We start from the raw sequence: 55086 nt of genomic DNA on the forward strand, positions 1-55086 counted from the left end.
ACGCGTGACCCACATGGATGTGGGAAATGCCGCAAGCCCGTCGGCGACCCCATGGATGGGGGAGGTAGGAAAAATGCCGGGAGCATTTTCGAGAACGGGTGCGGCCCTCCTACAGGGGATTGGCGTTGGCCTGCTGCACGCAGAACTCAGGCGCGAATCCCGGGCTTCAGGCTGTCAAGTGCTGCGGCCGTTGTCGCCTCCAATTCGGGCTCCGCTATTACCGGTACAGTAGGATGGCAGGCCTGGCGGTAGTCGCTGGGCGTGCAGCCGACGCACTGTTTGAAGGCACGGGCGAAGTAGGAGGGATCCTTGAAGCCGGCCTCGTAGCCGATGCTGGTGATCGGCATCTGGCTGTTGTTCAGCAGTTCCTTGGCGAAGTCCATGCGCTTGTCGAGGATGTACTCCATAAAACCAACGCCGTTGACTTCCTTGAACAGGCGGCTGAAGCGAAAGGGAGTCATGCCGCAGTGCTGGGCCAATTCCTTCTGGTCGATGCTGTCGCGAAAATGCTGCTCGATGTAGTCCAGTACCTTGTTCAATGCCTGGTGTTTCTGGTGCTCCGCGGTCAGCCTGATGCTGTCCGGCAAGGACGGGTGGCGCTCGAGCAGGGGTTTGTGCTGCTGGCCATGAGTGTTACGACGCAACTCGCAAAGCTGGTTGAGTGAGTGCAGGTAGCGGCTTTTTTCGGTTGCCGAGAGCGGCAGCACTATGTATTCCCACACCCGTGAACGCATGGCCCAGATGGCCAGTTCTTCCGAATGCTGCACGGTGAACATGGTGATCGGTATCGAGGGGGCGGAGCGCTTGACCTCCAGCAACAGGTTGAGCCCGAGCGCATCCGGGCGATCGAAATGCATGCAGATCATGTCCGGCTGTTGTTTGTACTCCCGGCCGGGCAGGCTGGAGGTCTTCGCCAGTCGGCAATCGTAGCTTGCACGAAAGTGCCCCATCAGCTCCTCAACTGATTGGTCATGCGTAAGATCGAGCCATAACAAGAATGGCTTGGTGGCCGAGTTAGACTTCATATCCTTAGCTCTGCGCCTCTGTCCCTCCCCGTACTTGAGTATTGTCAGAATGCCAGCACTGTAAAGATCGAATCCTAATAAGAGAAAACAGCTTAGTTGCTTTGCTTCTTGGTTTTGCCGCGAGCCCGGCGCCTCGCGGCGCGCTTGGTTTTTGTCGATACGCCCGGGGCTGCCGCTGGTCGCTTGCGAATCAGATCCAGAGTCATCCGTAACTCATTCCTTTTTATGGGCTTTGCCTGGCCGGCGCCGCCTGTGCTGTCGGTATTGTTGCGGCTCTGTACCCGTGAGGTGTTGTATCGCCAGGCGCGAACGGCCTGCGATCCGTAGCAGGCCCGACCTCGGGCGAGCTTTGGCTATACCGCGAAACGATGGGCAGGCAGCCCTGCGGCTGCATTCGCCGCGGGGCGCGTGACCCACATGGATGTGGGAAATGCCGCTAGCCTGTCAGGAGCAGGCGCGGCCCTCCACAAGAGATCGCGCCTGCAACACATAATGGGGACATAGCCATTTTTGCGGCCTGGGCAATCGCCGCAAAAAAGTCCTGGTGATTCGCAAAAAACTCCTAACCCCTATTTTTCCTGCTGACTAGGGTTCAAGCAGGCGGGGCAGGCAGTGCCGCCGATTTCCTGGAAGAACAACATTCGAGTGAGGTGGGCGAAATGACTTTTCAAGCAATCAAGACTGCGGTGATGAAGTTCGTCGAGGACGAGGATGGATTGACCATCGTGGAATATGCGGTGGCGGGTGGGTTAATCACCGCTGCAGTTGCCGCCATGTTCGTTTCTCTGGGTGGAGAAGTTAATACCCGTATTACGCAACTGTGCACGGCTGTAAAAGGTGCTGCTTGCTAGTAGGGAATCCTGAAGGGAGACGCAGCGATGTCCATGGAGCAGATGGTCCCCGTCATTGTGCTACTAGGGCTGCTGGGGGTTGCGGTGGCGAGCGATCTGCGTCGCCACCGCATTCCCAACTTGCTGGTCGTGCTGGGCCTCGCGTTGGGGCTGGCCGGCCAGGCTTATACGGGCGGAATTAGCGGTTTTGGCGATGCCGCGTTGGGCCTGTCGATCGGCTTCGGCGTGTTTCTCCCGCTCTATGCCCTGGGCGGCATGGCCGCCGGCGACGTCAAACTGATGGCCATGGTCGGCAGTTTTCTGACCCCGTTCGATGCGCTCTGGGCGGCACTGTTCAGCCTGATCGCCGGGGGCCTGTGCGGTTTCCTGATAGTGCTGGTGCGTGGTCAGTTTGCGATGACCTTTTCGCGTTACTGGCTGATGTTAAGGGCGCGAGCCTATTTTGCTCCGGCAGCGGATGAAGTGGCCGGCAAGCCTTTTCCTTATTCGGTGGCGATCTTGTTGGGCACGCTGGCCAGTCTGTACTGGCTGCAGCTCGCTCAATAATTTGGGAGGCCCGTTTATGTATGCCATCAGCGACAGCGACGCCTACCCCAGCGAACGCGAGGCCGTAGAGCGCCTGGCGCCGCAGCCGCGGAACATTCGCGAAACCGGCCTGGCCGACAATTTTCTCGGCGATCTGCTGTGCAAGCACTTGCACGATGCCGGGGTGCTGGCCATGCCGCAGCTGGTCGAGCGTCTGGCGCTGACCGGTACGGTGCTGGAGGAGATCCTGGCGTTTCTGCGCAAGGATGGCCGCGTCGAGGTGCTCGGCCAGGCGAGCGGCCAGGCCGCTGGCCAGGGGCTGCGTTACGGCCTGACCGAGCGCGGCCGCAGTGCCGCCCGCGATGCCCTGGCGCGCAGCGGCTATATCGGCGCGGCGCCTTACCCGGTGAGCAGTTACCGCTCGCTGCTCAAGGTGCAAACCATTCACCACGGCCGCATCACCGCCCGCGACATGCGCGCCTCCTTCGGCGGCGTGGTGCTGAGCGAGGGCATGCTCGACCAGTTGGGCGTGGCCCTGAATTCCGGGCGCGCCATCATGATTTACGGGCCCGCGGGTACCGGCAAGACCTATATCAGCAGCCGCTTGATCCGCCTGTTCGCCGAGGCCATCTGGGTGCCTTACGCCATCGCGGTCAACGAGGCGGTGATCGAGATCTACGACCCGCAGGTGCACCAGCGTCTGGATGAGCGGGACGAGCAGCCGAACAGCCTGCTGCTCAACCAGGGCATCGACCGGCGTCTGCTGTGCTGCAAACGCCCGGTGTTGATCACCGGCGGCGAGTTGAGCATGGAGCAGTTGGATATCCGCTACGACCCCTTCAGCCGTCAGTACCAGGCGCCGCTGCAACTCAAGGCCAGCAACGGCCTGTTCATCATCGACGACATGGGCCGCCAGCGCATGGCGCCGGCCGAGTTGCTCAACCGCTGGATAGTGCCGATGGAAGAGAAGCGCGACTTCCTCAACCTCGGCGGCGGGCGTCACTGCGAGCTGCCATTCGACCTGGTGCTGGTGTTCTCCACCAACCTCAACCCGCTGGAGCTGGCCGACGAGGCCTTCCTCCGGCGCATCGGCTACAAGCTGCACTTCAACTACCTCCGGCCGGAAGAGTACGAGCGCATCTGGCGCCAGGAATGCGAGCGCCTGGGCATCGCCCATGACCCGGTGTTGCTGCGCTATGTGCTGCAAGGCTTGTACGAGACGGAGGGCATGCCGCTGGTGCCGTGCCATCCGCGTGATCTGCTGGGCATGGCGCTGGATCGCCAGCGCTATCTGGATGGTTCCGGGCCGCTGTCGCCGCGCGAGCTGGAGTGGGCCTGGCACAACTACTTCGTCCAACTCGATTTTCTTGGATAAGACTTTCATGGCTAAGGAGATACAGACATGAGCGCGCGTACCCTGACCCTGGTTGCCCTGTCCCTGATCCTCGGGCTGGGCGCCGCCTGGATGGCCAACAACTGGCTGAGTGCCCGGCTCGATGCCGGCCCGGATGACAACCTGCAGAATGTGGTGGTGGCTACGGTGGAAATCCCCTTCGGCCAGATGGTCGAGGCCCAGCATGTCAGCCTGGTGCGCATGCCCAAGGGCACGGCCCCGGACGACGCCTTCGATGCCACCGACAAGGTGCTCGGCAAGATCGCCACCTTCACGATGCTGCGCGGCGACATCGTGCGCGGCGCGCGGCTGGCCGAGCACCTCGGCGGCAGCACCCTGGCCTCGCTGATCGAGTCGAACAAACGCGCCATCTCGGTGCGGGTCGACGACGTGGTCGGTGTCGGCGGCTTCCTGCTGCCGGGCAACCGGGTCGACGTGCTGGCGACCAAGAAGAGCGGCGGCAACAACAACGAAGCCGAGTCGAAGACCATCCTCGAAGACTTGCGGGTACTCGCCGTCGACCAGACCGCCAGCACCGACAAGACCCAGCCGGTGGTAGTGCGCGCGGTGACCCTGGAAATGAGCAGCGAGGAGGCCGAGGTGCTGGTCAAGGCGCAAACCGAGGGCAAGCTGCAACTGGCGCTACGCAACCCGCTGAACAACCAGAAAAAACTCGAAGCCACCGAGCCGCTGGCGCTGGTCGAGGCGCCTGCGCCGGCTCCGGTCGCAGCGCCGGCGCCAGCCAAACCACTGGTGCGTCGCAGCGGCGGCGGTGTCGGGGTCACGATCATTCGCGGTACCGCAGTCGAGGCGACGAAGGTGCAGTTGTAGGGGCGCGAGCTATGGGGAGGCGCGAGCCAGGCGGGGTTCTCGCACTCCCCATGCTCCTCACCGGACGAACGGGTACGCAGTGGCAGCGCTTTTCCGCTGCTCCTGTAAGCAGGTAGGGCGACATAACAAGCAAGGAGTAGGGCATGGAGATCATCCAAAGACTCAGGTCACACGCGTGCTACGTACTGGGCGCCTGGCTGCTGTCGAGCATCGCGGTGCAGGCGGCCGAAGCGCCGCCGGCGGTAAGCGCCATGCCGGCAGCCAATACCAGCAGTATCGAGGTGCCGATCTACAAATCGCGGGTGCTCGCCACTCGCGCCCCGGTGAAGAAGGTCTCGGTGGGCAATCCGGAGATCGCCGACATCCTGATCACCAGCCCGACCCAGCTCTACCTGCTCGGCCGCTCCCTGGGCAGCACCAACGTGCTGTTGTGGGATAGCCGTAATCGCCTGATCGACAGCCTCGACCTCGAGGTGGTGCATGACCTCGGCGGGCTGAAAGGCAAGCTGCACCAGTTGATGCCCAACGAGAGCATCGAGGTCTTCAGTGCCCAGGGTGCGCTGGTGCTGCGCGGTCAGGTGAGCAGCGCGGCGGCGATGGATACCGCGGTCAAACTGGCCAAGACCTATACCGCACAGACCGCCAGCGTGGTGCAGGGCGAGGGTGAGGCGGCGGCAGCGGCGCCGACCCAGTCGCTGGAGGTGATCAACCTGCTCACCGTCGGCGGCAGCCAGCAGGTGATGCTGGAGGTCAAGGTCGCGGAGATGAAGCGTGATTTGGTCAAGCGTCTTGGCGTGCGTTTCCTGGCTATCGGCTCCGGCGGCAACTGGCAGTTTGGCGGGTTCAATAACAGTGGTTCAGTGGTTGATAATTTGCTCAGCCCCAGTACCGGTTTTCTGGCGCAGTTCGCCTCCGAGAGCTTCCTCTTCGACGCCATACTGGAAGCGTCCAAGGACAATGGCTCGGCCAAGATACTGGCGGAGCCAACCCTGACCACTCTGACCGGGCAGCAGGCGGAATTCATTTCCGGCGGCGAGTTCCCCATCCCGGTTTCCGATGACGATGGCATCACCATCGAGTTCAAGGAGTTCGGTGTCGGGGTGAAGTTCCTCCCAACCGTCTTGGACTCGGGGCGGATCAACCTCAACCTGAATGTGTCGGTCAGTGAGCTGGTGGCGGCCAATAGCCTGGTAGTGGAAGCTGACTCCATTAGAGGCTCTTCCTCATTGCTGGTGCCGGCGCTGACCAAGCGCAGTGCCCAGTCCACCGTCGAGCTGGGCAATGGCCAGACCATCGCCATTGCCGGTTTGATCAGCGAAAGCACCCGCGACTCTGTCAGCCGCTTCCCTGGATTGGGCGACATCGCGGTGATCGGTAACCTGTTCCGCAGCCAGGAGTTCATCAGTGGCGAGACCGAACTGGTGATCCTGGTGACGCCGCACCTGGCCAAGCCGGTGGATGCGCGGAGCGTGCGCCTGCCGACCGAGAAATTCGTCGCACCCAGCGATGTGGATTTCTACCTGCTCGGCAAGACCAAGGGGCGCGGAATGAACCGTCCGGTTCCGGTCAGCCTCGGGACTAGCGAAGGCAGTTTCGGCCACGATCTGAATTAGCTGCAACACCTAGGGTGGGCTTCAGCCCGCCACTGCACGACATAGGTAAATGTGCCGGGCTAAAGCGGAACGCCGCCCGGCCCACCCTGGGGGGTTGGCGCCTGCTGGGCAGACCCTCAGGCGCCGGGCACGATCTCAATCAATTGGAGGCAGCGACCATGAAACTCATGATTCCCCTGTACATGCTGGTATTGGCGTTGTCCGGTTGCATGACCTACGAGGAGGGCCGGGTCGGCCCATTGGGTTCCAGCATTTACGACGTCCACTACCAGCAGATTGCCGACAAGCAAGTGGCTGCCAACCCCGGCACCGAAGTCTCGCCCACCGGTATCGACGGTCCTCTGGCGGAAAAAGTCATGGACGGCTATCGCGGCGTGACCGGCGATGCGGCCCAGGTTGTCCAGCCGATCCAGATCAATATCGGCAACTGAGGACTGGATGATGAAACTCCGTATGCACCGGCCATTCACCGCACTGCCGCACCGCCAACGGGGTGCGGTGATCGTGCTGATCGTGATTGCACTGGCGGCGATGCTGCTGATGTCTGCCCTGGCATTGGATGGCGGGCACATGCTGGTGAACAAGACCCGCTTGCAGAATGCGGTGGATGCGGCGGCCTTGAGTGGGGCCAAGACCTTGAGTCAGGTCATGGGCTCGGGCAATGCCTCCAGCCTGACGCGGGGCGCGGCGCTGGATACGCTGACGCGCAATGCCAATGCAGCCGGCAATGGCGAACTGGCCAGCGCCATCGGCACTGCCGGTGGGGTCGGCGCCTTCGCCGTGGTGGAGTTGGCCAGCACCGTCGAAGGACCTTTCGCTTATCCGGGGCCGGTGGATGCCCGCTTCGTCCGGGTCAGGGTGGCGAATTACTCCTTGAGCGGCTTTTTCTGGGGCTTCGCCCAGGCGTTCGGCGCCGGCAACCTCGGTAACAAGGCAGTGGCGGCCATCGCCACCGCCGGCCCGAGCCAGACCGCGCCCTGCAACCTCGCGCCCTTGATGGTCTGTGGTGACCCCGACCAGTACGACCCGGGCAATGGCATGTTCTGGGGCTACCGCTTCGGCGATCTGGAGGTGCTGAAGAGCGCGGCGGGCAACGCGCCGGCTATCGGTCCCGGCAATTTCCAGTTGATCCGCCTAGGCGATAACACCGGCGCTGACGATATCCGCGACGCAATGTGTCGGGGGGTCGACCAGTGTCTGACCAGCGGCGAGCCGGTCGAAACCGAGCCGGGCAACACCGTGGGTCCGGTGGCCCAAGGCCTCAACACCCGTTTCGGGGTGTACAACGGGCCGGTCAGCGCCGCCGCCTGTCCGCCGGATTTGGTGACCAGCTTCAGTACGCCACGGATGACCTACAGCGAGCCCAATGTGGTGCACCAGACCCAGCTGGTTCAGTCCAGCGACGGCGATCTGTACACCGCCAGCGCCGCGCTGCTCGACTACAACGACTGGGTGGAGAGCGTCGCCAACTGTCCGGGCGGCTGCGAAGCCAACGGGGTGTTCGAACGGCGCCTGCTGAAGATAGTGGTGGGCAACTGCGACGGCGTATCGGGCGGGCAGACTTCGGTGCCGGTGCTGGGCTACGGCTGTTTCTTCCTGGTGCAAACAGTCAGCCAGCAGGGCAGTCAGGCACAAATCTTCGGCCAGTTCGTCACCGACTGCGCAGGCGACAGCGTACCCGGCCCGGTGGTGGATGACGTGGGGCCGAAGATCATCCAGCTGTACAAGACCTATATCACTCCGGCGACGCCGAGCCCGGATTCCTAGGTGGCCCGGCGAGAGACTCCTGTAGGGCGGACTCAGGAGCGCAGCGAACAGTCCGCCATTGTGAGTGGCGTACTGCTTCGCGAGTACGCCCTACCGACTGATCGCCAGCAAGGGCTAGGCGTCCCCCGGGCTCCTACGGGCGCAAGGCAATGGAACCGTTTTTTGAGAAGAGGTGTGCGATGAGAAGTCCGCTCTTCAAACAGTTACAGGCCCAGCGCGGCGTGGCCATGGTCGAGTTCGCCATCGCTTTGCCGCTGTTGCTGTTGCTGTTGCTGGCCATCGGCGAGTTCGGCCGCATGCTCTACCAGTACAACAGCCTGCTGCAGGCCAGTCGCGACGCCGGGCGTTTCGTCGCCGGGCAGGCCTGGAACGCCACTCTTGGGCAGGTCGAGTTGAACAGCAATCTGCAGTCCAGAACCAAGAGTGTTGCCGTCTACGGCGTGCCGACCAATCCAGGCAGTTACTCCCCGGTGGTGCCGGAGCTGACACCCGCTGACGTACAAGTCAGTTCGGTGGGCGCCGAGCATGTACAAGTCAGCATCAGCTATACCTTCCGCCCGGTGATCGGCAGTGCCTTGCCGACCTTTTTCGGCAATCCCATCCCGCTTGGCATCTCGCTGAGATCCACCGTGGTCATGAGGGTGCTGTGATGAACAAGAAGCGCATGCAGGGTGTGTATGTGGTGGAGTTCGCCATCATCGGCGTGCTGTTGTTCACCCTACTGTTCGGTGTGCTGGAGATGGGCCGGCTGTTTTTTACCGTGGGCGCCTTGAACGAGGTGGTAAGGCGCGGTGCGCGGCTTGCGGCGGTATGCACCATCAGCGATCAGGTGGTGTTGCGGCGGGCCATCTTCAACGCAGCGAATGACAGCGGCGCCAGCAGTTTGATCGGCAACCTGACGACCGCCAATCTGACCCTTGCCTATCTGGACGAGGACGGCGGGGTGGTGAGCAGCCCGAATGATCCCGCCAACTTGAGTTCCATCCGTTTCGTGCAACTCAGTGTCGTGAATTTCCCCTTCACGTTATTGATTCCCGGAGTCGGCGGGGGAATCACTCTGCCGGTGTTCAGGGCGATCTTGCCCCGTGAAAGCCTCGGCTCCGATGGCATCGGTGGAGACACATCATGTTGAGAACCAGAGAAGCCGCAACGCTAGCCCGCGCGACTGGCAAGCAGAGCCTGCAGCTGTTGATCAGCAGCCGCGATGCCGCGGCCCTGAACCACCTGAAAACAGTCAGCCAGCGCCTGCCCAGCCTGCAGGTGAATACGCGCCTGGTGAGCAACGGCCATACCGACCCCCTGTACGGCTTGGAACAGATGCCCGACTTTCTGCTGTTGCGGGTCAGCCATCTGTGGCGTGAGGAACTGGCGGCCTTGTTGTTGCGGCCAGTCCATGAGCGCCCACCGCTGTTGATCTGCGGCCCGCTGGAGGAGCGCGAGGGCATTCGCCTGGCGATGCAGGCCGGCGCCCGGGATTTCCTGCCCGAGCCGGTGGCCGCCGATGAGTTGCTGGCCGCCTTGGCGCGAATGATCCAGGAGACCCAGGCGGGGCAGGGGGCGGGCGGTCAATTGATCGCGGTGATGAATGCCAAGGGCGGTTCGGGTGCCACCCTGCTGGCTTGTAACCTGGCCCATCAACTCAGCGCCCAAGGTGGCAGCACCCTGTTGCTCGATCTCGATCTGCAGTTTGGCAGCGTCGCCCATTGCCTGGACGTGGTGCCGGCGCACAGCCATGTGGACGTGCTGCAACAGATAGACGAAATGGACAGCGTCGCCTTGCGCGGCTTCTGCAGCCATTTCAGCCCGACCCTGCACGTGCTGGGCGGGCGCTCCGGGGAGCTGTGCCTGCCGCAGGATGTCCGTCTGGAACAGCTGGAGGCGCTGTTGCGTCTGGCGCGCAATACCTATGACTGGGTGGTGGTGGATCTGCCGCGGCAGATCGACCACCTCACCGGCATCACCCTGGAACAGGCCGACCGGGTCTATGTTCTGCTGCAGCAGAGCCTCAGCCACCTCAAGGATGCCACCCGCCTGGTGCGCATCATGCGCGACGAGCTGGGGGTGCAAAGTGAGCGTCTGCAGGTGGTGGTCAATCGCTACGACAAGGCTTCGCCGGTCAGCCTGCAGGATATTGCCGAGGCGCTGCGCTGCACCGACCTGCACAAGTTGCCCAACGACTATGCGGTGGTCAGCGCAAGCCAGAACACCGGGGTGCCGCTGCTGCTGCATGCGCCACGAGCGCCGTTGACCCTGGGTGTGCGCGGGTTGACTCAGGCGTTGCTCGGCACCAAGACGGCCGAGCAGGGTTTGTTGAAACGTACCTTTGGCCGACTGTTCGGGGGATAGACCATGCTCAGTGAATTTCGCAATCGCCTGCGTCAGCAGCCCGCCAAGAACCCGCCGACAGCCCCGCAGGCAGCACAGGCCAAGGGCGAGGACGGTGCCGACGCGCCTATGGCCTGGGAGAGCAGTGCACCGGATGCGGTCTATGAAACCCGCTCGCGACTCAGTCCGATGGAAACCGAGTGGCGGGAGAAGATCTATCAGCAGTTGCTCAAGGTCATGGATCTGTCGCTGCTCGATTCGCTGGAGCCGGCCGAGGCCGGGCGGCAGATCCGCGAACTCAGCCAGCGCCTGCTGGACGAGCATTCGGCGCCGGTGAGCGCCAGCAGCCGCCAGTTGATCATCAAACAGATCACCGACGAAGTGCTCGGCTTGGGGCCGCTGGAACCGCTGCTGGCCGACCGCAGTGTGTCGGATATTCTGGTCAACGGGCATGCCTCGGTGTACGTCGAACGCTTCGGCAAACTGCAACGAACCGATGTGCGTTTTCGTGACGATCAGCATCTGCTGAATATCATCGACCGCATCGTTTCCAGCCTGGGCCGGCGCATCGACGAGTCCTCGCCGCTGGTGGATGCGCGCTTGAAGGACGGCTCGCGGGTCAATGCGATCATTCCGCCGCTGGCCATCGACGGGCCGAGCATGTCGATCCGTCGGTTTGCCGTGGATCTGCTCAATAGCGAGAGCCTGGTGCAGATGGGCACCCTGACTCCGGCCATCGCCCTGGTGCTCAAGGCCATCGTCCGTGGGCGCCTGAATGTGCTGGTGTCCGGCGGCACCGGCAGCGGCAAGACCACCCTGCTCAACGTGCTGTCGAGTTTCATCCCGCACAACGAGCGGATCGTCACCATCGAGGACTCGGCCGAGCTGCAGCTGCAGCAGCCGCATGTGGTGCGCCTGGAAACCCGGCCGCCGAACATCGAAGGGCGTGGCGAGGTGAACCAGCGCGAGCTGGTGCGCAACAGCCTGCGCATGCGCCCGGATCGCATCGTCATCGGCGAGGTGCGTGGCGCCGAGGCGCTGGACATGCTGACGGCGATGAACACCGGCCACGACGGCTCGCTGACCACCATCCACGCCAATACCGCGCGCGATGCCCTGGGCCGGATCGAGAACATGGTGTCGATGACCGGCGCAACCTTCCCGATCAAGGCCATGCGCCAGCAGATCGCCTCGGCCATCGACGTGGTGATCCAGCTGGAGCGTCAGGAGGATGGCAAGCGGCGCCTGATCAGCGTGCAGGAGATCAATGGCATGGAGGGCGAGATCATCACCATGACCGAGATCTTCGCCTTTGTCCGCCGCGGCATGGGCGAACACGGCGAGGTGCTCGGCGACTACCGGCCGACCGGCATGGTGCCGGCGTTCCGCGATGTACTGGGCAAACGCGGCATCGAGTTGCCGCTTAATCTGTTCCGCCCGGAATGGATGGAGGGGCAGTCATGAATCAGATTCCCGGTGAATTTATCCTGGCGTTCCTCGGCATGGTGTTCGCCGCCGTGTTCCTGCTCAGCCAGGGCTTGGTGGTGCCGGTATTCGGCGAGGCGGGGCGGGTGCGCAAACGTATCCGCAGTCGCCTGCATGTGTTGGAGCATGCCAACAACCTGCCGAATATGCAGACGGTGCTGCGTCAGAAGTACCTGCGCCGCCTGTCGCCGCTTGAGGCCCGGCTGGAGCAGCTACCAACCATGGAGGCCCTGGCACAGATGATCGAGCAGGCCGGGCATCACTACCGGGCCTACCGGGTGCTGTTGCTCGGGCTGATCCTGGGTGTGCTGGCAGGCATCCTGCTGTGGCTGTTCACCCGGCTGTGGTGGCTGGCGCTGCCGGTGGCCTTGCTGGCGTGCTGGCTGCCGGTGCTGAAAATCGCCAGCGACCGCGGCAAGCGTTTCGCCCTGTTCGAGGAGGGGCTGCCGGACGCCCTGGACGCCATGTGCCGCGCCTTGCGCGCCGGTCATCCGTTCAACGAGACCCTGCAACTGGTGGCCGAGGAACACCAGGGCCCGGTGGCCCATGAATTCGCTCTGACCTTTGCCGATATCAACTACGGCAACGACGTGCGCCGGGCGATGCTCGGCCTGCTCGAACGCATGCCGAGCATGACGGTGATGATGCTGGTGACCTCGGTGCTGATTCACCGCGACACCGGCGGCAATCTGACCGAGGTGCTGGAACGGCTGAGCAGCCTGATCCGCGGGCGCTTCCGTTTCCAGCGCAAGGTCAAGACCTTGTCGGCGGAGGGGCGGATGTCGGCCTGGGTGCTGGTGGCCGTGCCCTTTGTGCTGGCGGCGGCCATCGTGCTTACAACGCCAGAATATTTGCCCCTGCTGATCAAGGAGCCCTTGGGCCAGAAGCTGGTTAGCTGGGCGTTTGTCGCCATGCTGATCGGGATTTTCTGGATCCGCAAAATCATCAGGATTCAGGTGTAGACGACACTGGCGTTGCTAGAGGAGGTATTGCTCATGGACTATCTGCTGAGTCTGCTCAATCGGGTGGTGGGCAACGAGGAGCTGGCGCGCCTGTTGTTCGTCGGCGCCATTGGCCTGAGTGCGGTGCTGGCGATGATCACCCTGGCCATGCTGGTGCTGGGGCTGCGCGACCCGGTGCAGCGGCGTCTGACCCTGATCAAGCGCGGGCATGGCGGCTTTGCCGCCGGTCAGGAGGCGCCGAGCAACCTGCAGTTGATGCTGGAGCAGGTGGGCCAGCGCTTCACCTCCGCCGAGCAGGGCCAGGACTCGGCTACCCGCACCCTGCTGACGCACGCCGGTTATCGCTCGTCCGCGGCGGTGCAGACTTACTGGGCGGTGCGCCTGCTGGCGCCGCTGGTGCTGGTGGGGCTCACCTTGCTGGTATTGCCGCTGATCCCCAAACTGTCCCTGGTCATGGGCATTGCCCTGGTGGCGGCGGCGGCCGCGGTCGGTTGGCTGGTGCCGGCGATCTATGTCGACAAGCGCAAGCAGGCACGCATGACCCGGCTGCTGGTGGCTTTTCCCGATGCCCTGGATCTGATGGTGGTCTGCGTCGAGTCGGGGCTGGCCTTGCCCCAGGCAATCGAGCGGGTGGCCGACGAGATGGCGGTCAGCCAGCCGGAGCTGGCGGTGGAGTTGGCCCTGGTCAACGCGGAGATCCGCGCCGGCATCCCCAGCACCGAGGCGCTCAAGCATCTGGCCGAACGCACCGGACTGGAAGACATTCGTGGCTTGGTCAGCCTGCTGGCGCAGAGCATCCGCTTCGGCACCAGCGTCGCCGATACCCTGCGTATCTATGCCGAGGAATTCCGCGACCGACGCACTCAGAAGGCCGAGGAGACGGCGGCGAAAATCGGCACCAAGCTGGTCTTTCCACTAATCTTCTGCCTGTGGCCGAGCTTTTTCCTGGTGGCCATCGGTCCCGCCATCATTGGGGCACTCAAAGCGTTTGGGAAGCTATGACATGAAAAGGATCAGTCTGCTGTTGGCCACGATGGCCGTGCTGTCAGGATGTCAGACCATGGGGCCGGAGCCGGCGCTCAATACCCGCTCGGTTTATAGCGGCGACAACTCGCTGCTGTACAAGGTGCGCAAACAGGCCAGCTCGGCCGATCAGGCCATGCAGATGGCCGCGCTGGCCTACCAGGCCGGCGACCTGGATCAGTCGTTGTATCAGTATCTGCGCGTCATCGAACTGGAGCCGAAGCGCTACGAGGCCCTGCTCGGAGTCGGGCGCATCCACCGCGAACGCGGTAATGCACAGCTCGCCGAGATGGCCTTCAACGAGGTGCTGGCGAGCGCTCCGGACAACCTCGACGCCCTGGCCGAGATGGGCATGCTGCACCTGGCCAAGCGCAATCACGCGGCCGCGCAGGCGCTGCTGTTCAAGGCGTTGGAGCTGGATCAGCGGCGTCTGGGCAACGACCAGGGAGATGGATTGCCTGACGTGGCCGCACTCAAGGTGGACAGCCAGTCGCCGTTGAAGGTCTACAACGCCCTCGGCGTACTCGCCGACTTGAGCAACGACTTTCCGTTGTCCGAGGCCTATTACCGCCTGGCCCTGCTGATCGAACCGCGCTCGGTGCTGGTGCAGAACAGCCTTGGTTACTCTTACTACCTGGCCGGGCAATGGCCCGAGGCCGAGCGTACCTACCAGCGGGGCATTGGCTACGACGGCAACTACAAGCCGCTATGGCGTAATTATGGCTTGCTGCTGGCGCGCATGGAGCGCTACGAGGAAGCGCTTTCCGCATTCGAACAGATTGGCGGTCGTGCCCAGGCCAGTAACGATGTTGGTTATATCTGCCTGGTGGAAGGCAAGCTGGATATCGCCGAGCAGTTCTTTCGCAGCGCGATTGAGCAATCTCCCGCGCATTACGACATGGCCTGGGAAAACCTCAATCGGATTCAGCAGATCCGGCGGATTCGTCAGATGGGAGGCGATCCAGGCTCTGTAGCCGCTATCCCCCCGAGCGCGCCGGTGGTGCAGTAAGCGACCGACGTTGGGCATGACGCCGCGGGATGCCGCCGCCGCGAGCTGGCGTACTGCTGCGCGAGTACGCCCTACGGTTCGCGGCGATGGATATGCTTCTGTAGGCGTCAGGTAAGGTTTCCGCTGTCGGCCAGTGGTCTGGCAGCGCAGCGGACACCGTTTTCTAGCTTGCTTCTTGTAATGCTCAGTTGATCGCGTCGGTCAGGGCTTTGGCGGGTACGTACTTGACTACTTTTTTCGCCGCGATCTCGATTGCCTGGCCGGTCTGTGGGTTGCGTCCGGTGCGGGCTGGGCGATCGCTGATTTTCAATTTGCCGATACCCGGCAGGGTGATTTCGCTGCCGTTTTCCAAGGCTTCGCTGACGATTTCGCTGAGTTGCTCAAGTGCCGCACGCACGGTGGTCTTGGGTGCGTCGATGGCGTCGGCGATATCGCTGATCAATTGGTCTTTAGTCATGGCCATGTTGTTGCTCCTTGGAATGAGGGGGTGACGCTGAAAATGCCTCGCGCAGAGTACTGCGATTTTGTCCTGCTGGCATTGTCTCAGGACAGATTTCGGTTGATCGAACCGTATCCTGCAAGAGCAAGCCACACGCCCTTGGGCGCCCCTGCGACGAATTTAGCCGCCAGTCGCCATGCGTGATGTCGACGCTGAGTTACGCCACGCCGAGTGTTGCACCAAGCGATTGATTCCATATGCCTGAGCTGCGCGCCTCGCCCCAGCTTCGCTTGAACCCTCTAAGTGTTTGAAACAGTTGTAAGTTCAAGCCAAGCCGGTACAATGGCTCCGCTCGCTGCATGGCGGGTAGCGTTATGGTGGCCCTGCCGGTCCCCCCGCAACGATCAACCGTGAACCCGGTCAGGCCTGGAAGGGAGCAGCCGCAGCGGTGACATTGTGTGCCGGGGTGTGGCTGGTGGGGTCGCCTCCATCTTTAAACCCGTCCGGGTTGTCTGTTAAATCTTATCTGCCGATCTGAAGCCTCTAGCGGGGAAGCGTTTGTTTGCCTGCTCGAATGGCACGCCATAAAAAACCTCGCTGTGCGGCGAGGTCTCTGCTGTTTGAGCGGCTTCAGTCGGCGAGGTAGTTAAGCACGCTGTTTTGTTCTTTCAGCGCTTTGCGCATTTCTGCGGGGATGTTGCCGGAGCGAACGGCAAGTTCCAGACGGATTTCTTCGAGGCTTTGCGCGAAAGCCTGCGAGTCGTCACGCTGGGCGGCGCTGAGGACTCGGCTGTAGGCGGTGGCGTCGGCGGTGTCGAGCAGGGAGAGGACGATGCCGCCATCTGGGCGTCGCGGGCTGAAGGTAACGCGTAAAGGGGCAAACAGTTGTTCGGCGAGCTGGCGATTAATGCTATCCATGACCGTACTCCATCCTGAGATTGATCACTTACGACACCAATGGGGCTGCGAAGTTCGCTTAGGCCAGTAGCGACTGGCGCGCGCGTTCGATTACCTGCGGCAAGGATTCGCTGCTGTACTGCTCGGGGTACAGGCGCTGGGTGTGTTGGGCGATGCCGGCCTGGTTGACGATGGTGAAGCTGAAGTTGCCCTTGCGGCTGGCAAGAATGCGGCAATCGAATGGCGCAAAGGCGTTGGATAGGATGCGAATGGCATCCTGAATTTGGTGCTGAGTATTCATTTTTGGGGTGTTTCCTAAAACAACAGGCGCGTCATTGCGCTATATGAAGCTCCAAGCTCTCGACTTTCTGGGTCGAAGAAATGAATCTGATCGGAGCGGGACTGCGCGCATAAGTTCAGTTCTGAAAGTGCTTATGCGGGTCGGTACTTCGGAGGCAGGCTGAGTCAGTGCTTGCGCAAGACGGCCTGATCAGTCAGCAGGTTGGGTCTGGTAAGGAACTATGCGGCATCGCTTGATGAGCGTATGCGTTCTTTACCTGGAGTCCATCGAGGGGGCCGGAAGGCCTGAATGACTTACAGCGTGGTACTAACGGGCCGGATGGTAACGGGTTGATTAAGTTTTAGCCAGCTTAATTTGCAAGTGGCGGTTGATTGGGCAGCAATTGGTGTGCCATCGCGCAATCGTTGCTGCTGGCGAGCTGGTTCGGGCGGCGCCTTGATAGCGTCCGTAGCATGGGGCTTCCTGCGTGTGCGGGGTTCAATCGCTGAAATGATTATTGCCTGGCGGGCCCGAGCTGCGCATCGGATGCAATTTAGCCCATGCTCCGTTAGGATTAGCTCACTTTTGCTTTCATCTCGCGACGGTTTTAGATGAGTTATCAGGTTCTTGCACGTAAGTGGCGTCCGCGCTCGTTCCGCGAAATGGTCGGCCAGACCCATGTGCTCAAGGCGCTGATCAACGCCCTCGACAGCCAGCGCCTGCATCACGCTTATCTGTTTACAGGTACTCGCGGGGTCGGCAAGACCACGATTGCGCGGATCATCGCCAAGTGCCTGAACTGCGAAGCCGGGATCAGTTCGACGCCTTGCGGGGTCTGCTCTATCTGCAAGGAAATTGACGAGGGGCGTTTTGTCGATCTGATCGAGGTCGATGCTGCCAGTCGCACCAAGGTCGAAGACACTCGCGAACTGCTGGACAACGTGCAGTATTCGCCGAGTCGTGGGCGCTTCAAGGTCTACCTGATCGACGAAGTGCACATGCTCTCCTCGCATTCGTTCAATGCCTTGCTCAAAACTCTGGAAGAGCCGCCGCCGCACGTCAAATTCCTGCTGGCAACCACCGACCCGCAGAAGCTGCCGATGACCATTCTGTCGCGCTGCTTGCAGTTCTCTCTGAAGAACATGCCGCCGGAGCGGGTGGTGGAGCACCTGAGCCATGTATTGGGTGCGGAAAATATTCCGTTTGAAGATGATGCGCTCTGGCTGCTCGGGCGTGCGGCCGATGGTTCGATGCGCGACGCGATGAGTCTGACCGACCAGGCAATTGCCTTCGGTGAAGGCAAGGTGCTGGCCGCAGACGTGCGCGCGATGCTCGGCACCCTCGACCACGGTCAGGTGTATGGCGTGCTGCATGCTTTGCTCGAAGGCGATGCGCGCGGCCTGATCGATGCCGTGCGCCATTTGGCCGAGCAGGGGCCTGACTGGAATGGCGTGTTGGCGGAGATTCTCAATGTCCTGCACCGCGTGGCCATCGCCCAGGCGCTGCCGGATGCGGTCGACAACGGCCAGGGCGACCGCGACCGGGTGCTGGCATTGGCCGAGGTATTGCCGGCCGAAGACGTGCAGTTCTACTACCAGATGGGCTTGATCGGTCGGCGCGACCTGCCGTTGGCGCCGGATCCGCGCAGCGGCTTCGAGATGGTGCTGCTGCGCATGTTGGCGTTTCGGCCTGCCGATGTAGGCGGTGGGCCGAGGGTGGCGCTAAAGCCGCTAGGGATTAGCCAGGCCACGGCCGATCCCCGTCCCAACCCAGTGGCCGGCACTGCTGTGACTGTGTCGGCTGAGCCCGAGCCCGAGCCCGAACCCGAACCCGAGTCTGTGGCGGTTGTGGCTGTTATGCCGCAATCGCTGACCGCGCCGGTGGAGATCCAAACGCTGCCGCCGGTCGAGCCGGAAGCTGTGGTTTCAGTTCCCGCGGTGCCCCAGGTTGTCGTCGCGCCTACGGCGGTTGTGGCGGTGACGAATTTGCCCTGGGAAGAGCAGGCGCCCCCGGTTGAGGCTTGTCCGCCGCTCGCCGAGCCCGTAGCGGTGCAGCCGCTCGTTGAGGCGGTGGCGGTAGCGCCCGTCAGTGCTATGCCGCAGGCCGAAGCCGAAAGCAGTAGCGGCAGCGATGATGAGCCGCCTCTGGGCGATTACGATTATGTCGAGATGGATGCGCAGGCGTTCGACTACGACTTCGATGCGCTTGACTCCGTTCGAGCCATCGAGCCGGAACCGCAGCTCGCTGCGAAACCGGCGACCGGACTGGCTGCCGATTGGTTGGGGCTGTTCCCCAAGCTTGGCCTGTCGGGCATGACCGGCAGTATCGGCGCCAACTGCACGCTAATGGCAGTCGAAGGCGATAACTGGTTGCTGCATCTCGATCCGGGGCACAGTGCGCTATTCAACGCGACCCAGCAGCGTCGTTTGAATGATGCCCTGAACCAGTATCATGGCCGCGAGTTGAGCCTGCAGATCGAGTTGTGCACGCCCGAGCAGGAAACTCCGGCGCAGGCGGCGGCGCGCAAACGTGCCAATCGCCAGCGCGAAGCAGAAGAGTCGATCCACGGCGACCCGCTGGTGCAACAAATGATTCAGCAGTTCGCCGCGGTTATCCGCGCGGACAGCATCGAACCCGTAGATACTCAAGTTCACCCCCTGATTACCGAGGACTAGCACCATGATGAAAGGTGGCATGGCCGGCCTGATGAAGCAGGCCCAGCAGATGCAAGAAAAAATGCAGAAGATGCAGGAAGAGTTGGCTAACGCCGAAGTGACCGGTCAATCCGGCGCCGGTCTGGTTAGCGTGGTGATGACCGGTCGGCACGATGTCAAGCGCGTGAGTCTGGACGACAGCCTGATGCAGGAAGACAAGGAAATCCTCGAAGACCTGATTGCGGCGGCAGTGAACGATGCGGTGCGCAAGGTCGAGCAGAACAGTCAGGACAAGATGTCCGGCATGACTGCGGGGATGCAGCTGCCCCCCGGCTTCAAAATGCCTTTTTGATCGCTCTCGTGCGCCCAGTCGGCGCACATGGTGGCCGAACGCGCTCCTCAGCGGGAGGGCCAGTAAATCAAAAGCACAACGCAGGTGTTCCTGCCGCTCAGTTGTCATCGAGTGTGTAGTCCGGATGTAATCCGGGAGTGCCGGCACCCTGTTTCCCCGGATTGCATCCGGGCTACGAGTCTGTAGGAGTTCCATGAGCTTCAGCCCGTTGATTCGCCAACTGATCGATTCGCTGCGCATTCTGCCAGGTGTGGGGCAGAAGACTGCCCAGCGCATGGCTTTGCAGATGCTCGAGCGCGATCGCGGTGGTGCGTTGCGTCTGGCTCAGGCGCTGACCCAGGCGATGGAAGGCGTTGGTCACTGCAAGCAGTGCCGTAGCCTGAGCGAGGATGAGGTCTGCCAGCTATGCCTCGACCCGCGTCGCGATGACAGTCTGCTGTGTGTGGTAGAGGGGCCGATGGATGTCTATGCCGTGGAGCAGACCGGTTTTCGCGGGCGCTACTTCGTGCTCAAGGGACACCTTTCCCCGCTCGATGGTCTGGGGCCTGAGGCCATTGGGATTCCCGATCTGCTGGCGCGTATTGCTCGGGGCGGTTTTGCCGAAGTCATCCTGGCCACGAATCCGACCGTGGAAGGCGAAGCGACGGCGCATTACATTGCCCAGCTGCTGGCTAACAAGGGGCTGATCGTCTCGCGCATTGCCCATGGCATGCCGCTCGGCGGTGAGCTGGAGCTGGTCGACGGCGGAACCCTGGCGCATTCGATTGCTGGGCGGCGACCGATTCAACTCTAAGCTGGCCCGTCGGCTCGCAGCCCGCTGGCTTGTATATGCCGCAGCATAATGCCGAGCACGGCTTTATTGCCGCCATGCGTGGCGCAATCCTCACCTTGTAAACCAAGCAAGCGCTCGGTATGGTCGCGTAAACCTCTGCGGGAGCGGCCCCATGTCTGTTTGTCAGGATTATTTCGATGCGTCCCAGCAGCTGGTGCGCGACTCTGTGCGGCGTTTTGTCGAACGGGAAATCCTTCCGCATATCGATGAGTGGGAAGAGGCTGAAGAATTTCCTCGTGAGCTGTACCTGAAGGCCGGCGCCGCTGGGATCCTTGGCATCGGTTACCCGGAGCGGTTTGGCGGCAGCCATGAGGGTGATGTCTTCGCCAAGGTCGCCGCCAGTGAGGAGTTGATGCGCTCTGGTTCCGGTGGCCTGGTCGCTGGCCTGGGTTCGCTGGATATTGGTCTGCCGCCGGTGGTTAAGTGGGCCGCGCCAGCGCTACGCGAACGCGTAGTGCCGCAAGTGCTTGCGGGAGAGAAGATCATGGCTTTGGCGGTCACCGAGCCCTCAGGCGGCTCTGACGTGGCCAATCTGAAGACCCGCGCGCGACGTGATGGTGATGTTTACCGGGTGACCGGCAGCAAGACCTTTATCACCAGTGGCGTTCGTGCTGACTACTATACGGTGGCGGTGCGGACTGGCGGCGACGGTTTCGGCGGCGTCAGTCTGTTGCTGATAGAGAAGGGTACGCCCGGTTTCACGGTTGGACGCAAGTTGAAGAAGATGGGGTGGTGGGCGTCGGACACCGCCGAACTGTTCTTCGATGACTGCCGGGTGCCGGTATCGAACCTGATCGGTGCTGAGAACATGGGCTTTGCCTGCATCATGGCTAATTTCCAGAGCGAGCGACTGTCCCTGGCGATCATGGCCAATATGACGGCGCAACTGGCTTTTGAGGAGGCGATGGAGTGGGCGGGGCAGCGTGAGGCGTTCGGCAAGCCAATTGGCAAGTTTCAGGTGCTTAAGCACCGCTTGGCAGAGATGGCAACCCAGCTGGAGGTCTCCCGCGAGTTCACTTACCGTCAGGCGGCGAAGATGGCGGCTGGCAAGAGCGTGGTAAAGGAGATATCCATGGCGAAGAACTTCGCCACCGACATTGCCGACCGGTTGACCTACGATGCCGTGCAGATCATGGGTGGGATGGGGTATATGAGAGAAAGTCTGGTGGAGCGCCTGTACCGCGATAATCGGATTCTGTCGATTGGCGGCGGCTCGCGGGAGATCATGAACGAGATCATCAGCAAGCAGATGGGTTTGTAGGGGGGCTCTTCGAGGGCGCGAAACCCTTACGGGTCGCCGAGCGCGGCGTTTCGCCTCGGATCGTCCTTGAGCGCTCCGGCCGCACAGGTGCGTGGCAGCTATCGAGGTTAGAGTTCTGTTGTTTAGCACGCACAAAAAACAAGCCCCGCTTGTGCGGGGCTTGTCTTGAACAGGGCAGGAGGCTTAGGCCACCTGTACCTCTTCAGCTTGCATACCTTTCTGGCCACGGGCGGCCACGTAGGTAACGGTTTGGCCTTCTTTCAGGCTTTTGAAACCGTCGCTTTGGATAGCTTTGAAGTGGACGAACAGATCATCGCCGCCGTTAGTCGGGGTAATGAAGCCGAAGCCCTTTTCATCGTTAAACCATTTGACGGTGCCAGTTTCGCGGTTAGCCATGATGTATCTCTTATAAATCGATGCGGATTGCAGTACTAGAAATACCTCAGCAGGGTACTGAACGCAATGATTTTTTCGGTATCGAGTGGTTTTGAGCGGAAATTAATCCAGTAGGATTGCACTGGTTGCAGCAATATATTTCGACGAAGTTCGATGGTTTTCGCGTCTTGAACTGATATTTTGCTCTAGTTCGCCGCACTTCGATACGCGGGATCAGGCCGTATTCCTCAACCTGGCCAAATCTCGGCGTGGCGGTGCGCCAAGCAGGCGGCTGAACTGCGAGAGGCTCTCAGAGCCGACCCGGTAGCTGACCGATATGGACTTCCAGTCCCGTGCCGGCATCAACCCTCGTGCTTTCGTTCACATGGCCAGCATGTCTGTCATGTTGTGGGCGGCAGCCGGCGGCGGTGTGGTCTGTTGGGTTCGCTCGCCCTGCGGCTGTTATCCCGCCACGCTGCGTTTCGGCCATTTCTGCCTTGTTTTGGCTGCCTCGCCTACATTTTGCAACGGTCTGTTAGCGGTTGAAGCGATCGACCAGGGTGCATTGTCCCTGCGCAGTGGCGGTGAGTGCCGCGCTGAGCGCTGCGGAGTTTTGCGCTTCGCTGGCGGTCTGGTCGGAGAGTTGGGCGATGTTGGTGATGTTGCGGTTGATTTCGTCGGCGACCGAGCTTTGTTCCTCGGCGGCGGCGGCGATCTGATCGGCCATGGCGGCAATATTGGCCACCGCGTCGCTGATCCCGGACAGGGCCAGGTCGGCATGTTGCACATGCGCGACGCCTTCAGCGGCCTGCTTGCGACCGATTTCCATGGTCATCACCGCCTCTTCGGCGGTGCGCTGCAGTTTGGCGATCAGTTGATGAATTTGCTCGGTGGATTCGGTGGTGCGTTGCGCCAGCGAGCGCACCTCGTCGGCGACCACGGCGAAGCCACGGCCCATTTCGCCGGCCCGTGCGGCTTCGATGGCGGCGTTGAGGGCGAGCAGGTTGGTTTGGTCGGCGATGCCTTTGATTACGTCGACCACGCCGCCGATTTCGTTGCTGTCTTGGGCCAGGCGGGTGACGGTCTCGCCGGTGTCGCCGACCGACTGCGAGAGGCGCTGAATGGTTGTGCGGGTTTGCGCGGTGATGGCACGGCCTTCGCTGGCCAGGCGATTGGCTTCCTGGGTGGCGATGGCGGTGCGGGCGACGTTGCTGGCGACTTCCAGGGTGGTGGCGGCCATCTGGTTGACCGCGGTGGCGACCTGTTCGGTTTCCTGGCGTTGGCGGCCCAGGCCAGCCGAGCTGCTGTGCGCCAGGGTGCCGGCCTGCTTGGCCTGTTTGGCCAGGTTTTCGGCGCTGTCCTGCAAGCGGGCCAGGCAGGCCTTCAGCCGCGTCTCCTGGGCGAGCATGGCCATTTCCAGGCGGCCCTGGTCGCCACGGCTGTCGGTGTACATCTGGGCGATCAGCGGATCGGAGGTGGTTTGCTCGGCGAGCGCCAGCAAGCGCTTGCGCCCACGCTGCTGCCAGCTCAAACCGGCCAGGCCCAAGGGGAGCGACAGCAGTGCGGTGGCGGCAAAGCCCCAGCTGGAGTCGAGCCAGGCGCCGATCAGGAAGCCGAGTTGGCTGGTCAGGATGAACGGCAGCCAGGCTTGCAGCAGCGGTAGCCAGCTGTCGCGCTTGGGGATTGCTGACTTGCCGGCGTTTATCCGCTGGTACAACGCCTGGGCGCGGCGTACTTGCTCGGTGGTTGGCTTGACCCGCACCGATTCGTAACCGACCAGCTGGTCGTTTTCCAGCACCGGTCTGACATAGGCATTGACCCAGTAGTGATCGCCGTTCTTGCAGCGGTTCTTGACGATGCCCATCCACGGCCGCCCCTGCTTGAGGGTCGCCCACATATGCTCGAATAGCGCCGCTGGCACGTCCGGGTGACGCACCAGGTTGTGCGGCGCCGCCAGCAGCTCGTCGCCGCTGAAGCCGCTGATCTCGATGAAGGCATCGTTGCAGTAGGTGATCTGCCCCTTGATATCGGTGGTGGAGATCAGCCGGTGCTGGGCCGCAAGGTTGCGTTCACGCTGGGTGACGGGTTGATTGTTGCGCATGGGGGCTCGTCCCTAAGGGGTATACGAAGTCATCGGCCTGAGCGGCCTGAAGTTGAGCGCAATAGTCGCCGGGCAGTGCGCTGGGCGTGGCGACGACTGTCCATTGTTGCCCGCGACAAAAAAGCGGGTAAGGTTCTCGTCCTTGCCCGCCTGGATCGGGCCTCAGCCAGCGATCAACTGGCGCAGCACGTAGTGGAGAATGCCGCCGGCCTTGAAATACTCCACCTCGTTGAGGGTGTCGATGCGGCACAGCACTTCGATGCTTTCGTGGTCGCCGTTTTCGCGCGCAACTTCCACCATCAGCTTCATCAGGGGGTGCAGCTCGACGCCATCCAGGCCGTAGATGCTGAGCTTCTCCTGGCCGGTCAGGTGCAGGCTCTTGCGACCCTGGCCGGGCACGAACTGCAGGGGCAGTACACCCATGCCGACCAGGTTGGAGCGGTGGATGCGTTCGAAGCTTTCGGCGATCACCGCCTTGACCCCGAGCAGGTTGGTGCCCTTGGCCGCCCAGTCGCGGCTTGATCCGGTGCCGTATTCCTTGCCGGCGATCACCACCAGCGGGGTGCCGGCTTCCTGGTAGCGCATGGCCGCGTCGTAGATCGCCAGCTTCTCGCCACTCGGCACGTGCAGGGTGTTGCCGCCTTCTTCGCCGTCGAGCATCTCGTTGCGGATGCGGATATTGGCGAAGGTGCCGCGCATCATCACTTCATGGTTGCCGCGCCGCGAGCCGTAGGAGTTGAAATCGATCGGTTCGACGCCCTGTTCGCGCAGGTAGCGCCCGGCGGGGCTGTCGGCCTTGATATTGCCGGCCGGGGAGATGTGGTCGGTGGTCACCGAGTCGCCGAGCAGGGCGAGAATGCGTGCCTGATGGATGTCGCCGATGTGTGGTGGCGCGTCGGCGATGTTCTCGAAGAACGGCGGATGCTGGATATAGGTCGAATCGGCCTGCCAGGTATAGGTGGCGGTGTCCGGTACCTGGATCGCCTGCCACTGGGCGTCGCCGGCGAATACTTCGGCGTATTCCTTGTGGAACATCGCGGTATCGACCTGCATGATCGCCTCGGCGATTTCCTGTTGGCTCGGCCAGATATCCTTGAGATAGACCGGCTGGCCGTCCTTGCCTTGGCCCAGCACTGCTTTGCTGATATCCAGCCGCACGCTGCCGGCCAGGGCGTAGGCCACCACCAGCGGCGGCGAGGCCAGCCAGTTGGTTTTCACCAGCGGATGCACGCGGCCCTCGAAGTTGCGGTTGCCGGAGAGCACCGAGGCCACGGTCAGGTCGTGTTGCTGGATGGCCTGCTCGATCGGTTCGAGCAACGGCCCCGAGTTGCCGATGCAGGTGGTGCAACCGTAGCCGACCAGATCGAAGCCCAGTTGATCCAGGTATTCGCTCAACCCGGCGGCGGCCAGGTAGTCGGTCACCACCTTGGAGCCGGGAGCCAGCGAACTCTTGACCCAGGGCTTGCGCTGCAGGCCTTTGTCCACCGCCTTCTTCGCCAGCAGGCCGGCGGCCATCATCACGCTGGGGTTGGAGGTGTTGGTGCAGGAGGTGATGGCGGCGATCACTACGGCGCCGTTCTGCAGGCGATGGGTCTGGCCTTCGTGCTGGTAGTCGGCCGCGCCGACCAGCGCCGCACTACCGACCGCGGCGCCGCCGCCACCTTCGTCGAGCAGGCGCGCGTCCTCGTCGGTGGCGGGTTTTACCTGCAGCCCGGTAAAGTCGTCGAAGGCTTGTTTGACCTGGGGCAGGGCGACCCTATCCTGGGGCCGTTTCGGCCCGGCCAGGCAGGCCTCGACGCTGCCCATGTCCAGCGCCAGGCTGTCGCTGAACAGCGGTTCCTGACCTTGCTCGCGCCACAGACCCTGGGCTTTGCAATAGGCCTCGACCAGTTGGACGCTCGGCTCCGGGCGCCCGGACAGGCGCAGGTAGCCCAGGGTGATCGCATCGACCGGGAAGAAGCCGCAGGTGGCGCCGTATTCCGGGGCCATGTTGGCGATGGTGGCGCGATCCGCCAGCGGCAGCTCGGCCAGGCCGTCGCCATAGAACTCGACGAATTTGCCGACCACGCCCTTGCTGCGCAGCATTTGGGTCACGGTCAGCACCAGGTCGGTGGCGGTGATGCCTTCCTTGAGTTTGCCGCTCAGCTTGAAGCCGATCACCTCGGGAATCAGCATCGACACCGGTTGGCCGAGCATCGCCGCTTCCGCTTCGATGCCGCCGACGCCCCAGCCGAGGATGCCGAGGCCGTTGATCATGGTGGTGTGCGAGTCGGTGCCGACCAGGGTGTCGGGGAAGGCCAGGGTCTGGCCGTCTTCCTCCTTGGTCCAGACGGTGCGGCCGAGGTATTCCAGGTTGACCTGGTGGCAGATGCCGGTGCCCGGCGGCACCACGCTGAAGTTGGCGAAGGCATGCTGGCCCCAGCGCAGAAAGGCATAGCGCTCGCCGTTGCGCTGCATCTCCATGGCGACGTTCTGGGCGAAGGCGGCGTGACTGGCGAACTTGTCGACCATCACCGAGTGGTCGATCACCAGGTCGACCGGCGACAGCGGATTGATCTTCTGCGGGTCGCCACCGGCCTTGGCCATGGCCTCGCGCATGGCGGCCAGGTCGACCACCGCCGGTACGCCGGTAAAGTCCTGCATCAGCACGCGCGCCGGGCGGTACTGGATCTCGCGTTCCGAGCTGCGCGTCTGCAGCCAGTCGGCCATGGCCTGCAGATCGCTGCCGCTGACGGTCTTGCCGTCTTCCCAGCGCAACAGGTTTTCCAGCAGCACTTTCAGCGACATCGGCAACCTGTCGATATTGCCGAGGGTCTTGGCCGCGTCCGGCAGGCTGAAATACTGGTAGGTTTGCTCGCCGACGGCGAGGCTGCGGCGGCTGTTCAGGCTATCTAGGGAAGGCATTGCGTATCTCCTTGTGGCCCGCAGGGCGGGGGTCGGATTGACTGCAATAGTCACTTCAAACTAGCTGCGCCTGGCCGGTCTTGCCATGCCACAGGTCTGCTAGCTGGACAGACCATAGGCGCTGGGAGCTGTTGACTCGGCTATGATGCGCGCCTTGAGGAGAGTCCCGATGAATACTTTGTTACTGCACTGCCGCCCCGGTTTCGAGAACGAGGTGTGTGCGGAGATCGCCGAGCATGCCGCGCGCCTGGACGTGGCCGGTTACGCCAAGGCCAAGCCGAGCACCGCCTGCGCCGAATTTATCTGTACCGAGGTGGACGGCGCCGAGCGCCTGATGCGCGGCGTGCGTTTCAGTCAGCTGATTTTCCCGCGGCAGTGGGCACGGGGCGTATTTATCGACCTGCCGGAACTGGATCGCATCAGCGTACTGCTGGCCCATCTGGCGCAATTGCCGACCTTCGGCAGCCTGTGGTTGGAGGTGCTCGACAGCAACGACGGCAAGGAACTGTCGAATTTCTGCAAGAAGTTCGAGGCGCCGTTGCGCAATGCTCTGAGCAAGGCCGGCAAGCTGGTGGAAGACCCGCATAAGCCGCGTCTGCTGTTGACCTTCAAGAGCGGCCGCGAAGTATTCGTGGGGCTGGCCGAAACCAACAATTCGGCCATCTGGCCCATGGGTATTCCGCGGCTGAAGTTCCCCCGCGAAGCGCCGAGTCGCTCGACCCTCAAGCTGGAAGAGGCCTGGCACACCTTTATTCCCCGCGAAGAGTGGGATGAGCGCCTGTCGGACGAGATGACCGGGGTCGACCTCGGCGCCGCACCGGGTGGCTGGACCTACCAGTTGGTCAAGCGCGGCATGCTGGTGACTGCCATCGACAACGGCCCCATGGCCGAAAGCCTGATGGACACCGGCCTGGTGCAACACCTGATGGTCGATGGCTTCACCTACAAGCCCCGCCAGCCGGTGGACTGGATGGTCTGCGACATCGTCGAGAAGCCCGCGCGCAACGCCGCGCTGCTGGCAACCTGGATCGGCGAAGGCCTGTGCCGCGAGGCGGTGGTCAACCTCAAGTTGCCGATGAAGCAGCGCTACGCCGAAGTGCGTCGCCTGCTGCAGCGCCTGGAAGACGGCTTTGCCGAGCGCAAGATCAAGGTGTCGATTGCCTGCAAGCAGCTTTATCACGACCGCGAGGAAGTGACCTGCCACCTGCGCCGCTTGAGCAAGTAGCACGCCCGGTGTGCAGGCGCCTCAAGCCCCATCCTTATTGTCGTGCTGCTGCCTGACCCAATAGCTCTGTTTGTGCCCGTGGGCCTCGAACTGCCGCGCCAGGGCTTCGGCGGCGGCCTGGGTCAGGTCGGCGCGCACGACGAATTGGTTGCCATGGTCGTCCAGGCGCACCAGGCACCAGTTCCGCGGTTGGCTGGGTGCGGGCATGCTCGAAACCTCCGGCGTGGGTGCATCTACCCGTTACAGATTAGTTTGGCGCTGGCGTTGGCGATAGATCGGACTCGGCGTGGCGCTTGAGCGGCGCGGCTGGCCCGAGGAACCGCTTTGCGCGACAATAGCCGCCTGTTTCTGGAGCCCGCCGATGTCCCTGCAATCCGACGCCATTCTCGATGACACCCTCGACGCCAGCGGGCTGAACTGCCCGGAGCCGGTGATGATGCTGCACAACAAGGTGCGCGACCTGCCGGCCGGCGGCCTGCTCAAGGTGATCGCCACCGACCCCTCGACCCGCCGCGACATTCCCAAGTTCTGCGTGTTTCTCGGCCATGAGCTGCTCGAGCAGAGCGAAGAGGCGGGTACCTATCTGTACTGGATCCGTAAAAAGGCTGACTGACGATGGGCTGGTACTTCGCCTACGGCTCGAACATGAACCCGGCGCGCATGCAGGCCCGTGGCTTGCGGGTGAGCGAAGTATTGCCGGGACGCTTGAGCGGCTACGCCTTGTGTTTCAACAAGCGCGCGGTGGATCGTGCCCCGGGTCGTGCCTACGCCAATATCCGCCACCAGCGCGACGGCGTGGTGGAGGGCGTGCTCTACCGCCTGGCCGAACTGGATGAGATCGCCAAGCTCGACCCGTTCGAGGGCACGCCGATTTACTACAGCCGCGAACGCCTGGCGATTGCCACTGCCCAGGGCGTACAGCCTGCCTGGGCGTATATCGCCAATCCGGCGTTTCGTCAGGATGGCCTGTTGCCCAGTGCCGACTACCTGGCGCATCTGCTGCAGGGGCGTGAGTTCCTCTCCGAAGCCTACTGGTCGGCGTTGGCGGCCTGGCCATCCCACCCGGACTGACCCGGCGCCAGGCCACAGCTCTGCAGGCTGTCCTGCCAGGCATGGACATGCCGGGATGTGGCGGCTTGAAAATCAACCCACAGGGATTGCCCGGGGCCGGCCAGGTTCAGCAGGTAGTTGCGCGTGGCCGCCGGTACTTCGGCTGCCGCACTGAGCTGGCGCAGGCTGCTGCTCCAGGGTTGGCCGCGCTGGTGCACCTGGGCCAGGTAGGGTTGCAAGCCGCCCGCGTAATACTTGACGAAGATGTTCTGCAGAATGCGCCCGCGCGGGGTCGCTTGCCCTTGCGGGCAGACGGGCCGTTGTAGCTGGCGCTCCTCGAGCAGGCGACTGCCTTCATCGAGGGTGTGGGTCAGGCTGGCCAGGCTGCTGATCAACTGGCCACCCTGGGGGCTGGCATGCAGGGCGAAGAACAGCGGGTCGAGTTCGGCGGTTGGCGGTGGCAGGCTTTGCGGCAGGGCATTGGCCATGGCGGCCAGTTGCGCCAGGGCGGCGAGGGCGGCATCGTCCTCGCCGGGGGCGGTCGGTAGCGCCTGATCGGCAAAGCGCAGGTAACGTTCGACTTCCTGGCTGGCGTTCAGCGCATTCCAGAACACGCTGGGCAGCTGGGTGCGCTTCTCCACCGCCACGCCGGTGAGCATGCGCCGCAGTTTCTGCTCTTTCTCGCTGCTCAGGCGCGGCAAACAGGCCTCGATGGCGCGCAACAGATCGCCTTCATAGCCCAGGCGGCTACTGGGTACCAACTGTTTGCCCAGGCTGCTGTTGCGCAGGCTGATCTGCTGCTGCAGGGCGGGGCAGCGGCGCACGTCGAGCAGCAGATCGAGCAGGCCGATGCGGATCTCGGGGATAGCCACCACCCGCTCACGGCGCGGCGGCAAGCGATAACGGGTCAACTGGGCCTTGTCGAAGACCACGGCGGCATCGCCCTCGACGGCATTGCTCAGGCGTTGCAGGTAATCCGCCTGCAAGGCCAGGCCGTCATCGGCCGGTTGGCAAGCCGACAGGATGAGGAGGCTAAGCAGGGCAAGGGTTCTGGCGATCATCGCGCCATCTTAGCGGCTCGGATGCGTTTGCGCGCGCTGCCGGCGAGACGAGTCGCCAGCATGATGGCGGCGCAGGTCAGGCCGACGATCAAGCCTTGCCACAGCCCGCGCGGGCCGCTCGGCTCGCCGAACAGGCTGGACAGGCCGAGGGCGTAACCCACCGGCAAGCCAATGCCCCAGTAGGCGAACAGGGTCAGCAGCATGGTGATGCGGGTGTCCTGGTAGCCGCGCAGGGCGCCGGCGGCGGTGACCTGGATCGCATCGGAGAACTGGAACAGCGCGGCATACACGATCAAGCCGGACGCCAGGGCGATCACCGTCGGGTCGGCGGTGTAGATCTGCGCGATCTGCTCGCGCAGCAGCAACATCAAACTGGCGGACAGGCAGGCATAGCCCAGCGCCGTGGCCATGCTCACCCCCGCGGCGAAACGCGCCTGACGCGGATCGCCGCGCCCGAGCATCTGGCCGACGCGCACGGTGGCGGCCATGCCCAGGGAGTAGGGGATCATGAACACCATGGAGGTGAAGTTGAGGGCGATCTGGTGGCCGGCGACCACGCTGGCGCCGAGGCCGCCGATCAGCAAGGCGATCACCGAGAAGATGCTCACTTCGGCGAACACCGCAATGCCGATCGGCACGCCGATTTCCAGCAGACGTCGAATCACCGCCCACTGTGGCCACTCGAAACGGTTGAACAGCTGACTCGGTTTATAGAAGGGCGCCCACTTCACCCACCAGAGCATGCCCAGCAGCATGAAGATCATCACCAGCGCGGTGGCCCAGCCGCAACCGACCCCGCCCATGGCCGGCAGGCCGAACTTGCCGTAGATAAAGATGTAGTTGGCCGGAATATTCAGCAGCAAACCGAGTACCCCCAGCACCATGCTCGGGCGGGTATGGCTGAGACCGTCGCTGAAGCAGCGCAGCACGTGGTACAGCGCCACCGCCGGGAAGCCGCAGGCCACCGCGCGCAGATAGCCCATGGAGGGTTCGATCAGGCTCGGTTCGATATTCATCAGCTGCAGGACTATTTCGGCGTTCCACAGCAAGATCGCGGCAGCGCCGCCGACCGCCAGCGCCAGCCACAAGGCCTGGCGCACCAACGGGCCGATCGCGGCCTGCTGGCCGGCGCCGAAACGCTGCGCCACCTTGGACGTGGTCGCCAGCAGAATGCCGGTCATCAGCAAAAAAACCGGCACCCAGATCGAGTTGCCGAGTGCCACCGCGGCCAAGTCGCGGGGGCCGACCCGGCCAGCCATGAGCGTGTCGACGAAGCCCATGGCGGTATGCGCCAACTGGGCGATGATGATCGGCGTGGCCAGCACCAGCAGGCTGCGCAGCTCGGTGCGCACGCGCTGCAGGCGCGATACGGCAGGCATAGAGGTCATCCGCTGGTTCTCTGGGAAAACCGCGTAGTCTACGCGCTGACACTTCGGTCAGGAAAGCGGCTTATGCCGCTGTTTCGGCGCGCTGCCGGCAAGGGCGCCGGCGGGTTAGAATGGCGGCCTGACGTATGGAGCCGATCATGCAAATAGTCGCGGACGAGAACATTCCCCTGCTCGATGAGTTTTTTGCCGGATTCGGCGAGGTTCGCCGCTTGCCCGGCCGCGCTATCGAGGCGGCGGCCGTGGCCGATGCCGAACTGCTGCTGGTGCGTTCGGTCACTCGGGTCGACCGGGCGTTGCTCGAAGGCAGCGCGGTGCGCTTTGTCGGCACCTGCACCATCGGCACCGACCACCTGGATCTCGCTTATTTCGCCCAGGCCGGTATCGGCTGGGCCAGTGCGCCGGGTTGCAACGCGCGCGGGGTGGTCGATTATGTACTGGGCAGCTTGCTGCTGTTGGCCGAGCAACAGGGCGTCGATCTGACCACGCGCTGCTATGGGGTGGTCGGTGCCGGCGAGGTGGGCGGGCGTCTGGTCGAGGTGTTACGCGGCCTGGGCTGGCGCGTGCTGGTCTGCGACCCGCCGCGCCAGCTCGCCGAGGGCGGCGATTTCGTCAGTCTGGAGCAGCTGATCGCCGAGTGCGATGTGCTCAGCCTGCACACCCCGCTCCAACGCGGCGGCGCGCAACCGACCCAGCATCTGCTCGATGCGCAGCGTCTGGCCCGGCTCAAACCCGGCGCCTGGCTGATCAATGCCAGCCGCGGCGCGGTGGTGGATAACCGGGCGCTGCGCGAGTTGCTCGAACGGCGCGACGATCTGCAGGCGGTGCTGGATGTCTGGGAAGGCGAACCGCAGGTGGATGTCGAGCTGGCCGGCCTGTGCCGCATCGCCACCCCGCACGTCGCCGGCTACAGCCTGGACGGCAAGCTGCGCGGCACGGCGCAGATCTATGCGGCGGTTTGCGCGCATTTCGGCTGGCCGCCGGCGGTCGCTCTGGAGGAGTTGATGCCGGCGCCCTGGCTCACCGAGTTGAGCCTGGATAGCGGCGCCGATCCGGCCTGGGCGTTGGCGACTGTGTGCCGTACGGTCTACGACCCGCGACGCGACGATGCGGATTTTCGTCGCAGCCTGCTGGGCGATGCGCTGAGCCGGCGTGCGGCCTTCGACGCGCTGCGCAAGCATTACCCGATGCGCCGCGAGATCGATGGGCTGAGCGTGAAGCTGCAAGGCGATGCGCCGCAACTGGCACGGATGATCAAGGCGCTGGGGGCGACCTTGCGTTGATTGAAGCTTGGTTCGGCGACAAGAATTAGGCAGGCTCCAATCTGCTGTTGGCTCGGGTTGCCAGGTTCCAGCCCAGGTGCTGTCCGGGCTGGGTAAAGCGGCCTGGATCAGCCCTGGTTCTGGCTCGGTGCGGCCACGCTTTTTTCCAGCTCCCGGCACGCGCGCTGGATCATGTCTTCGGTGATCGGGATTTCCTGGCCTTGTTCGTCGACAATTGCGCCACCTAGCGGCTGTTGCGGCTGCTCGGGGACAACACGGGATTCGGGTGTCTGCTTGTGCGGGCTCATGAACTGTCTCCTCATCGGGTGGTGTGTGCAGTCTGAAAGAGTCGGATGAACGGGCTCTGACCGTCGCAAACGGCGGAGCCCCGCCAAACTACAGTTCGCCAGTGACTCTGTGGTCACTGTGCCAAGAAAACTTATGGATTGAAAAGACCCTTGATGCAATCGAGGGCTCGACGAGGTGTATATGGCGCGCTTTCATCTGGGCTTGATCATCAACCCCCTGGCCGGCCTTGGCGGCCCGGCGGGGCTCAAGGGCAGCGATGGCGTGGCCGAGCAGGCTCTGGCCCTGGGCAGCCAACCGCTGGCGGCAGGGCGTACGCGCACGGCACTGGAGTGCCTGCGAGCGGTGCAGGAGCGCCTGGAGTTTCTGACCTTTCCCGGGCCGATGGGCGCCGATCTGTTGGCCGAGATGGGCTTTCGTTATCGGGTACTCGGCGAGTTGAATGAGCGGCTGAGCAGCGCGGCGGATACCCGCAAGGCGGTCGAGCAACTGCAGGAAGCCGGCGTGGCGCTGATCCTGTTTGCCGGTGGCGACGGCACGGCGCGGGATATCTGCGCCGCCGTGCGCGAGGGCCAGCCGGTGCTGGGTATTCCGGCCGGGGTGAAGATCCAGTCCGGGGTCTATGCCATCAGCCCGCGCGCCGCCGGCGAGCTGGCCGCGCGGCTGGTCGAGGGCGGCCTGGTGCGTCTGGCCAGCGGCGAGGTGCGCGATATCGATGAACACGCCTTGCGCGAAGGCCGGGTGACGGCGCGCTGGTATGGCGAGCTGACGGTGCCGCAAGAGGGCGGCTACATGCAGCAGGTCAAGCAGGGCGGGGTGGAATCCGAAGAGCTGGTGCTCAGCGACCTGGCCGACTGGCTGCAGGACAGCTGGGAGGCCGATGTGCGCTATATCTTCGGCCCCGGCTCGACGCTGCACGGCCTGGCGCAGAATCTGGGGTTGGCAACCAGCTTGCTCGGTGTCGATGTGATCGAGAACGGTCGGGTGATCGCCCTCGATGTCACCGAGGCGCAGCTGTTCGAGTTGGTCGCCGAGCATCCGGCACGGTTGCTGGTGACCGCCATCGGCGGTCAGGGCCATATCATCGGCCGCGGCAACCAGCAGATCAGCCCACGGGTGCTGCGCGCCGTGGGCCTCGATCATCTGCGGGTGGTGGCGACCAAGCGCAAGCTCGGTACGTTGCATGGCCGGCCATTGCTGGTCGATAGTGGCGACGTGCAGTTGGACGATGCCTTCCCCGATGTGGTGCGGGTGTGGGCCGGTTATAAAGAAGAACTGCTGTATCCCGTGGGCCGCTGATGGCCGTGGCGATTCTGTTCAACTTTAAGCTTGCCGGCGCCTGAGCGGAGTAGCATTGAACGATCCAGGCTCAGGAGTTGAGCATGACGGTTCAAAAGCTTCCCCCTTTTATCCTGCCGGGCGAGCGCGTGGTGCTGTTCGACGGGGTGTGCAAACTGTGCAACGGCTGGGTCAAGTTTCTGATTCGGCATGACCCGCAGCAGCGCTTTCGCCTGGCCTCGGTGCAGTCGGTTCAGGGCCAGGTGCTGCTGGCCTGGTTCGGCTTGCCCACCGAGCAGTTCGAGACCATGGCCTATATCGAGGAGGGGGAATTGCTGGTGCGTTCGGATGCGCTGCTGTGCCTCTTTGCGCAATTGCCCCGGCCCTGGCGTTTTTTAAGGTTGTTGCGGGTGATACCACGGCCAATGCGCGACTGGTGTTACGACCGTATCGCGCTCAATCGCTATCGGCTGTTCGGTCGTTATGACAGCTGCCTACTGCCGAACGCCGACCATGCGCGGCGTTTTCTGTAGGACTGATAGGGCTGAACCTTCAGCTCGATCCGCTTGATCTGCGCCTGATTAGCCCCATCTAGCTGTGATAGGTTCTTTCGCACGGCATATACGGCACCTCCTATAACCTCAGGGCTGACCCGCTCAGCAGCGAGTAACCATGCTTTCGATCCTGTCTTCCCGCCAGCGCAATGCCCTGCACATGGCCTGGCGTTTCGTTGCACCCTATCGCTGGCGCGTGGTCGGCGCCTTGCTGGCGCTGATGTTTACCGCGGCCATCACCCTGTCCATGGGCCAGGGCATCAAGCTGCTGGTCGATCAGGGCTTGGCGACTCAGTCAGCGGCAGCGCTGCAGCAGTCGATCGGGCTGTTCTTCGTGCTGGTGCTGGCCTTGGCCATCGGCACCTTTACCCGTTTTTATCTGGTGTCGTGGATCGGCGAGCGTTTCGTCGCCGATATCCGCAAACGGGTGTTCAACCACCTGATCGACCTGCACCCGGGCTTCTATGAGAGCAACCGCAGCTCGGAGATCCAGTCGCGCCTGACCGCCGACACCACCCTGTTGCAGTCGGTGATCGGCTCCTCGCTGTCGATGGCGCTGCGCAATCTGATCATGCTGATCGGCGGCAGCGTGCTGCTGGTGGTGACCAACCCCAAACTCAGCGGCATCGTCTTGCTGGCGCTGCCGCTGGTGGTGGCGCCCATCCTGATTTTCGGCCGCCGGGTGCGCGCGCTGTCGCGTCTGAGCCAGGATCGGGTGGCCGATGTCGGCAGCTACGTTGGCGAGGTGCTCGGGCAGATCAAGACGGTGCAGGCCTACAACCATCAGGGCGAAGACAAACGGCGTTTCGGCCTGTCGGCGGAAGCGGCCTTCGACACCGCACGCAAGCGCATCAAGCAGCGCGCCTGGCTGATCACCGTGGTCATAGTGCTGGTGCTCGGCGCGGTCGGGGTGATGCTCTGGGTCGGCGGTATGGATGTGATTGCCGGACGAATCTCCGGCGGCGAGCTGGCGGCTTTCGTCTTTTATAGCCTGATCGTCGGTGGCTCGTTCGGCACCCTCAGCGAGGTGATCGGCGAGCTGCAACGCGCCGCCGGTGCCGCCGAGCGCATCGCCGAACTGCTGCAGGCGCGCAATGAGATTACCCCGCCGGCCGCCGATGGTCTGCAACTGGCGCAGCCGCTGCAAGGGCGTATCGAGTTGCAGGGGCTGCGCTTCGCCTATCCGTCGCGCCCCGGCAGTTTTGCCGTCGATGGCATCGACCTCAAGGTCGCGGCGGGTGAAACCCTGGCCCTGGTCGGGCCGTCGGGGGCCGGGAAGTCCACGCTGTTCGATCTGCTGCTGCGTTTTTTCGACCCGCAGCAGGGACGCATCCTGATCGACGGCCAGCCGATCGCACGCCTCGATCCCCACGAACTGCGCCGCTGCTTCGCCCTGGTGTCGCAGAATCCGGCGCTGTTTTTCGGCTCGGTGGCGGACAACATTCGCTACGGCAGAACCGATGCCAGCCAGGCCGAGGTCGAAGCCGCGGCCAAGGTCGCGCATGCCCATGAGTTCATCATGCAGCTGCCCGCGGGCTACCAGACGCATCTGGGCGATGCCGGCCTGGGTTTGTCCGGCGGTCAGCGCCAGCGCCTGGCCATCGCCCGCGCGCTGCTGGTGGATGCGCCGATCCTGCTGCTCGATGAAGCCACCAGCGCGTTGGATGCGGAAAGCGAACACCTGATCCAGCAGGCGCTGCCGCGTTTGATGCAGGGGCGCACCACCCTGGTGATCGCCCATCGCCTGGCCACGGTAAAAAGCGCCGAGCGCATCGCGGTGATCGAACAGGGCAGGTTGGCCGCGCTTGGCAAGCACGCCGAGTTGCTCGCCAGCAGCCCGCTGTATGCGCGCCTGGCGGAGTTGCAATTCAGCAATGAAGTCGTCGAACCAGCGATTTAACAGGCCGTTGAAAAATGTAGGCGAGGCAGCCGAGACAAGGCAAAAACGGCCGAAAAAGCGCAGTTTACGTGTTGTAAATGAGCATTTTGAGGCCGTTTTTAACGCAGTATCGGCAACGTAGGTAGTTTTTCAACGGCCTGTTAGAGCGGTTTGCCTTGCGGCCTGATGGTCGCAGCCGCGCCGGCCGAGGCCAGGATGATCGCGCCGATCGCCAGCCATTGGCTCAGGCTCAGCCGCTCGCTGAGGAACAGTAGGCCGGAGAGGGCGGCAATCGCCGGTTCCATGCTCATCAGGATGCTGAAGGTGCGCGCCGGCAGGCGGGTCAGGGCGACCATTTCCAGGCTGTAAGGCAGCGCCGACGACAGCACCGCGACTCCCAGGGCGATAGGCAGCAGATCCAGCGAGAACATGCTGCTGCCCGCTTGCCACACCCCGATCGGGAACACCAGCAAGGCGGCGACTATGGTGCCCAGGGCGACGGTTTGTCGGCCGTGTTCGGCGCCGGCTTGCTGGCCGAAGATGATGTACAGCGCCCAGCACAGGCCCGCGCCCAATGCCAGCGCCATGCCCGCGGGGTCGAGCTGCACATCGGCTTGCGCGCTGGGCAGCAGCAACCAGAGGCCGAAGACCGCCAGGGCGACCCAGGCGAAATCCAGCAGGCGCCGCGAAGACAGCAGGGCCAGGCCGAGCGGCCCGGTGAATTCCAGGGCCACGGCGATGCCCAGAGGGATGGTCTGCAGCGACAGATAGAACAGCAGATTCATGCTGCCCAGGGCCAGGCCATAGGCCACCAGCGAGCGGCAGGAACGCAGGCTCAGACGCGCCTGCCAGGGGCGCATCAGCAGGCACAGGATCAAGGCGGCCAAGCCCAGGCGCAGTGCGGTGGTGCCTGTGGCGCCGATCAGCGGGAACAGGCCTTTGGCCAGGGAGGCGCCGCTCTGGATCGAGGTCATCGCAATCAGCAGCAGCATGATCGGCAGAATCACCAGGGCGAAGTGCGATGAGCGTGGCATTCGGTTGTTCCATGATATTGGGGCATAAACAAAAAAACCGGCCATCAGGGCCGGTTTTTCAGGCGCTGATTACCTTAGCGGTATTCACACAGGTAGGCGGTGTCGACGGCAACCTTGAGCTGGAATTTGCTGTTGGCCGGGACGGTGAAGTGGCTGCCGCTGGTGAAGGTTTCCCAGTTGTCGCTGCCTGGCAGTTTGACGGTCAGGGCGCCGGCGACCACGTGCATGATTTCCAGTTTATCGGTACCGAACTGGTATTCGCCGGCGGCCATCACCCCAATGGTGGCGGGGCCTTCAGCCATACCGAAGGCGATGGATTTGACGCTGCCGTCGAAGTATTCATTGACCTTGAACATGTGCAATTCCTCGCAAGGGGTTGAGAGCTGTGCTGAAAAAGGCCGGCAAGTATGCCCAAGCCGTGGCGGTGCGTCATCTGCTTTGCGGGGCGTTATAGCGGCAGAACCAAGGGCAGCAGCCGGGCGGTATTGCGTGCGTCGGTCAGCGCCCGGTGTTGCGAACCGCTAAATTGCAAACCAGCCAGTTGCAGGGCGCTATTGAGCCCGGTCGAGCGTGGCACTTGGTGCACCTCGGCAAAGCGGCGTTTGAGGTTGAGGTGAGGGATCTGGCTCAGGCAACTGAGCAACTGGCATTGCTGCCAGTCTTGCTCGAATTGGCGGCGGTCGTACTCGCCCCAGCTGGCCCAGCCGACCAGGTGCGGCCGATGGCCCAGCAGCCAGCGCTCGAACTGCGGCCAGACGCTGGTCAGCGGCGCCGCGGCATCGACATCGGCCTGGCTGATATGGGTGAGCTCGCGGCAAAAGTCGGTCAAGTGCGGTCGTCGCACTGGGCGCACGAAACGCTGGAAGTGATCCAGCTCATGCCCGTCGGCGCTGACCAGGCTGGCGCCGATCTCGATGATTTCCATTTCCTCCAGCGGCCAGCCACCTTCTTCGGTGGTGGCTTCCAGATCGATTACCAACCAATGTTGCATAAATCCTCCGGTGTCTTGCTCGTCGCTGTGCGAAGCTTTTCTGCCTCGCTAAGCTGCATGTTAGGCTGAGTGCCCCTGAATTTGGAGGTGTGTATGGCGAAGGTAGCCTTTATCGGGCTGGGCGTAATGGGTTATCCGATGGCGGGGCACCTGGCCGGCAGCGGGCATCAGGTGTGTGTGTATAACCGTACGCCGGCCAAGGCTGCGCAGTGGTTGGCCGAGTTTGCCGGCAGCAGTGCGCCTACCCCGCGTGAGGCGTCTCAGGGGGCCGAGCTGGTGATGGTCTGCGTGGGCAATGACAATGACTTGCGCGGCGTGGTGTTGGGCGAGGACGGCGCGTTTGCCGGCATGGCGCCGGGTGCGGTGTTGGTCGATCACACCACCGCCTCGGCCGATGTCGCCCGTGAGTTGGCGGCCAGGGCCGACGAACTGCACCTGGGTTTCCTCGATGCGCCGGTGTCCGGCGGTCAGGCCGGGGCGCAGAATGCTGCGCTGACGGTGATGGTTGGCGGCGCCGCGGAGGTGTATGCGCGTGCCGAGCCGGTGATTCAGGCTTACGCGCGCATGGTGCGGCTGATGGGCGCCGCTGGCAGCGGGCAACTGACCAAGATGGTCAACCAGATCTGCATCGCCGGCCTGGTTCAGGGCTTGTCCGAGGCGCTGCATTTCGCCCAGTGTGCAGGCCTTGACGCGCAGGGGGCGATGGCGGTGATCAGCAAGGGCGCCGCGCAATCCTGGCAATTGGAAAACCGCCACCAGACCATGTTGGCCGGCGAGTTCGAGCACGGCTTTGCCGTCGACTGGATGCGCAAGGATCTGTCGATCCTGCTCGACGAGGCGCGGCGCAACGGTGCGCAATTGCCAGTTACGGCGCTGGTCGATCAGTTCTATGCCGATGTCCAGGCCATGGGCGGCGCGCGTTGGGATACCTCCAGCCTGATCGCCCGACTGAAAGTGCCGGACAAGCCCTGAACCCGCTGGCTTAGGGTTCAGTCGACTGCCCTCTGTTGCGCGACCGCGAACCGGAGCAGGGCGCTTGGTTTCATCTGCGCTGGGTTTTGGCTTGAGCTGAAACGCTCGGGTGCCAAGCCGCTTGCCGGGCGAGTAAAATCGACGCGTTGTTTCGATATTCCGATCTTCTCGAGGTGGTACTGCCATGCAATGCCGTGCTGGATGTGGTGCTTGTTGTATTGCTCCTTCGATCAGTTCTGCTATTCCTGGCATGCCGCTCGGTAAAGCAGCGGGTGAGCGGTGCATTCAGTTGTCCGCAGATAATTATTGTGGCCTGTTCGGTAAGCCGGAGCGGCCGGCGGTGTGTTCGGCGTTTTTGCCGGAGCCGGGCGTGTGCGGTTCGAGCAATGAGGAGGCGATACAGCTGCTGGGCTGGCTGGAGCAGCACACCGCTCTGGCGAGTTGAAGGCGCGCCTCAAGGCGCGGGGCTGGCAATGATGAGGCCGTTGGCGTGCATGCTTCTATCCGGAGGTGCGCGGCTGGCGCTGCTCAGTCCCTGCGGGCCGGGCGTATCGAGTCGGCGTGAATAGCTCGGGATGTAAAAAAGGCTGCCACTGGCAGCCTTTTTTATCGCAACGATGCGGCCTGAGGGTTATTTCTTCAGGTCACGCTGCGCGTAGCCGGTGTACAGCTGGCGCGGGCGGCCAATCTTGTACGGGCTGGAGAGCATTTCTTTCCAGTGCGAGATCCAGCCGACGGTCCGCGCCAGGGCGAAGATCACGGTGAACATGCTGGTCGGAATGCCGATTGCCTTGAGGATGATGCCCGAATAGAAGTCGACGTTCGGGTACAGCGAGCGCTCGATGAAGTACGGATCGGTCAGGGCGATCTCTTCCAGGCGCATGGCCAGTTGCAACTGCGGATCATCGGTGATGCCCAGTTCTTTCAGGACTTCATCGCAGGTCTGCTTCATTACGGTGGCGCGCGGGTCGCGGTTTTTATAGACGCGGTGACCAAAGCCCATCAGCTTGAACGGGTCGTCCTTGTCCTTCGCCTTGGCGATAAAGACGTCGATGTTCGAGACGTCGCCGATCTCATCCAGCATCGCCAGTACCGCTTCGTTGGCGCCGCCGTGGGCCGGACCCCAGAGCGCGGCGATGCCGGCGGCGATGCAGGCGAACGGGTTGGCGCCCGAGGAGCCAGCCAGGCGTACGGTCGAGGTCGAGGCGTTCTGCTCATGGTCGGCGTGGAGGATGAAGATCTTGTCCATCGCCTTGGCCAGCACCGGGCTGATCGGTTTGATCTCGCACGGGGTGTTGAACATCATGTGCAGGAAGTTTTCCGCGTAGTTCAGGTCGTTACGCGGGTACATCATCGGCTGACCCATGGAGTACTTGTAGGTCATGGCGGCGAGGGTCGGCATCTTGGCGACCAGGCGCATGGCCGATACTTCGCGGTGATGCGGATTCTTGATGTCCAGCGAGTCGTGGTAGAAGGCGGAAAGCGCGCCCACTACGCCACACATGATGGCCATCGGGTGGGCATCGCGGCGGAAGCCGTTAAGGAAGTTCTTCAGTTGCTCATGAACCATGGTGTGGTTCTTGATAGTGCTGACGAACTTGGTCTTTTCCTCGGCGTTAGGCAGCTCGCCGTTGAGCAGCAGATAGCAGGTTTCCAGGTAATCCGATTGCTCTGCAAGCTGCTCGATCGGGTAGCCACGGTGCAACAGAATGCCCTGATCGCCATCAATATAGGTGATCTTCGACTCGCACGAGGCGGTGGACATAAAGCCAGGATCAAAAGTGAAACGGCCCGTGGCGGTTAAGCCCCGCACGTCAATTACATCAGGACCAACGGTGCCGGTTAAAATGGGCAGTTCGACGGGGGCTGCGCCCTCGATGATCAACTGCGCTTTTTTGTCAGCCATGTGTGGCCTCCTAGTTATGCTTGAAATCATCTGACGGCCCCCCACGCAGGGCCCGCACCACTATAGTGAGATAAATTCGAAAGTCAATTTGGGAAAACCCAGGCAGCAGAAGGGTTTGCGGGCTGTTTTTTGCTAAAAAGCGGGCTGTTTACGCGATTTGGATTGGGTGCGCAATGAGCATTTAGGCGCAGGTATTTGCGTTGTCATTAGCGACCTGTTGCGTTGTCATTAGCGACCTAACTGTCTATACTCTGCGCCCGACTGCCAAGGGCTTTGAGCCCTCATTCTGGTGGTTGTCACTCCTTGGGTGATGGGTACCTGACCAGTGCACTTCCCGACAACTTTGCCCTGATTGTTAGGGCTCTCAGTGTGATAAAAAAAGCCGTGAATAGCCAACGACCTGTAAACCTCGACCTTAGGACTATCAAACTCCCAGTCACCGCTTACACGTCCATTCTTCACCGTATCTCCGGTGTCATTCTCTTTGTCGGCATTGCCGTGCTGCTGTACGGGCTCGACAAGTCGCTGACATCGGAGGAAGGCTTCGCCGAGGTGAAAGAATGCCTGACCAGCCCGCTGGCCAAATTCGTGATCTGGGGATTGCTGTCCGCTCTGCTGTACCACTTGGTGGCCGGAGTACGCCACTTGATCATGGACATGGGCATCGGTGAAACGCTGGAAGGCGGCAAGCTGGGCTCGAAAATCGTTCTCGTCGTTTCGGCGGTCGTGATCGTATTGGTGGGGGTGTGGATATGGTAACCAACGTCACGAACTTCTCGCGTTCAGGTCTTTACGACTGGATGGCGCAGCGTGTGTCGGCAGTCGTTCTCGCGGCTTATGTGGTGTTTCTGCTGGGCTACGTAGTGGTTAACCCCGATCTGGGGTATGCCGAATGGCAGGCTCTGTTCTCCAATAACGCGATGCGCATTTTCAGTCTGCTGACTCTGGTGGCGCTCAGTGCGCACGCCTGGGTCGGTATGTGGACGATTTCCACCGACTACCTGACGCCGATGGCGCTGGGTAAGTGGGCGACTGGTGTGCGTTTCCTGTTTCAGGCGGCGTGTGGCATTGCCATGTTCACGTTCTTCGTCTGGGGCGTGCAGATTTTTTGGGGTAACTGATTCATGACTATTCGTACTCTTTCTTATGACGCCATCATCGTTGGCGGCGGCGGCGCGGGGATGCGCGCGGCACTGCAGTTGGCTCAGGGCGGCCACAAGACCGCTGTAGTCACCAAGGTGTTTCCGACCCGTTCGCACACCGTTTCCGCTCAGGGTGGCATCACCTGCGCCATCGCCTCGGCCGATCCGAACGACGATTGGCGCTGGCACATGTACGACACCGTCAAGGGTTCCGACTACATCGGCGACCAGGACGCTATCGAATACATGTGTTCGGTAGGCCCGGAAGCCGTGTTCGAACTGGAGCACATGGGGCTGCCGTTCTCGCGTACCGAACAAGGTCGCATCTACCAGCGTCCGTTCGGTGGCCAATCCAAGGACTTCGGTAAGGGTGGCCAGGCCGCGCGTACCTGCGCCGCCGCCGACCGTACCGGTCATGCGCTGCTGCACACCCTGTACCAGGCCAATCTCAAGGCTGGCACCTCGTTCCTTAACGAGTGGTACGCGGTCGATCTGGTGAAGAACCAGGACGGCGCGATTGTCGGTGTGATCGCGATTTGCATCGAAACCGGCGAAACCGTGTATATCCGTTCCAAGGCCGTGGTTCTGGCCACTGGCGGTGCCGGGCGGATCTATGCCTCCACCACCAATGCCCTGATCAATACCGGCGACGGCGTGGGTATGGCTCTGCGTGCCGGTGTGCCGGTGCAGGACATCGAAATGTGGCAGTTCCACCCGACCGGCATTGCCGGCGCGGGCGTGCTGGTGACCGAAGGTTGCCGCGGCGAGGGCGGTTACCTGATCAACAAGCACGGCGAGCGTTTTATGGAACGTTATGCGCCGAACGCTAAAGACTTGGCCGGCCGCGACGTGGTCGCCCGTTCCATGGTCAAGGAAGTCATCGCCGGCAACGGTTGTGGCCCAGATGGCGATCATGTGCTGCTGAAACTCGATCACCTGGGCGAGGAGGTGCTGCACAGCCGCCTACCAGGTATCTGTGAGTTGTCCAAGACCTTCGCCCACGTCGATCCTGTGGTCGCGCCGGTGCCGGTTATCCCGACCTGCCACTACATGATGGGCGGCGTGCCGACCAACATCCATGGCCAGGCCATTACCCAGGATGCCAACGGCAACGACAAGGTCATCGATGGCCTGTTCGCCGTGGGCGAAGTGGCGTGCGTATCGGTACACGGTGCCAACCGTCTGGGCGGCAACTCGCTGCTGGATCTGGTGGTGTTCGGTCGTGCGGCCGGCATCCATCTGGAAAAGGCGCTGAAAGAAGGCGTGGAAGTCCGTGGCGCCAGCGAAACCGACGTCGAACAGTCGCTCGCGCGTCTGGCCGGGGTCAACCAGCGCAGCACCGGCGAAGACGTCGCGCCGCTGCGTAAAGAACTGCAACAGTGCATGCAGAACTACTTCGGGGTGTTCCGCACCGGCGAGTACATGCAGAAGGGCATTGCCCAGCTGGCCGACCTGCGCGGGCGCATCGCCACGGTCAAGATCGCCGATAAGAGCCAGGCGTTCAACACCGCGCGTATCGAGGCCTTGGAGCTGCAGAACTTGCTCGAAGTGGCCGAGGCTACCGCGATTGCCGCGGAAGTGCGCAAGGAGTCCCGTGGTGCTCACGCCCGTGAAGACTTCGAAGAGCGCGATGACGAAAACTGGCTGTGCCATTCCCTGTACTTCCCGGGTGAAAAGCGTGTGGCCAAGCGCGCGGTCAATTTCTCGCCGAAGACAGTTCCGACCTTTGAACCTATGGTTCGGACTTATTAAGGGTGGCCGATATGTTGCAAGTCAGTGTTTATCGCTACAACCCGGAGCAGGATGCTGCGCCGTTCATGCAGGACTTCCAGGTCGACACCGGCGGCAAGGACATTATGGTCCTCGACGTGCTGGCGCTGATCAAGGAACAGGACGAAGGTTTCTCCTACCGTCGTTCCTGCCGTGAAGGCGTGTGCGGTTCCGACGGTATGAATATCAATGGCAAGAACGGCCTGGCCTGCATCACTCCGCTGTCGGCGGTGGTGAAGGGGGGCAAGCTGGTGGTTCGTCCTTTGCCGGGTTTGCCGGTCATCCGTGACTTGGCCGTCGATATGAGCATCTTCTACAAGCAATACGAGAAGGTGCAGCCGTATCTGCAGAACGATACGCCGGCGCCGGCGATCGAGCGTCTGCAAAGCCCGGAAGAACGCGAGAAGCTCGATGGTCTCTACGAGTGCATCCTGTGCGCGTGCTGTTCGACCAGTTGCCCGTCGTTCTGGTGGAACCCGGACAAGTTCCTCGGTCCCGCTGCGTTGCTGCAGGCCTATCGTTTCCTGGCCGACAGCCGCGACACCCAGACCGAAGAGCGCCTGGCTGCACTGGACGATCCGTTCAGCGTATTCCGTTGCCGCGGCATCATGAATTGCGTGAATGTTTGCCCTAAAGGTCTCAATCCGACCAAGGCGATCGGCCACGTACGCAACATGCTGTTGCAAAGCGGTACCTGATCCAAATGCTCTACCTGTGACACCTGCGACGCATGGGTTGACGCCCGCGTCGCAGTTTGGCCAGAGCCGCAGCTCACAAAGCCGTGGCTTTTATTTTGAAAAATATGACGACCAGCAGGGGCATCCGGGCTGGTGCCCGGACTATCTGCGGGATCCGTGGTGGCTTTACCGAAGTCGCTGCTTCAAGACTTCGGAAGCCTGCACGGTTTCTTCGCCGGTGGTGTCCCCTTACCGAGGGTGACCAAGCATGCAAGAAAGCGTGATGCAGCGCATGTGGAACAGTGCCCACCTATCCGGTGGTAACGCTGCCTATGTGGAAGAGCTCTATGAGCTTTACCTGCACGATCCCAACGCTGTGCCCGAAGAGTGGCGCACCTACTTTCAGAAGTTGCCGACAGATGGCAGCGCTGCTACTGATGTATCGCATTCTACGGTTCGCGATCACTTCGTGTTGCTGGCGAAAAACCAGCGTCGTGCCCAGCCGGTGTCCGCCGGCAGCGTGAGCAGTGAGCACGAAAAGAAGCAGGTGGAAGTCCTGCGCATGATCCAGGCTTTTCGCATGCGTGGCCATCAGGCCGCTCAGCTCGATCCGCTGGGTCTGTGGCAACGGCATGCCCCGGCCGATCTGTCGATCCGTCACTATGGCCTGACCGATGCCGACCTGGACACCACCTTCCGTACCGGCGGCCTGTTCATCGGCAAGGAAGAGGCGACTCTGCGCGAGATTCACGATGCTTTGCAGCAGACCTATTGCCGCACCATCGGTGCCGAGTTCACCCACATCGTCGATTCCGAACAGCGCAACTGGTTTGCCCAGCGTCTGGAAAGCGTGCGTGGGCGTCCGAGCGTTTCGACAGAAGTACAGAGCCACCTGCTGGAACGTCTGACGGCGGCCGAGGGTCTGGAAAAATACCTGGGTACCAAATACCCGGGCACCAAGCGTTTCGGTCTGGAAGGCGGCGAGAGCCTGATTCCGCTGCTCGATGAAATGATCCAGCGCGCCGGTTCCTACGGCACCAAGGAAGTCGTCATTGGCATGGCCCACCGTGGCCGCCTCAACGTGCTGGTCAATACGTTCGGCAAGAACCCGCGCGATCTGTTCGACGAGTTCGAGGGCAAGAAGCAAGCCGCCCTCGGCTCCGGCGACGTCAAGTATCACCAGGGCTTTTCCTCCAACGTCATGACCGCCGGTGGCGAGGTGCATCTGGCCATGGCGTTCAACCCCTCTCACCTGGAGATCGTTTCGCCAGTGGTCGAGGGTTCGGTGCGCGCCCGTCAGGATCGCCGCAACGACAGTACCGGCGACAAGGTTCTGCCGGTTTCCCTGCACGGCGACGCGGCCTTCGCCGGTCAGGGTGTGGTGATGGAAACCTTCCAGATGTCGCAAACCCGTGGTTTCAAGACGGGTGGCACGATCCACGTGGTGATCAACAATCAGGTCGGCTTCACCATCAGTAACCCGGAAGATTCGCGCTCCACCGAGTACTGCACCGACGTGGCGAAAATGATCCAGGCGCCGATCCTGCACGTCAATGGCGATGATCCGGAAGCGGTGCTGTTCGTCACCCAACTGGCCGTCGACTATCGCATGCAATACAAGCGCGATGTGGTGATCGACCTGGTTTGTTACCGTCGCCGCGGCCACAACGAGGCCGATGAGCCGAGCGGCACCCAGCCGATGATGTACCAGCAGATCAGCAAGCAGCGCACCACCCGTGAGCTGTATGCCGACGCGCTGACCGCGGCCGTGCGCCACTCGGCCGACGATGTGCAAATCAAGATCGACGACTATCGCACCGCGCTGGACAATGGCCAGCATGTGGTCAAGAGTCTGGTCAAGGAGCCGAACAAGGAGTTGTTCGTCGACTGGCGTCCGTACCTGGGCCATACCTGGACCGCGCGTCACGACACCCGTTTCGACCTCAAGACCCTGCAGGATCTGTCCGCCAAGTTGCTGGAAATCCCGGAAGGTTTCGTGGTTCAGCGCCAGGTCGCGAAGATTCTCGAAGATCGCCAGAAGATGGGCGCCGGTGCGTTGTCGATCAACTGGGGCTACGCCGAAACCATGGCCTACGCCACCCTGTTGTTCGAGGGGCACCCGATCCGTATGACCGGCCAGGACATTGGCCGTGGCACCTTCTCGCACCGTCATGCGGTGCTGCATAACCAGAAGGAGCCGGGTTCGCACGTACCGCTCAAGCATCTGTACAGCGGCCAGCCGCGCTTCGACCTGTACGACTCGCTGCTTTCGGAAGAGGCGGCGTTGGCGTTCGAGTACGGTTATGCCACCACCAAACCGGATGCCTTGGTCATCTGGGAAGCCCAGTTCGGCGACTTTGCCAACGGTGCCCAGGTGGTGATCGACCAGTTCATTACCAGTGGCGAGCACAAGTGGGGCCGCCTGTGCGGTCTGACCATGTTGTTGCCGCATGGCTATGAAGGGCAGGGCCCGGAGCACTCCTCCGCGCGTCTCGAGCGCTTCCTGCAACTGAGCGCCGAGCACAACATCCAGGTTTGCGTGCCGACTACTCCGGCGCAGGTCTACCATATGTTGCGTCGCCAGGTGATCCGCCCGTTGCGCAAGCCGCTGATCGCCCTGACTCCGAAGTCGTTGCTGCGCCACAAGTTGGCCATTTCGACCCTGGAAGACCTGGCCGAAGGCTCGTTCCAGACCGTGATTCCGGAGATCGATACACTCGATCCGAAGAAGGTCGAGCGCGTGATCCTGTGCAGCGGCAAGGTTTACTACGACCTGCTGGAGAAGCGCCGTGCCGAGGCTCGCGAAGATATCGCCATCGTGCGTATCGAGCAGCTTTACCCGTTCCCGGAAGAAGACCTGACCGAGGCTCTGGCCGCGTACAAGCACCTCAAACACATCGTCTGGTGTCAGGAAGAGCCGATGAACCAGGGTGCCTGGTATTGCAGTCAGCATCATATGCGTCGCGTCGCCACTGCGTACAAGAAGACGCTGTTCCTCGAGTACGCCGGCCGCGAAGGCTCTGCTGCCCCGGCTTGCGGTTACGCCTCGATGCACGCCGAACAGCAGGAAAAACTGTTGCAAGACGCCTTCACCGTTTAACGCCCTTGCGCAAGAGGCGGCCTGATGAGGCCGCCTCGTAGAAGAAACCGAATTTAAGGAACCACACAGAATGGCTATCGAGATCAAAGCCCCTACTTTCCCGGAATCGGTTGCCGACGGCACCGTGGCCACTTGGCACAAGAAGCCGGGCGATGCGGTCAAGCGCGACGAACTGATCGTCGACATCGAAACCGATAAAGTCGTGATCGAAGTGCTGGCCGAGGCCGACGGCGTCCTCGCTGAAATCGTCAAGAACGAAGGCGACACCGTCCTCAGCAATGAACTGCTGGGCACCTTGAGCGAAGGGGGGGCTGCTGCTCCTGCTCCGGCTGCCGCCGCCCAAGCCGCCGCACCTGCCGTTGCCGCTGCTGCGCCGGGTGTTGCCGGTGATGAGCAGATTCTCTCGCCGGCCGCGCGTAAGTTGGCCGAAGAGAATGGCATCGACCCGAACAGCGTTGCCGGTACCGGCAAGGGCGGTCGGGTGACCAAGGAAGATGTGGTCGCTGCGGTTGAAGCCAAGAAGAATGCCCCGGCGGTTGCAGCTGTCGCCAAGCCTGCCGCCCCAGCCGCTGCCCCGGTATTAGCCGCTGGCGACCGCGTCGAGAAGCGCGTGCCGATGACTCGCTTGCGGGCCAAGGTTGCCGAGCGTCTGGTCGAAGCCCAGTCGAACATGGCGATGCTGACCACCTTCAACGAAGTCGACATGACCGAGGTCATGGCCCTGCGTTCGAAATACAAGGATCTGTTCGAGAAGTCCCACAACGGCGTGCGCCTGGGCTTCATGTCGTTCTTCGTTAAAGCCGCCACCGAAGCGCTGAAGCGTTTCCCGGCGGTTAACGCCTCGATCGACGGCACCGACATCGTTTACCACGGCTACTCCGACATCGGCGTTGCCGTATCCAGCGACCGTGGTCTGGTGGTGCCGGTGCTGCGCAATGCCGAGCTGATGAGCCTGGCTGAAATCGAAAGCGGCATCGCGACCTTCGGCAAGAAGGCCAAAGACGGCAAGCTGTCGATCGACGATATGACCGGTGGTACGTTCACCATCACCAACGGTGGTACCTTCGGTTCGATGATGTCGACGCCGATCGTCAACCCGCCGCAAGCCGCCATCCTGGGTATGCACAATATCCTGCAGCGGCCGATGGCCATCAACGGCCAGGTGGTTATCCGTCCGATGATGTACCTGGCGTTGTCCTACGACCACCGCCTGATCGATGGTAAGGAAGCCGTGACCTTCCTGGTAACCATCAAAAACTTGCTGGAAGACCCGGCTCGTCTGTTGCTGGACATCTAAAAGCCAGTCTCTCCCACGGCGGCCCTGTACACAGGGCCGTCCGGTTTATTCGAGAAGGAATACGTTATGACCCAGAAATTCGACGTGGTAGTCATCGGTGCGGGCCCTGGCGGCTATGTGGCGGCTATCAAAGCAGCTCAGCTCGGTCTGAAGACTGCCTGCATCGAGAAGTACCAGGACAAAGAGGGTAAGGTCGCGCTCGGTGGTACCTGCCTGAACGTCGGTTGCATTCCGTCCAAGGCGCTGCTGGACAGCTCCTGGAAGTACCACGAGGCCCAGGAAGGTTTTGCTGTCCACGGTATTAGCGCCAAAGGCGTGACCATGGATGTGCCGGCAATGGTCGGTCGCAAGGACACTATCGTGAAGAACCTGACCGGTGGCGTAAGGGCACTGTTCAAGGCCAATGGCGTCACCCTGCTGGAAGGCCACGGCAAACTGCTGGCTGGCAAGCAGGTTGAAGTGACCGCGCAGGACGGCACCACTCAGGTTGTTGAAGCTGCGAACGTGATCATCGCGTCCGGCTCCAAGCCGATCGACATTCCGCCGGCCCCGGTCGATCAGGATGTGATCGTCGATTCCACTGGCGCCCTGGATTTCCAGAGCGTGCCCAAGACCCTGGGTGTCATCGGCGCCGGTGTCATCGGTCTGGAGCTGGGCTCGGTATGGTCGCGTCTGGGCGCCGAAGTCACCGTGATCGAAGCGCTGGACAAGTTCCTCCCGGCGGCCGACGAGCAAATCGCCAAGGAAGCCCTGAAGACCCTGACCAAGCAGGGCCTGAAGATTCGCCTGGGTGCGCGGGTGACCGGTTCCGAAGTGAAGAAGAAGCAGGTTGTCGTCAGCTTCACCGACGCCGAAGGCGAGCAGCAGCTGACCTTCGACAAGCTGATCGTGGCCGTCGGCCGTCGTCCGGTGACCACCGACCTGCTGGCGGCCGACAGCGGCGTGGACATGGACGAGCGCGGTTTCATCTTCGTTAACGACCAGTGCGCCACCAGCGTGCCGGGCGTCTACGCCATCGGTGATGTGGTGCGCGGCGCGATGCTGGCGCACAAGGCCTCGGAAGAGGGCGTGATGGTTGCCGAGCGCATCGCCGGGCACAAAGCGCAGATGAACTACGACCTGATCCCGTCGGTGATCTACACCCACCCGGAAATCGCTTGGGTCGGTAAGACCGAACAACAGCTCAAGGGCGAAGGCGTCGAAGTCAAGGTCGGCACCTTCCCGTTCGCCGCCAGCGGTCGCGCCATGGCGGCCAACGACACCGGTGGCATGGTCAAGGTCATCGCCGACGCCAACACCGACCGCGTACTGGGTGTTCACGTGATTGGCCCGAGCGCGGCCGAGCTGGTTCAGCAGGGCGCCATCGGTATGGAGTTCGGCACCAGCGCCGAGGATCTGGGAATGATGGTCTTCTCCCACCCGACGCTGTCCGAAGCGCTGCACGAAGCGGCCCTGGCCGTGAATGGCCATGCCATCCACATCGCCAACCGCAAGAAGCGTTAAGTAGTCGTTTGTAAGTCCTGGCACCGGATGTTGTTTGCAATTCACCGGTGCCGGCGACGTTGCAAGAAGAACCACGGCGGGTTGCCCGTGCCGAGCCTGGCTCAAGCGCGGAATGCCCGGCGGACTGCTGGCAAAGGCAGTCACAGGTGGTGCGGCATCACAAGTGCAGCATCGAATGCGCAATACCTAACGAAGACGGTAGACAAGCATGAATCTCCATGAGTATCAGGGTAAGCAGCTGTTCGCTGAATACGGCCTGCCCGTATCCAAGGGCTTCGCGGTAAACACCCCGGAAGAAGCCGCAGCAGCCTGCGACAAGATTGGCGGCACTGAGTGGGTGGTTAAAGCCCAAGTGCACGCCGGCGGTCGCGGTAAAGCGGGCGGCGTGAAGCTGGTCAAGAGCAAAGAAGACGCCAAGGCCTTCGCCGCCAACTGGCTGGGCAAGCGTCTGGTGACTTACCAGACCGATGCCAACGGTCAGCCGGTTAACCAGATCCTGGTCGAGTCCTGCACCGACATCGCCAAGGAGTTGTACCTGGGCGCAGTAGTCGATCGTTCGAGCCGTCGCATCGTGTTCATGGCCTCCACCGAAGGCGGCGTGGACATCGAGAAGATCGCTCACGATACCCCTGAGAAAATCCTCAAAGCCACTATCGATCCGCTGGTCGGCGCACAGCCGTTCCAGGGCCGCGAACTGGCGTTCCAGTTGGGCCTGCAAGGCGATCAGATCAAGCAGTTCACCCACATCTTCGTCGGCCTGGCCAAGCTGTTCCAGGACTACGACCTGGCCCTGCTGGAAGTGAACCCGCTGGTGATCAAGGCCGACGGCAACCTGCATTGCCTGGACGCCAAGATCAACATCGACAGCAACGCCCTGTACCGTCAGCCGAAGCTGCGCGCCATGCACGATCCGTCCCAGGACGATCCGCGCGAAGCCCATGCCGCCAAGTTCGAACTGAACTACGTGGCCCTGGAAGGCAACATCGGCTGCATGGTCAACGGTGCTGGCCTGGCCATGGGCACCATGGACATCGTCAACCTGCACGGCGGTCAGCCAGCCAACTTCCTCGACGTAGGCGGCGGCGCGACCAAAGAGCGGGTGACCGAAGCGTTCAAGATCATCCTCTCCGACGACAACGTCAAAGCTGTTCTGGTGAACATCTTCGGCGGCATCGTGCGTTGCGACATGATTGCCGAAGGCATCATCGGCGCGGTCAAGGAAGTCGGCGTGAAGATCCCGGTCGTGGTTCGCCTCGAAGGCAACAACGCCGACCTGGGCGCTAAAGTACTGGCTGAAAGCGGCTTGAACATCATCGCGGCAACCAGCCTGACCGACGCTGCTCAGCAAGTCGTCAAAGCTGCGGAGGGCAAGTAATGAGCGTCCTGATCAATAAAGACACCAAAGTCATCTGCCAGGGCTTCACCGGCTCGCAGGGTACCTTCCACTCCGAACAAGCCATCGCCTACGGCACCCAGATGGTTGGCGGCGTGACCCCGGGCAAGGGCGGCACCACCCACCTGAACCTGCCGGTGTTCAACACCGTGCGTGAAGCCGTCGAGCAGACTGGCGCCACCGCCAGCGTGATCTACGTGCCGGCACCGTTCTGCAAGGACTCGATCCTCGAAGCGGCCATGAGCGGCATCAAGCTGATCGTCTGCATCACCGAAGGCATCGCCACCATCGACATGCTCGAAGCCAAGGTCAAGTGCGACGAGCTGGGCGTGGTCCTGATCGGCCCGAACTGCCCGGGCGTGATCACTCCCGGCGAATGCAAGATCGGCATCATGCCGGGCCACATCCACCTGCCAGGCAAAGTCGGCATCGTCTCGCGTTCCGGCACCCTGACTTACGAAGCCGTGAAGCAGACCACCGACGCCGGCTTTGGCCAGTCCACCTGCGTGGGCATCGGCGGCGACCCGATCCCGGGCTCCAACTTCATCGACATCCTCAAGCTGTTCCAGGAAGACCCGAAGACCGAGGCGATCGTGATGATCGGCGAGATCGGCGGCTCGGCCGAGGAAGAAGCGGCTGCCTACATCAAGGCCAACGTGACCAAGCCGGTGGTGTCCTACATCGCCGGTGTGACTGCCCCTCCAGGCAAGCGCATGGGCCACGCCGGCGCCATCATCTCCGGTGGTAAAGGCACTGCCGACGAGAAGTTCGCCGCGCTGCAGGACGCCGGTGTGAAAACCGTGCGTTCCCTGGCCGACATCGGCAAGGCCCTGGCCGAGCTGACCGGCTGGGAAGTCAAGAACGCCTGAGGCGTCTCCTGACCGACAAGAGGCCACCTTCGGGTGGCCTTTTGTTTTTTTACGGCATAACAGGTCGCAGTTCATTAAGAATCCAACGAACAAGCGCTATAGGCTCAAGCATTGCTCGGGTGCAGTCGATAACCAGGCTAGCCGCATCGAGTGTGCGTGTGTCCCCAGTCCGTTCTGCCGTTAGAGGAAGCCTGCTTATGCGTTGGTTCGCCGATCTGCGGATTGCCTACAAGATTGTCATAGTGCCAGTGGTGCTGTGCACCTTGCTGATCGTGCTGGGCGTGGTCTCGTCCTTGTCGCTGCGCAGCATCGCCGAGCGGGTCGAGGTGGTGACCCTGGATCTGGGGCCGAGCCTGGATCAGGTGGCCCAGCTCACCGACAGCATGGCGCGCTTGCAGTTGTCGGTGAGCCAGTATGCGCGCAGCGGTGAGGCCGGCGCCGAGGCTCGGTTCGGCGAGCTGGATCGACGTTTAGCGCAGGCCCTGCAGCTTGCCGGCGAGCGCTTGCACGACAGCGAGCAAAGCCGCTTGCTCGAGCAGATCGATAAGTTGCGCGGCCAGTACAGCCGGCTGTTTCGTGAGCAGCTGGTGCCACTCAGCCAGCAGCGCCAGGCGCTGATCGGTGGCGAGCTGGGTGAGCATGGGCCGGCTATCGAGAAGGTCTTGTCGGCGGTGCTCAGCGATGCGCAGATGAGCTTCAACCTGGATGCGGTGTTCTATGCCAGTGCTGGCATGCGTCATTTGCTGCTCGGCAGCCAGTACCTGTATCAGTTCCTGCAAGAGAATCAGGCCGAGCAGGCCAAGGCTCTGGGCCGCGAGCTGGATAATGCCCAGAGCATGATCGGCGTGCTGCGCGACCGCAGCAGCAGTGAACGCCTGAGCGGCCAGTTGAATCAGGCTCTGGCCAGCCTGGAGCTGTATAAGGCTGCTGCGGCCCAGGTCGTCGAGTTGGTGGCCGCGCGTAACGCGACCTTGACTCAGATGAGCCAGGTCGACCCGCAGATCGCCGATCTGGCCAGCCGTTTGCAGCAAAGCCTGATGGCATCGATGGGGGCCGCCGCCAGCGCCGCAGACGCTACCGTATCGCGGGTCAACCGCGTGCTCTGGGGCCTGGTGCTGGCGGCGGTGCTGTTCGGCGTGCTGGTGGCCTATGGCGTGGCGACTGCGCTGCTGCGTTCGCTCAGGCAGATCAACCTGATGCTGCAGGACATGGCCGAGGGCGAGGGCGACCTGACCAAGCGCCTGCCCGTCCATGGCCGCGACGACCTCGGCCAACTGGCCAGCAACTTCAATACCTTCGTCGAGAAGATCCGCGGCACCGTGGCTCAGGTGGCGCAAGCCTCGCACACCCTGGAGCGGGCCGGGGCGGATCTGCAGGCATCGGCGCAGCGGGCGCACCAGGACGTCGAGCAGCAACGCGACGAGAGTGCGCAGATCGCCTCGGCCATGACCCAGATGGCCGCCAGTGCTCAGCAGATGGCACAGAGCGCCAGCCATGGCCAGCAGTTGTCGCGCGATACGCGCCAGGC

General features: G+C 62.5%; 52 protein-coding genes, 1 other RNA gene and 3 pseudogenes (1 of these 56 only partly in view). 39 read left to right on the top strand and 17 right to left on the bottom strand.

Annotation, left to right across the window (positions count from 1 at the left end; translation table 11 throughout):
- Positions 1 to 146: 146 nt before the first annotated feature.
- Positions 147 to 1025: a response regulator transcription factor gene (locus P8H27_RS13055; RefSeq protein WP_289638009.1), complete on the bottom strand. Its 879-nt coding sequence runs from the start codon at positions 1023 to 1025 to the stop codon at positions 147 to 149.
- Positions 1026 to 1684: 659 nt separating this feature from the next.
- Here P8H27_RS13055 and P8H27_RS13060 point away from each other — a divergent pair.
- The 14 genes from P8H27_RS13060 to P8H27_RS13125 all read left to right on the top strand — a co-directional run bounded on the left by P8H27_RS13060 (position 1685) and on the right by P8H27_RS13125 (position 14809).
- Positions 1685 to 1876, top strand: coding sequence for a Flp family type IVb pilin (locus P8H27_RS13060; protein WP_289638010.1), 192 nt, complete (start codon positions 1685 to 1687; stop codon positions 1874 to 1876).
- Between the two features lie 27 nt (positions 1877 to 1903).
- On the top strand, positions 1904 to 2422 hold the full coding sequence (locus tag P8H27_RS13065; protein WP_289638011.1) for a prepilin peptidase: 519 nt from the start codon (positions 1904 to 1906) through the stop codon (positions 2420 to 2422).
- Positions 2423 to 2438: 16 nt separating this feature from the next.
- Positions 2439 to 3776, top strand: a complete 1338-nt coding sequence (locus tag P8H27_RS13070; RefSeq protein WP_289638012.1) for an AAA family ATPase — start codon at positions 2439 to 2441, stop codon at positions 3774 to 3776.
- A gap of 27 nt (positions 3777 to 3803) precedes the next feature.
- Positions 3804 to 4625 carry a Flp pilus assembly protein CpaB gene (cpaB, locus tag P8H27_RS13075; protein ID WP_289638013.1) on the top strand — a complete coding sequence of 274 codons (822 nt, stop codon included), beginning with the start codon at positions 3804 to 3806 and terminating at the stop codon, positions 4623 to 4625.
- A gap of 143 nt (positions 4626 to 4768) precedes the next feature.
- A complete protein-coding gene (locus tag P8H27_RS13080; RefSeq protein WP_289638014.1) occupies positions 4769 to 6238 on the top strand; it encodes a type II and III secretion system protein family protein in 1470 nt (489 codons plus the stop codon).
- Between the two features lie 158 nt (positions 6239 to 6396).
- The gene (locus tag P8H27_RS13085) at positions 6397 to 6669 is read left to right on the top strand and encodes a hypothetical protein (protein WP_289638015.1); all 273 of its coding nucleotides are present in this window, start codon (positions 6397 to 6399) and stop codon (positions 6667 to 6669) included.
- A gap of 7 nt (positions 6670 to 6676) precedes the next feature.
- Positions 6677 to 8005, top strand: a complete 1329-nt coding sequence (locus P8H27_RS13090; RefSeq protein WP_289638016.1) for a TadE/TadG family type IV pilus assembly protein — start codon at positions 6677 to 6679, stop codon at positions 8003 to 8005.
- A 179-nt stretch (positions 8006 to 8184) separates the two neighbouring features.
- Positions 8185 to 8655, top strand: a complete 471-nt coding sequence (locus P8H27_RS13095) for a TadE/TadG family type IV pilus assembly protein (RefSeq protein WP_289638017.1) — start codon at positions 8185 to 8187, stop codon at positions 8653 to 8655.
- Positions 8655 to 9137, top strand: a complete 483-nt coding sequence (locus P8H27_RS13100; protein WP_289638018.1) for a TadE/TadG family type IV pilus assembly protein — start codon at positions 8655 to 8657, stop codon at positions 9135 to 9137. Before P8H27_RS13095 ends, P8H27_RS13100 begins: the two co-directional genes overlap by 1 nt.
- Entirely contained in the window at positions 9131 to 10351 is a 1221-nt protein-coding gene (locus P8H27_RS13105) for an AAA family ATPase (RefSeq protein ID WP_289638019.1), read from the top strand. The genes P8H27_RS13100 and P8H27_RS13105 overlap by 7 nt, the downstream gene beginning before the upstream one ends.
- Before the next feature lie 3 nt (positions 10352 to 10354).
- The gene (locus P8H27_RS13110) at positions 10355 to 11794 is read left to right on the top strand and encodes a CpaF family protein (protein ID WP_289638020.1); all 1440 of its coding nucleotides are present in this window, start codon (positions 10355 to 10357) and stop codon (positions 11792 to 11794) included.
- On the top strand, positions 11791 to 12777 hold the full coding sequence (locus P8H27_RS13115; protein ID WP_289638021.1) for a type II secretion system F family protein: 987 nt from the start codon (positions 11791 to 11793) through the stop codon (positions 12775 to 12777). The genes P8H27_RS13110 and P8H27_RS13115 overlap by 4 nt, the downstream gene beginning before the upstream one ends.
- A gap of 33 nt (positions 12778 to 12810) precedes the next feature.
- Complete coding sequence (locus tag P8H27_RS13120; RefSeq protein WP_289638022.1) at positions 12811 to 13779, top strand: type II secretion system F family protein; 969 nt, start codon at positions 12811 to 12813, stop codon at positions 13777 to 13779.
- A gap of 1 nt (position 13780) precedes the next feature.
- Positions 13781 to 14809, top strand: a complete 1029-nt coding sequence (locus P8H27_RS13125) for a lipopolysaccharide assembly protein LapB (RefSeq protein WP_289638023.1) — start codon at positions 13781 to 13783, stop codon at positions 14807 to 14809.
- Positions 14810 to 14993: 184 nt separating this feature from the next.
- Here P8H27_RS13125 and P8H27_RS13130 read toward each other — a convergent pair whose 3' ends face one another.
- Entirely contained in the window at positions 14994 to 15272 is a 279-nt protein-coding gene (locus P8H27_RS13130) for an HU family DNA-binding protein (RefSeq protein ID WP_289638024.1), read from the bottom strand.
- 360 nt (positions 15273 to 15632) lie between these two features.
- Between P8H27_RS13130 and ffs the strand changes: the two genes are divergently transcribed.
- Positions 15633 to 15729: signal recognition particle sRNA small type (gene ffs, locus P8H27_RS13135), an RNA gene on the top strand.
- A gap of 149 nt (positions 15730 to 15878) precedes the next feature.
- On the opposite strand, the gene P8H27_RS13140 is transcribed toward ffs, so the two are convergent.
- Both P8H27_RS13140 and P8H27_RS13145 read right to left on the bottom strand, forming a co-directional pair.
- Positions 15879 to 16166, bottom strand: coding sequence for a DUF3509 domain-containing protein (locus tag P8H27_RS13140; RefSeq protein ID WP_289638025.1), 288 nt, complete (start codon positions 16164 to 16166; stop codon positions 15879 to 15881).
- 58 nt (positions 16167 to 16224) lie between these two features.
- Complete coding sequence (locus P8H27_RS13145; RefSeq protein WP_289638026.1) at positions 16225 to 16446, bottom strand: hypothetical protein; 222 nt, start codon at positions 16444 to 16446, stop codon at positions 16225 to 16227.
- A 590-nt stretch (positions 16447 to 17036) separates the two neighbouring features.
- On the opposite strand from P8H27_RS13145, the gene dnaX reads away from it, so the two are divergent.
- The 4 genes from dnaX to P8H27_RS13165 all read left to right on the top strand — a co-directional run bounded on the left by dnaX (position 17037) and on the right by P8H27_RS13165 (position 21524).
- The gene (gene dnaX / locus P8H27_RS13150; protein ID WP_289638027.1) at positions 17037 to 19100 is read left to right on the top strand and encodes a DNA polymerase III subunit gamma/tau; all 2064 of its coding nucleotides are present in this window, start codon (positions 17037 to 17039) and stop codon (positions 19098 to 19100) included.
- A gap of 4 nt (positions 19101 to 19104) precedes the next feature.
- On the top strand, positions 19105 to 19431 hold the full coding sequence (locus P8H27_RS13155; protein ID WP_090385942.1) for a YbaB/EbfC family nucleoid-associated protein: 327 nt from the start codon (positions 19105 to 19107) through the stop codon (positions 19429 to 19431).
- 193 nt (positions 19432 to 19624) lie between these two features.
- Positions 19625 to 20224: a recombination mediator RecR gene (gene recR / locus P8H27_RS13160; RefSeq protein WP_289638028.1), complete on the top strand. Its 600-nt coding sequence runs from the start codon at positions 19625 to 19627 to the stop codon at positions 20222 to 20224.
- A 151-nt stretch (positions 20225 to 20375) separates the two neighbouring features.
- Entirely contained in the window at positions 20376 to 21524 is a 1149-nt protein-coding gene (locus tag P8H27_RS13165; protein WP_289638029.1) for an acyl-CoA dehydrogenase family protein, read from the top strand.
- Between the two features lie 183 nt (positions 21525 to 21707).
- Here P8H27_RS13165 and P8H27_RS13170 read toward each other — a convergent pair whose 3' ends face one another.
- The 5 genes and pseudogenes from P8H27_RS13170 to acnA all read right to left on the bottom strand — a co-directional run bounded on the left by P8H27_RS13170 (position 21708) and on the right by acnA (position 26904).
- On the bottom strand, positions 21708 to 21920 hold the full coding sequence (locus P8H27_RS13170; RefSeq protein WP_069516724.1) for a cold-shock protein: 213 nt from the start codon (positions 21918 to 21920) through the stop codon (positions 21708 to 21710).
- Positions 21921 to 22133: 213 nt separating this feature from the next.
- Positions 22134 to 22277, bottom strand: a pseudogene (locus P8H27_RS20690) (AraC family transcriptional regulator CmrA); the annotation flags it as partial.
- 157 nt (positions 22278 to 22434) lie between these two features.
- Positions 22435 to 23352 carry a methyl-accepting chemotaxis protein gene (locus P8H27_RS20695; protein ID WP_374761353.1) on the bottom strand — a complete coding sequence of 306 codons (918 nt, stop codon included), beginning with the start codon at positions 23350 to 23352 and terminating at the stop codon, positions 22435 to 22437.
- Positions 23353 to 23676: 324 nt separating this feature from the next.
- A pseudogene (locus tag P8H27_RS20700) lies at positions 23677 to 24000 on the bottom strand (PAS domain-containing protein); the annotation flags it as partial.
- A gap of 162 nt (positions 24001 to 24162) precedes the next feature.
- The gene (acnA, locus tag P8H27_RS13185; RefSeq protein WP_289638031.1) at positions 24163 to 26904 is read right to left on the bottom strand and encodes an aconitate hydratase AcnA; all 2742 of its coding nucleotides are present in this window, start codon (positions 26902 to 26904) and stop codon (positions 24163 to 24165) included.
- A 169-nt stretch (positions 26905 to 27073) separates the two neighbouring features.
- On the opposite strand from acnA, the gene rlmM reads away from it, so the two are divergent.
- On the top strand, positions 27074 to 28129 hold the full coding sequence (rlmM, locus tag P8H27_RS13190) for a 23S rRNA (cytidine(2498)-2'-O)-methyltransferase RlmM (protein WP_289638032.1): 1056 nt from the start codon (positions 27074 to 27076) through the stop codon (positions 28127 to 28129).
- 21 nt (positions 28130 to 28150) lie between these two features.
- Here rlmM and P8H27_RS13195 read toward each other — a convergent pair whose 3' ends face one another.
- Positions 28151 to 28336 carry a hypothetical protein gene (locus tag P8H27_RS13195; protein ID WP_289638033.1) on the bottom strand — a complete coding sequence of 62 codons (186 nt, stop codon included), beginning with the start codon at positions 28334 to 28336 and terminating at the stop codon, positions 28151 to 28153.
- Positions 28337 to 28490: 154 nt separating this feature from the next.
- On the opposite strand from P8H27_RS13195, the gene tusA reads away from it, so the two are divergent.
- Both tusA and P8H27_RS13205 read left to right on the top strand, forming a co-directional pair.
- Entirely contained in the window at positions 28491 to 28742 is a 252-nt protein-coding gene (tusA, locus tag P8H27_RS13200) for a sulfurtransferase TusA (protein ID WP_289638034.1), read from the top strand.
- A gap of 2 nt (positions 28743 to 28744) precedes the next feature.
- The gene (locus tag P8H27_RS13205) at positions 28745 to 29200 is read left to right on the top strand and encodes a gamma-glutamylcyclotransferase family protein (RefSeq protein WP_289638035.1); all 456 of its coding nucleotides are present in this window, start codon (positions 28745 to 28747) and stop codon (positions 29198 to 29200) included.
- Here the strand turns inward: P8H27_RS13205 and P8H27_RS13210 are convergent.
- Together P8H27_RS13210 and P8H27_RS13215 are read right to left on the bottom strand one after the other, a co-directional pair.
- Complete coding sequence (locus P8H27_RS13210; protein WP_289638036.1) at positions 29158 to 30240, bottom strand: DUF3080 family protein; 1083 nt, start codon at positions 30238 to 30240, stop codon at positions 29158 to 29160. The two genes, P8H27_RS13205 and P8H27_RS13210, sit on opposite strands and share 43 nt — an antisense overlap.
- Positions 30237 to 31619 carry an MATE family efflux transporter gene (locus tag P8H27_RS13215; protein WP_289638037.1) on the bottom strand — a complete coding sequence of 461 codons (1383 nt, stop codon included), beginning with the start codon at positions 31617 to 31619 and terminating at the stop codon, positions 30237 to 30239. The genes P8H27_RS13210 and P8H27_RS13215 overlap by 4 nt, the downstream gene beginning before the upstream one ends.
- Positions 31620 to 31765: 146 nt before the next feature.
- On the opposite strand from P8H27_RS13215, the gene pdxB reads away from it, so the two are divergent.
- On the top strand, positions 31766 to 32908 hold the full coding sequence (gene pdxB / locus P8H27_RS13220; protein ID WP_289638038.1) for a 4-phosphoerythronate dehydrogenase PdxB: 1143 nt from the start codon (positions 31766 to 31768) through the stop codon (positions 32906 to 32908).
- A gap of 107 nt (positions 32909 to 33015) precedes the next feature.
- Here pdxB and P8H27_RS13225 read toward each other — a convergent pair whose 3' ends face one another.
- Complete coding sequence (locus tag P8H27_RS13225) at positions 33016 to 33195, bottom strand: PA1571 family protein (RefSeq protein ID WP_289638039.1); 180 nt, start codon at positions 33193 to 33195, stop codon at positions 33016 to 33018.
- Between the two features lie 181 nt (positions 33196 to 33376).
- Between P8H27_RS13225 and P8H27_RS13230 the strand changes: the two genes are divergently transcribed.
- The 3 genes from P8H27_RS13230 to P8H27_RS13240 all read left to right on the top strand — a co-directional run bounded on the left by P8H27_RS13230 (position 33377) and on the right by P8H27_RS13240 (position 36925).
- On the top strand, positions 33377 to 34492 hold the full coding sequence (locus P8H27_RS13230; protein ID WP_289638040.1) for an ATP-NAD kinase family protein: 1116 nt from the start codon (positions 33377 to 33379) through the stop codon (positions 34490 to 34492).
- 83 nt (positions 34493 to 34575) lie between these two features.
- Positions 34576 to 35004 (top strand): thiol-disulfide oxidoreductase DCC family protein, encoded by a 429-nt coding sequence (locus tag P8H27_RS13235; RefSeq protein WP_289638041.1) that lies wholly within the window; start codon positions 34576 to 34578, stop codon positions 35002 to 35004.
- A 139-nt stretch (positions 35005 to 35143) separates the two neighbouring features.
- Complete coding sequence (locus tag P8H27_RS13240) at positions 35144 to 36925, top strand: ABC transporter transmembrane domain-containing protein (RefSeq protein ID WP_289638042.1); 1782 nt, start codon at positions 35144 to 35146, stop codon at positions 36923 to 36925.
- Positions 36926 to 37065: 140 nt separating this feature from the next.
- Here P8H27_RS13240 and rhtA read toward each other — a convergent pair whose 3' ends face one another.
- From rhtA to P8H27_RS13255, 3 genes are all read right to left on the bottom strand, one after another.
- Positions 37066 to 37938 (bottom strand): threonine/homoserine exporter RhtA, encoded by an 873-nt coding sequence (gene rhtA / locus P8H27_RS13245; RefSeq protein WP_289638043.1) that lies wholly within the window; start codon positions 37936 to 37938, stop codon positions 37066 to 37068.
- Between the two features lie 74 nt (positions 37939 to 38012).
- Positions 38013 to 38294 (bottom strand): pyrimidine/purine nucleoside phosphorylase, encoded by a 282-nt coding sequence (locus P8H27_RS13250; RefSeq protein ID WP_289638044.1) that lies wholly within the window; start codon positions 38292 to 38294, stop codon positions 38013 to 38015.
- Positions 38295 to 38386: 92 nt separating this feature from the next.
- Positions 38387 to 38929: an exonuclease domain-containing protein gene (locus P8H27_RS13255; protein WP_289638045.1), complete on the bottom strand. Its 543-nt coding sequence runs from the start codon at positions 38927 to 38929 to the stop codon at positions 38387 to 38389.
- Positions 38930 to 39022: 93 nt separating this feature from the next.
- Between P8H27_RS13255 and P8H27_RS13260 the strand changes: the two genes are divergently transcribed.
- Together P8H27_RS13260 and P8H27_RS13265 are read left to right on the top strand one after the other, a co-directional pair.
- On the top strand, positions 39023 to 39901 hold the full coding sequence (locus P8H27_RS13260) for an NAD(P)-dependent oxidoreductase (protein ID WP_289638046.1): 879 nt from the start codon (positions 39023 to 39025) through the stop codon (positions 39899 to 39901).
- 184 nt (positions 39902 to 40085) lie between these two features.
- Positions 40086 to 40346 carry a YkgJ family cysteine cluster protein gene (locus P8H27_RS13265; RefSeq protein WP_289638047.1) on the top strand — a complete coding sequence of 87 codons (261 nt, stop codon included), beginning with the start codon at positions 40086 to 40088 and terminating at the stop codon, positions 40344 to 40346.
- A gap of 186 nt (positions 40347 to 40532) precedes the next feature.
- On the opposite strand, the gene gltA is transcribed toward P8H27_RS13265, so the two are convergent.
- Entirely contained in the window at positions 40533 to 41807 is a 1275-nt protein-coding gene (gltA, locus tag P8H27_RS13270; RefSeq protein ID WP_289638048.1) for a citrate synthase, read from the bottom strand.
- Positions 41808 to 42179: 372 nt separating this feature from the next.
- Between gltA and sdhC the strand changes: the two genes are divergently transcribed.
- From sdhC to P8H27_RS20710, 11 genes and pseudogenes are all read left to right on the top strand, one after another.
- Positions 42180 to 42566, top strand: coding sequence for a succinate dehydrogenase, cytochrome b556 subunit (gene sdhC, locus P8H27_RS13275; RefSeq protein ID WP_289638139.1), 387 nt, complete (start codon positions 42180 to 42182; stop codon positions 42564 to 42566).
- A complete protein-coding gene (sdhD, locus tag P8H27_RS13280) occupies positions 42560 to 42928 on the top strand; it encodes a succinate dehydrogenase, hydrophobic membrane anchor protein (protein ID WP_289638140.1) in 369 nt (122 codons plus the stop codon). The genes sdhC and sdhD overlap by 7 nt, the downstream gene beginning before the upstream one ends.
- Positions 42929 to 42931: 3 nt before the next feature.
- Complete coding sequence (gene sdhA, locus P8H27_RS13285) at positions 42932 to 44701, top strand: succinate dehydrogenase flavoprotein subunit (RefSeq protein WP_289638049.1); 1770 nt, start codon at positions 42932 to 42934, stop codon at positions 44699 to 44701.
- 11 nt (positions 44702 to 44712) lie between these two features.
- Positions 44713 to 45417 (top strand): succinate dehydrogenase iron-sulfur subunit, encoded by a 705-nt coding sequence (locus P8H27_RS13290; protein WP_289638050.1) that lies wholly within the window; start codon positions 44713 to 44715, stop codon positions 45415 to 45417.
- Between the two features lie 247 nt (positions 45418 to 45664).
- Positions 45665 to 48496 (top strand): 2-oxoglutarate dehydrogenase E1 component, encoded by a 2832-nt coding sequence (locus tag P8H27_RS13295; RefSeq protein ID WP_289638051.1) that lies wholly within the window; start codon positions 45665 to 45667, stop codon positions 48494 to 48496.
- A gap of 70 nt (positions 48497 to 48566) precedes the next feature.
- Complete coding sequence (gene odhB / locus P8H27_RS13300; protein WP_289638052.1) at positions 48567 to 49793, top strand: 2-oxoglutarate dehydrogenase complex dihydrolipoyllysine-residue succinyltransferase; 1227 nt, start codon at positions 48567 to 48569, stop codon at positions 49791 to 49793.
- A gap of 66 nt (positions 49794 to 49859) precedes the next feature.
- Entirely contained in the window at positions 49860 to 51296 is a 1437-nt protein-coding gene (lpdA, locus tag P8H27_RS13305; protein WP_289638053.1) for a dihydrolipoyl dehydrogenase, read from the top strand.
- Positions 51297 to 51504: 208 nt separating this feature from the next.
- Entirely contained in the window at positions 51505 to 52671 is a 1167-nt protein-coding gene (gene sucC, locus P8H27_RS13310; protein ID WP_289638054.1) for an ADP-forming succinate--CoA ligase subunit beta, read from the top strand.
- Complete coding sequence (gene sucD / locus P8H27_RS13315; RefSeq protein WP_289638055.1) at positions 52671 to 53558, top strand: succinate--CoA ligase subunit alpha; 888 nt, start codon at positions 52671 to 52673, stop codon at positions 53556 to 53558. Before sucC ends, sucD begins: the two co-directional genes overlap by 1 nt.
- Before the next feature lie 1046 nt (positions 53559 to 54604).
- Positions 54605 to 54859 (top strand): annotated as a pseudogene (locus P8H27_RS20705) (HAMP domain-containing protein); the annotation flags it as partial.
- 27 nt (positions 54860 to 54886) lie between these two features.
- On the top strand, positions 54887 to 55086 hold the beginning of the coding sequence (locus tag P8H27_RS20710) for a methyl-accepting chemotaxis protein (protein ID WP_374761354.1). 631 nt of this gene lie beyond the right edge of the window; 200 of the gene's 831 nt are visible here — the first part of the coding sequence; it begins with the start codon at positions 54887 to 54889; its stop codon lies beyond the right edge, outside the window.

Origin of the sequence: Pseudomonas sp. sp1636 (assembly GCF_030376615.1) — a bacterium.
In the GTDB taxonomy this organism is placed as follows: Bacteria; Pseudomonadota; Gammaproteobacteria; order Pseudomonadales; family Pseudomonadaceae; genus Aquipseudomonas.

Excerpts from the sequence above, each read along its gene's own strand:
- P8H27_RS13055 (WP_289638009.1), bottom strand. The coding sequence starts at position 1,025 with ATGAAGTCTAACTCGGCCACCAAGCCATTCTTGTTATGGCTCGATCTT.
- P8H27_RS13060 (WP_289638010.1), top strand. The coding sequence starts at position 1,685 with ATGACTTTTCAAGCAATCAAGACTGCGGTGATGAAGTTCGTCGAGGAC.
- P8H27_RS13065 (WP_289638011.1), top strand. The coding sequence starts at position 1,904 with ATGTCCATGGAGCAGATGGTCCCCGTCATTGTGCTACTAGGGCTGCTG.
- P8H27_RS13070 (WP_289638012.1), top strand. The coding sequence starts at position 2,439 with ATGTATGCCATCAGCGACAGCGACGCCTACCCCAGCGAACGCGAGGCC.
- cpaB (WP_289638013.1), top strand. The coding sequence starts at position 3,804 with ATGAGCGCGCGTACCCTGACCCTGGTTGCCCTGTCCCTGATCCTCGGG.
- P8H27_RS13080 (WP_289638014.1), top strand. The coding sequence starts at position 4,769 with ATGGAGATCATCCAAAGACTCAGGTCACACGCGTGCTACGTACTGGGC.
- P8H27_RS13085 (WP_289638015.1), top strand. The coding sequence starts at position 6,397 with ATGAAACTCATGATTCCCCTGTACATGCTGGTATTGGCGTTGTCCGGT.
- P8H27_RS13090 (WP_289638016.1), top strand. The coding sequence starts at position 6,677 with ATGATGAAACTCCGTATGCACCGGCCATTCACCGCACTGCCGCACCGC.
- P8H27_RS13095 (WP_289638017.1), top strand. The coding sequence starts at position 8,185 with ATGAGAAGTCCGCTCTTCAAACAGTTACAGGCCCAGCGCGGCGTGGCC.
- P8H27_RS13100 (WP_289638018.1), top strand. The coding sequence starts at position 8,655 with ATGAACAAGAAGCGCATGCAGGGTGTGTATGTGGTGGAGTTCGCCATC.
- P8H27_RS13105 (WP_289638019.1), top strand. The coding sequence starts at position 9,131 with ATGTTGAGAACCAGAGAAGCCGCAACGCTAGCCCGCGCGACTGGCAAG.
- P8H27_RS13110 (WP_289638020.1), top strand. The coding sequence starts at position 10,355 with ATGCTCAGTGAATTTCGCAATCGCCTGCGTCAGCAGCCCGCCAAGAAC.
- P8H27_RS13115 (WP_289638021.1), top strand. The coding sequence starts at position 11,791 with ATGAATCAGATTCCCGGTGAATTTATCCTGGCGTTCCTCGGCATGGTG.
- P8H27_RS13120 (WP_289638022.1), top strand. The coding sequence starts at position 12,811 with ATGGACTATCTGCTGAGTCTGCTCAATCGGGTGGTGGGCAACGAGGAG.
- P8H27_RS13125 (WP_289638023.1), top strand. The coding sequence starts at position 13,781 with ATGAAAAGGATCAGTCTGCTGTTGGCCACGATGGCCGTGCTGTCAGGA.
- P8H27_RS13130 (WP_289638024.1), bottom strand. The coding sequence starts at position 15,272 with ATGGCCATGACTAAAGACCAATTGATCAGCGATATCGCCGACGCCATC.
- P8H27_RS13140 (WP_289638025.1), bottom strand. The coding sequence starts at position 16,166 with ATGGATAGCATTAATCGCCAGCTCGCCGAACAACTGTTTGCCCCTTTA.
- P8H27_RS13145 (WP_289638026.1), bottom strand. The coding sequence starts at position 16,446 with ATGAATACTCAGCACCAAATTCAGGATGCCATTCGCATCCTATCCAAC.
- dnaX (WP_289638027.1), top strand. The coding sequence starts at position 17,037 with ATGAGTTATCAGGTTCTTGCACGTAAGTGGCGTCCGCGCTCGTTCCGC.
- P8H27_RS13155 (WP_090385942.1), top strand. The coding sequence starts at position 19,105 with ATGATGAAAGGTGGCATGGCCGGCCTGATGAAGCAGGCCCAGCAGATG.
- recR (WP_289638028.1), top strand. The coding sequence starts at position 19,625 with ATGAGCTTCAGCCCGTTGATTCGCCAACTGATCGATTCGCTGCGCATT.
- P8H27_RS13165 (WP_289638029.1), top strand. The coding sequence starts at position 20,376 with ATGTCTGTTTGTCAGGATTATTTCGATGCGTCCCAGCAGCTGGTGCGC.
- P8H27_RS13170 (WP_069516724.1), bottom strand. The coding sequence starts at position 21,920 with ATGGCTAACCGCGAAACTGGCACCGTCAAATGGTTTAACGATGAAAAG.
- P8H27_RS20695 (WP_374761353.1), bottom strand. The coding sequence starts at position 23,352 with ATGTACACCGACAGCCGTGGCGACCAGGGCCGCCTGGAAATGGCCATG.
- acnA (WP_289638031.1), bottom strand. The coding sequence starts at position 26,904 with ATGCCTTCCCTAGATAGCCTGAACAGCCGCCGCAGCCTCGCCGTCGGC.
- rlmM (WP_289638032.1), top strand. The coding sequence starts at position 27,074 with ATGAATACTTTGTTACTGCACTGCCGCCCCGGTTTCGAGAACGAGGTG.
- P8H27_RS13195 (WP_289638033.1), bottom strand. The coding sequence starts at position 28,336 with ATGCCCGCACCCAGCCAACCGCGGAACTGGTGCCTGGTGCGCCTGGAC.
- tusA (WP_289638034.1), top strand. The coding sequence starts at position 28,491 with ATGTCCCTGCAATCCGACGCCATTCTCGATGACACCCTCGACGCCAGC.
- P8H27_RS13205 (WP_289638035.1), top strand. The coding sequence starts at position 28,745 with ATGGGCTGGTACTTCGCCTACGGCTCGAACATGAACCCGGCGCGCATG.
- P8H27_RS13210 (WP_289638036.1), bottom strand. The coding sequence starts at position 30,240 with ATGATCGCCAGAACCCTTGCCCTGCTTAGCCTCCTCATCCTGTCGGCT.
- P8H27_RS13215 (WP_289638037.1), bottom strand. The coding sequence starts at position 31,619 with ATGCCTGCCGTATCGCGCCTGCAGCGCGTGCGCACCGAGCTGCGCAGC.
- pdxB (WP_289638038.1), top strand. The coding sequence starts at position 31,766 with ATGCAAATAGTCGCGGACGAGAACATTCCCCTGCTCGATGAGTTTTTT.
- P8H27_RS13225 (WP_289638039.1), bottom strand. The coding sequence starts at position 33,195 with ATGAGCCCGCACAAGCAGACACCCGAATCCCGTGTTGTCCCCGAGCAG.
- P8H27_RS13230 (WP_289638040.1), top strand. The coding sequence starts at position 33,377 with ATGGCGCGCTTTCATCTGGGCTTGATCATCAACCCCCTGGCCGGCCTT.
- P8H27_RS13235 (WP_289638041.1), top strand. The coding sequence starts at position 34,576 with ATGACGGTTCAAAAGCTTCCCCCTTTTATCCTGCCGGGCGAGCGCGTG.
- P8H27_RS13240 (WP_289638042.1), top strand. The coding sequence starts at position 35,144 with ATGCTTTCGATCCTGTCTTCCCGCCAGCGCAATGCCCTGCACATGGCC.
- rhtA (WP_289638043.1), bottom strand. The coding sequence starts at position 37,938 with ATGCCACGCTCATCGCACTTCGCCCTGGTGATTCTGCCGATCATGCTG.
- P8H27_RS13250 (WP_289638044.1), bottom strand. The coding sequence starts at position 38,294 with ATGTTCAAGGTCAATGAATACTTCGACGGCAGCGTCAAATCCATCGCC.
- P8H27_RS13255 (WP_289638045.1), bottom strand. The coding sequence starts at position 38,929 with ATGCAACATTGGTTGGTAATCGATCTGGAAGCCACCACCGAAGAAGGT.
- P8H27_RS13260 (WP_289638046.1), top strand. The coding sequence starts at position 39,023 with ATGGCGAAGGTAGCCTTTATCGGGCTGGGCGTAATGGGTTATCCGATG.
- P8H27_RS13265 (WP_289638047.1), top strand. The coding sequence starts at position 40,086 with ATGCAATGCCGTGCTGGATGTGGTGCTTGTTGTATTGCTCCTTCGATC.
- gltA (WP_289638048.1), bottom strand. The coding sequence starts at position 41,807 with ATGGCTGACAAAAAAGCGCAGTTGATCATCGAGGGCGCAGCCCCCGTC.
- sdhD (WP_289638140.1), top strand. The coding sequence starts at position 42,560 with ATGGTAACCAACGTCACGAACTTCTCGCGTTCAGGTCTTTACGACTGG.
- sdhA (WP_289638049.1), top strand. The coding sequence starts at position 42,932 with ATGACTATTCGTACTCTTTCTTATGACGCCATCATCGTTGGCGGCGGC.
- P8H27_RS13290 (WP_289638050.1), top strand. The coding sequence starts at position 44,713 with ATGTTGCAAGTCAGTGTTTATCGCTACAACCCGGAGCAGGATGCTGCG.
- P8H27_RS13295 (WP_289638051.1), top strand. The coding sequence starts at position 45,665 with ATGCAAGAAAGCGTGATGCAGCGCATGTGGAACAGTGCCCACCTATCC.
- odhB (WP_289638052.1), top strand. The coding sequence starts at position 48,567 with ATGGCTATCGAGATCAAAGCCCCTACTTTCCCGGAATCGGTTGCCGAC.
- lpdA (WP_289638053.1), top strand. The coding sequence starts at position 49,860 with ATGACCCAGAAATTCGACGTGGTAGTCATCGGTGCGGGCCCTGGCGGC.
- sucC (WP_289638054.1), top strand. The coding sequence starts at position 51,505 with ATGAATCTCCATGAGTATCAGGGTAAGCAGCTGTTCGCTGAATACGGC.
- sucD (WP_289638055.1), top strand. The coding sequence starts at position 52,671 with ATGAGCGTCCTGATCAATAAAGACACCAAAGTCATCTGCCAGGGCTTC.